Here is a 57671-nt window from a genome sequence, read left to right as displayed (position 1 = left end):
CTGCCCGATGCGGTGCGCGCGGTCGGTCGCCTGATTCTCGGCCGCGGGGTTCCACCACGGATCGTAGTGAATGACCGTGTCCGCGGCGGTCAGATTCAGGCCGACGCCGCCCGCTTTCAGGCTGATCAGGAAAATGGGCACTTCGCCCGCCTGGAAACGTTGTACCGGTGTCTTGCGGTCGGCCGTGTCGCCGGTGAGCATCACGTAGGTCAAACCGGCCTGGTCGAGCATCGCGGCGATGATCGCGAGCATGCCCGTGAATTGCGAGAACACCAGCACGCGCCGTCCTTCCTCGATCAGTTCCGGCAACATGTCCGACAGCAATTCGAGCTTGGCCGATTCCTCGATTCCCTTCGATGCCGCGAGCCGCACGAGCGACGGATCGCAGCACACTTGCCGCAGCTTGAGCAGCGCATCCAGCATGAGGATGTGACTGCGCGCGAAGCCTTGCTTCGAAATGGCATCGCGCACTTTCTTCTGCATGGCGGCGCGCACGGTTTCGTAGAGATCGCGCTGCGGGCCTGCAAGTTCGACCGTGCGCAAGATGGTGGTCTTTGCGGGCAGTTCCTTCGCCACTTCGTCCTTGCGCCGACGCAGCATGAACGGACGAACGCGCCGCGCAAGCAGAGTGCGCCGCGCTTCGTCGCCGAGCTTTTCGATCGGCTTGCGCCAACGGCTGGCGAAATCCTTTTGCGAGCCGAGAAAACCCGGCAGCAGAAAGTCGAACTGCGACCAGAGTTCGCCGAGATGGTTTTCGAGCGGCGTTCCGGTCAGACACAAACGATGCCGCGCGCGCAGTGTCCGTATGCTTTCCGCCGCCTTGCTCGATGCGTTCTTCACGTACTGCGCTTCATCGAGAATCAGCAGATGGAAGTCGTGCTGGACGAGCGCTTCGTGATCGCGCCACACGAGCGGATACGTCGTCACAACCAACTCATGTTCGCCGATGCCCGCAAACCGCTCATGACGCAGCGGGCCATGCAAGTCCAGCACCTTGAGGCCAGGCGCAAAGCGACGCGCCTCGTCGAGCCAGTTATTGACGAGCGTCGTCGGCACCACGATCAGCGCCGGACGGTCGAGCCTGCCCGCTTCCTTTTCCACGACGATATGCGCGAGCGTCTGCACTGTCTTGCCGAGGCCCATGTCGTCGGCGAGCACGCCAGCGAGGTTCTGCTCGCGCAGGAATTGCATCCAGTTCAGGCCGTCGCGTTGATAGTCGCGCAGGCGCGCTTTCAGTCCGCGAGGCATCGCCACTTTGCGTGGGCCGCTTGTGCCGCGCAGACGTTGCACGAGATCGAGCCGAGCAGGGTTGCCGGTCATTGTCCAGCGCAGCGCCGGGTCTTTGCTGTTCAGGCGGCCCGCTTCGAGCGCGGGGAGGCGCAGCGGGACATCGGCATCGATCGGGCGTTCTTCGAACAGATCGAGCAAGGTCGAAACGAGCGGCTTGAGACGGTCGGCGCGCAGGCTGAAGCGTCGGCCGGTGTCGGTTTTGAACGCGATTGGCTCCGCGTCGGGGATGCCGCCGAGACCGCCGCTGAGCCATCGGCGGTCGCGCCGGAACAGTTCCGCCAGCAACGGTTCCAGCCGAAGCGGCTGTCCTTCCACCGCGATGCCGAGTTCGAGATCGAACCAGCCATCGCCGGTTGCATGCGCGCTGGCGTCGATTTCCGTGACTTCGGCGACATCGAAACGCGAATTCGGCGCGATGACGATGCGCCAGCCTCCCTCGCGCAAAAACGGCACGCGTTCGTCGATGAACGCGGTCCAATCATCGCGCGACGGCATGAAAAAGCCGTCCGCATAGGAACCATTCGCCAGGGGTTTCAGGCCCGACATGCGCAGCAGATCGATCCACATGGCTTCGAGATTGCCTTCGCGATGAATCCGCACCACCTCGCCATCCGGCAGTTTTGCAAGCACATCCGAACTATCCGCGTTGATGACGACGCCACCGTAGTCGAATTCGAGCCGCGCGATATCGAGTTCCGTCGCGGGGGCGGACAACTTGCGAGGAACGTCAAGCATCAGCGTGTCGAGCGTCAGCACCGCTCGCGGGCGGGCGTCGAGCGTGCGCATCGGTTGTGCGCCTTCGACGGGCGGCACGGGCAGCGCAGGCGCGAATTCGAGCATCGCCGCGCGCACCATTTCGGCTTCGCGGAGCGTGAGCAAGGGCATCGCCAGATAGTCGTGGATCAGTTCGTCGGGAATGGATGCGTCAACGATTCCCGTTTCGTTCTGCTCGATATCGATGTACCACGGCGGCTCGGTCGCCAGGATGACATTGGATTCGGGCTGCGTTTTGAGCGCCGGAAAAACGAACTCTTCCTTGTGCGGAACCCATTCGATGTCCGCGCGGCGGCTCGCGCCCGGGCGCATGGGCGCATCGAAGGCCGGATTGCGCGGATCGATCGCGTAAAAGAGGCGACCGGTTTCGAGCATCATTTGCCAGATGGCCGAGCCTTTCTTTCCGTTGAGCGGATAGGCCTCTACATTCGACGCGCGCTCCGCTCTGAATGCCCGGACGATGGCGTCGTCCCGCTGATCCACGAAGCGCGGCGGCGTGCCCGTCGGCGAGTAGTTCGGATGCCACACTTCGGCCGCCCGTACCGCGCCATCCACGCCGAGTCGCGCCTTCAGCAAAACGAGTTCGACCGGCGAATCCTCCATTGCAGAGGGCGTCAACAAATACACGATGCAATAGCTCGCGCCGGTCACCGGCTTGGCGGCCTTCACGCGTGCCTGCTCGGATTGCTCGACCTTGCGGCGAAAGGTGGAAAGCCATCGCTCGACTTCGTAGCTCAGGCCGTTTTCTTGCGAATCGGCTTTCTGTTGCCTGAGATGAGCGAGCAGGGTGGCGGCGACATGCTTGCACTGTCTGCCGACCGGACACGAGCAGTAGCCCTGCGGCCGGCCGTCCCGAAACACGATTTCCACGAGATAGGGAAAGTGCGCCGTGCCATCGACCCGCGCGTGGAGCTTCCCGTCGATCGACCTGAGATCGGAGACACGATCGACATAACCCTGCGCACGGCCGAACACCGATGGACCGAACCAGGCGCCGACGAGTTCTTTCGTGTAGGTGATGTCCTCTGCGGAATCTGAAACTCGTTTTTGTGTTAGTCGCCGATACCCGCTCACCGCTCACTTCTCTCCATGAATTCCAGCAACTTGCGCAACGCATGCGCCGCCGCCTGCGTGCGCACTTGCTCGCGATCGCCCTTGAAGTGCAGCGTCTCGACGCTCGTATCCAGCCGGTTGCTCCAGCCGAAGCACACCGTGCCGACCGGCTTCGACTCGCTGCCGCCCGCCGGTCCCGCGACGCCCGTGATCGACACCGAGACCTGCGCGCGGCTGTTGCGCAACGCGCCTTCGGCCATGGCTTTCGCAACCGGTTCGCTGACCGCGCCGTGCTGCTCGATCAGCGCGGCGGGCACGCCGATCATCTCCGTCTTCGCCAGATTCGAATACGTGACGAAGCCGCGTTCGAACCACGCGCTGCTGCCCGAAATATCCGTGATCGCGCTCGCGACCATGCCGCCCGTGCAGGATTCGGCGGTGGCGAGCATCAGCCGTTCGGCGTGCAGCTTGTTGCCGACGCGGATCGCGAGTTGGTGAACGACGGTATCGGTCGACATGGCAATTCTCGATGGTTGGCGGTTGATGAAAACGTCAGATGGTCAGACGCCACAGCGCGATCACGAGCAGCGTGAAAAACGCCGCGACGAGATCATCGAACATGATGCCGAAGCCGCCTTTCAAACGGCGGTCAAAATAACGGATGGGCGGCGGTTTCACCATGTCGAAAAAGCGAAACACGAGGAACGCCCACAACTGCCCGATGATCGTGGCGGGCGTGACAAGCAGCAGCACGAGCCAGAACGCGACGATCTCGTCCCACACGACCGGCGACGGATCTTCGGTGCCCATTCGTTTCGCGGTGAAACCGGTGAACCCGCATCCGGCGATGAAACCAACGACGATCAGCGCGCCCCATTCCGCGACCGTCAAATGCGGATTGAGCGCGACGAACGACACCCACGCGAACAGCGTGCCGACGGTGCCGGGCATGATCGGCGACAGACCGCTGCCGAAACCCAGCGAAAGAATATGAAGCGGATGGTCGAGCATGAAGCGCGCGCTGGCGCGGCGCGGTTTGGCGCGCGGTGGCGAGGCATCGCTCGCGAGCGGGGGGTCATTCTGCATGGAAATGGTCGAAGCCTTGCAACGTCAGGGAAAGCGGTTGGCCGGCGGCATCGCGCCAGTCGATGGCGGGCGCACCGGCCGCTTCGATTGTACCGATGCGCGTCAGTTTCACGCCCACGCGTTGCTCGATTTGCGCGAGCGTTTCGCGCGCCTCGCGCGGCGCGGTGAAGCACAGTTCGTAATCGTCGCCGCCGGCGAGCGTGCATTGCCGGCGCGCGGCGTCGGGGAACGCGCGCATGGAGGCGGAACACGGCACGGCGTCTGCATCGACGATGGCGCGCATGTTCGAGCGCCGCAGGATGTGCATGAGGTCGCCCGCCAGGCCATCGGAGATATCGAGCGCCGCGTGCGCCACGCCGCGCAACGCCATGCCCAGCTCAACGCGCGGTTCCGGCCGTTCGAGCGCGTGTTTCCAGCGCGCGGCGGTTTGCGCGTCGGGCGCTTGCCATTCGCCGAGCGCCGAGCCTAAGCCCGCGCGTGCATCGCCGAGCGTGCCGGACACGTAGATGTCGTCGCCGACGCTTGCGGCATCGCGTCGCAGCGCTTCGCCTTGCGGGACATCGCCGAACACGGTGATGCACAGGTTGAGCGGTCCGTTCGTGGTATCGCCGCCGATCAGCGCGCAATCGAAACGCTGCGCCAGCGCGAACAGGCCGTCGCTGAACGCTTCGAGCCACGCTTCGTCGGCGCGCGGCAGCGCAAGCGCCAGCGTGAACGCGTGCGGTGCCGCGCCCATTGCCGCGAGATCGGACAGGTTGACAGCCAGCGCCTTGTGACCGAGCGCGTGGGGATCGACATCGGGAAAGAAATGGCGGCCTTCCACCAGCATGTCCGTCGAAATAGCAAGTTGATGCCCGGCGGGCGGCGCGATCAGCGCGCAGTCGTCGCCGATGCCGAGCGGCCGCGCGGCGGCATCGTCATGACGCGGTGCGGGTGCGCGCGCGCGGCGGGCGAAGTAACGGTCGATCAATGAAAACTCGGAGAGCATGCGTGGCCGTGAGAAGTTGAATTTGTGCGCTGCACGATAACAATGGCATGCCGCCGAAAGCCCTCCGAAACCCGCACGCGTTATCTCGATAAAAACCGCGATAACGCTGCGAGCCTTGTCCTGTCAGGCGATCAGACACATTCCGGTCATGGCACTTGTAGCCGAAAAGCATGGAGCGCGGTCCGAAACTGCGTCTGATTGGCGCTACAATGCGTTCGAACTTCCATTCTAAATCCCGCACTATCTGCCCGCCTTATGACGACTCCCGCCAACACCAAATTGCGCGAAGCCGCGCTCGACTATCACGAATTTCCCACGCCGGGAAAGATCGCGATCGCGCCGACCAAGCAGATGATCAACCAGCGCGATCTCGCGCTCGCCTATTCGCCGGGCGTCGCGTTCGCGTGCGAGGCGATTGTCGAAGACCCGCTGAACGCGGCGCGCTTCACCGCGCGTAGCAATCTCGTGGGCGTCGTGTCGAACGGCACGGCGGTGCTCGGGCTCGGCAACATCGGGCCGCTCGCGTCCAAGCCGGTCATGGAAGGCAAGGCGGTGCTGTTCAAGAAGTTCGCGGGCATCGACGTATTCGACATCGAGCTGAACGAAAGCGATCCGCACAAGTTGGTCGAAGTGATCGCGGCGTTGGAGCCTACGTTTGGCGGCATCAATCTGGAAGACATCAAGGCGCCGGATTGCTTCATCGTCGAGCGCGAATGCCGCAAGCGCATGAAGATTCCGGTGTTCCACGACGATCAGCACGGCACGGCCATCGTGGTGGCGGCGGCGGTCACCAATGGTCTGAAGGTGGTGGGCAAGAGCATCGGCGAAGTGAAGCTCGTGGCTTCCGGCGCGGGCGCGGCGGCGCTGGCGTGTCTGAACCTGCTCGTCGATCTCGGCATGAAGCGCGAAAACATTTTCGTGACGGATTTGGCCGGTGTCGTCTACAAGGGCCGCACGGAACTGATGGACCCGGACAAGGAACTGTTCGCCCGCGAAACCAGCGCGCGCACGCTCGCCGAAGTCATGGAAGGCGCGGACGTGTTTCTCGGTTTGTCGGCAGGCGGCGTGCTCAAGCAGGACATGGTCAAGCAGATGGCCGCGAAGCCGCTGATTCTCGCGCTCGCCAATCCGACGCCGGAAATCCTGCCGGAACTCGCGCTCGAAGTGCGTCCGGACGCGGTGCTGGCCACCGGCCGCACGGATTATCCGAATCAGGTGAACAACGTTCTGTGCTTCCCGTTCATCTTCCGGGGCGCGCTGGATGTGGGCGCGACGGTCATCACGAAGGAAATGGAAATCGCGGCGGTGAATGCGATTGCCGAACTCGCGCGTCAGGAACAAAGCGATATCGTCGCGACGGCGTATGGCATTCAGGATTTGTCGTTCGGGCCGGAATATCTGATTCCGAAGCCGTTCGATCCGCGTCTGATCGTGAAAATCGCGCCCGCCGTGGCGAAGGCCGCGATGGAATCCGGCGTGGCGACGCGTCCCATCGAGGACATGGACGCTTACGAGCAGCATTTGCAGCAGTTCGTCTATCACAGCGGCACGACCATGAAGCCGATCTTCCAGCTCGCGCGCAGCGTGGAGGCGGAGAAGAAGCGCATTGTGTTCGCGGAAGGCGAGGAGGAGCGCGTGCTGCGCGCGGTGCAGATCGCGGTGGATGAAAAAATCGCCAAGCCTATTTTGATCGGCCGGCCAGCGGTCATTCAGCAGCGCATCACGAAGTTCGGCCTGCGTCTCACGCCGAACGTCGATTTCACGATGGTCGATACCGACCACGACGAGCGTTACCGCGATTTCTGGCAGACGTACGCCAAGCGCATGGCGCGCAAGGGCATCAGCGAGCAGATGGCGAAGCTCGAAATGCGCCGCCGCACCACGCTGATCGGCGCGATGCTGGTTGAAAAGGGCGAAGCGGACGGGCTGATCTGCGGCACCGTGAGCACGACGCACCGGCATCTGCACTTCATCGATCAGGTCATTGGCCGCAAGGAAGGCGCGAAGGTGTACGCGGCGATGAACGCGCTCGTGCTGCCGGGCCGCCAGATTTTCCTGGTCGATACGCACGTGAACGTGGACCCGACGCCCGAGCAACTTGCCGAAATCACGATCATGGCGGCGGAAGAAGTGCGGCGTTTTGGCATCGAGCCGAAGGTGGCGTTGTTGTCGCATTCGAACTTCGGCACGAGCAACGCGCCGACCGCACAGAAGATGCGCGACGTGCTCGCGATTCTCCGCGAGCGCGCGCCCGAACTCGATGTGGATGGCGAAATGCACGGCGACGTCGCGCTGGATGCGCGGCTGCGCAAGGAAGTGCTGCCGGAATCCACGCTCGAAGGCGATGCGAACCTGCTCGTGCTGCCGAACATCGACGCGGCGAATATCTCGTACAACCTGCTGAAGACGGCGGCGGGCAACAACATCGCCATCGGGCCGATTCTGCTGGGCGCGGCGAAGCCGGTGCATGTGCTGACGGCATCGGCGACGGTGCGGCGGATCGTCAACATGACGGCGCTTCTGGTGGCGGACGCGACGGCAGCGCGATAAGGCCATCGCAGAAAGAACCAAGCGCGGCGAGGAAACTCGCCGCGTTTTTTCATTTTGGGACGAAAAAAAAGCGTGCCGAAGGTTTCGGCACGCTCAGGGCATAACAAACGAGTGCTTGCGGTTCCCTACAAACGCAGGACTATCGGCTTGAGCGCACGATGCCGTGAAGCTGGCGACAAGTGAGGCAACTTGTCCAGAGGCTTCGAATCCCACAACGATATTTTTATCTTTATGAAGATAAATTGCACTCAGATTGCGGCTAGATATGCTTGCCATACAGGCAGCTTTCTCTACCGTCGGTGGGGGAATCGGAGAAAAAATTCCCGATTCGGCCCCGAACATTGATTCGCTCTGCCGTTAGCGATACCCTTACGTCTTTAGGGTCGCCGGGATTCCGGTATATGGCGGGGACGATCGGTTGGTGAAGCGCGCGTGGTTTTTCTCCTGCATCCTTGGCCTCGGCGTCATTCTCAACGGATGCGGCAAGGAAGAACCTCGCCACGGCAGCAATCCGGGCGAAGCCGCCGTGGCCGCGAGTCAGCCGCTGCAGCAACCGGCGCCGATGGCTCCTTCGCCGCAGGTCCGGCAACCGGCCGCGAGCAACGAAGCACCGCGTGATGGATTCGCCACTGTTTCTGCTTCGGCGTTGCCTAAGCAGGCGGTCGCGACATTGAGGCTGATCGAAGCGGGCGGCCCATTCCCCTACGAGAAGGACGGCGTCGTGTTCGGCAATCGCGAACGTATGCTGCCGCGGCATCCGCGCGGCTACTACCACGAATACACCGTGCCCACGCCCCGCGCGCGGGATCGCGGTGCGCGCCGGATCGTATGTGGCGGGGCTCGCAGGCAGATTGGCGACTGTTATTACACAGACGACCACTACGCCAGTTTTAAACGCATTGCGGAATAACTACGGGAAAAACGGCATGAGCGACAACATCTACGCGCACGACACCAGCGTCGCGAGTGATCTTTTCGCCACCGGCGATGGCAACCTGTTCCAGCGAGTATTGCGCTTACGCATGACAGATCACGACGAAAACAGACCCGAGGATGAGATCAGTCCGCCGGAGTCTCATCAGGCGCATCCCGAGGAAGAATCGGAAGCACTGTTCGCCACGGTGAGGCCGAACATCGTCCAGTCGATCCGGGCTTTTCGCGTGCAGGAGCTTGCCGACGAGGCGAACCGCCTCGGCCAGCACTTTCTCTACGCGTATCTGGGGCAGGCGCAGAGCAAGCAGGAAATTTTGGAAACGATCGCGCTGTCGTTCCTGTTCCCCAAGCATTTCGGCAAGAATTATGACGCGCTGTATGACTCGCTGACCGATCTCGTGCACAAGGCGGGTTCGCAGCCGGGCTTCGTGATCGTGCTGGAGCAGTTGCCGATCGCGCAGAAGTTCGACAAGGAAGGGCGCGAAGTGCTGCTCGACGTGTTTCGCGACGCGGCCGAATTCTGGGCGGAAAGGAAAGTGGCGTTTCGGGTGTTTTACTCGTTCGTCTGAAGCGCCCGATTCGCGTTCGCTTGAGAAAGCCCGATGGCATCCATCGGGCTTTTTCGTTGATGACTGCGCTTTAGGCTTACCAGCCGCCCCAGCGCGCGGCCAGCGCCGCCAACACCGCGATGCCCGCCGTCTCCGTGCGCAACACGCGCGGCCCGAGTCCGAGCGTAGAGAAACCGGCGGCGACAATCGTTTCTTCTTCTGCAGGCGAAAAGCCCGCTTCCGGCCCGATGAGCAAGGTCACCGCGCCCTGCGGCGGATCGGCGGGCAAGGACGCGAAGCTCACCTCGGCACGCGGCGAAAGCAACAAGCGCAATTCGCCGTCATGAGCGGGCGGCAAGTCCGCGAGCCAGTCGTCGAGATCGCGCGGCGGCGCGACGTCCGGCACGCGATTGCGTCCGCATTGCTCGCACGCGGCGCGCACCAGCGCTTGCCAGTGCGCCTGACGCCGCAACGCGCGCTCGCCTGCAAGACGCACCACGCCGCGTTCGGCGGTAATCGGCGCGACCGCGCTCACGCCCAGTTCCACGGCCTTTTCGATCAGCCAGTCCATCTTGTCGCCGCCCGCGACGCCTTGCGCCAGCGTCACGCGATACGGCGGCTCGGCATCGCGCGGATCGTGTTCGTCGATGCGAGCAGTCGCCGCGCGCTTGGCGATGTCGGTCAGCTCGGCGCGATACTCGCCGCCGCGGCCATCGAAGAGGGTAATGATGTCGCCGGTTTGCAGGCGCAGGACGTGCACGTGGCGCACGACATCGTCGGGGAGTGCGAGGTGCTGGCCCACGCTGAGCGGGCCGTCAACATGAAAACGTGGCATGGGTGTCGATCGCGGATGGTCTGCATCCGCGGATAGTGAAGCTGCCTGAAGGTGAAGCTGAAGAGTTCAGCCGATGTGCCGCGCAATCGCCCAGCGATAGCCGTCCGGATCTTCGAACTGTGCGAAACGGTCGCCCCAGAACTGATCCTGCGGCTCGATCAGCGGCTTCGCGCCCACCGCGAGCGCCTGATGAAACGTGGCATCGACGTCATCAACGTATAAGTAGAAGGACTGCGGCGCCATCAAGCCCGCGCTTTTCGGCGTGCGCGCTTGCGAGCCGTACGCACCTTCCGGTGCGAACATCACGATGAGTTGTCCGCGATAGGTCATCTCGACGTGAATAACCGTGCCGTCGTCGTTTACGCTGTCGCGCACCGCGAAGCCGAGCGCCTTCTCATAGAACGCGACGCTCACGCGCGCATCGCGCACGGTCAGATAGGGCGTCAACCAGGGTACATCGGCCGGTCGAGGGTCGGTCATCGAAAGCACTCCTTGAAGCCTTGCTGCGCAAGATCGGTGTCGGACATTTTGCCATGAAGAAATTGCGTCGTTCGGATAGAACTCATGAAGCGCGATGCCGCGCATGCACGGAGCATGCCCGATCCGAGCGCTTCCAATGGCGATGCTTTGGCGTTCCCGGCGCGTGCGTCAGGGTCATGTCAATCGGACCGCTCTGTTAGAATGACGAACTCCCGATCCTCGTCGTTTCTCGTCGTTCCGGTCCTGAAACCCTCGCGCGCAGCGGGCCGGCGCTCTCCTGAGATTCACTGTGGAAGCACTTCGGCGTCAATCGCGCGGATCATTTCAGGACCTGCCCACTCTCGACATGACGACCCCGACCTCAAGCCAGACCGCCCTCATGGCCAACGCAATCCGTGCGCTTGCCATGGACGCCGTGCAACAAGCCAATTCCGGCCACCCCGGCATGCCGATGGGCATGGCGGAAATTGGCGTCGCGTTGTGGTCGCGCCATCTGAAACACAATCCGGCGAACCCGCACTGGTTCGACCGCGACCGCTTCGTGCTGTCGAACGGTCACGGTTCCATGCTGCTGTATTCGCTGCTGCACCTCACGGGCTATGACCTGCCGCTGAGCGAACTCAAGAACTTCCGCCAACTGCATTCGAAGACGCCGGGTCATCCGGAATACGGCATGACGGTGGGCGTGGAAACCACCACCGGCCCGCTCGGTCAGGGCGTGGGCAATGCGGTCGGCATGGCGCTCGCGGAAGCGCTGCTCGCCGCCGAATTCAACAAGCCCGATTCGAAGATCGTCGATCACTACACGTACGTTTTCCTCGGCGACGGCTGCCTCATGGAAGGCATCTCGCACGAAGCCTGTTCGCTCGCGGGCACGCTCAAGCTGAAGAAGCTGATCGCGCTGTACGACGACAACGGCATTTCCATCGATGGTCACGTCGAGCACTGGTTCCACGACGACACGCCCAAGCGCTTCGAAGCGTATGGCTGGAACGTGGTCCGTGGCGTGGATGGCCATAACGTCGATGCAGTCGATGCCGCCATCGCGCAGGCAAAGAAGTCGGACAAGCCGACGCTGATTTGCTGCCGCACGGTCATCGGCAAGGGCGCGCCGACCAAGGCCGGCGGTCACGATGCGCACGGCGCGCCGCTCGGCGACAAGGAAATCGCCGCGACGCGCGAGGCGATCGGCTGGAAGTACGGTCCGTTCGAAATCCCCGCCGAAGTCTATTCCGCGTGGGACGCGAAGGAGCAAGGCGCGCACGTCGAAGCGCAATGGAACAAGACTTTCGACGCCTATCGCGCAAAGTACCGCAACGAAGGCGCCGAGTTCTCGCGCCGCATGAAGGGTGAGTTGCCCGCGGACTGGTGGGCAAACGTGGCGAAGATCGTCGAGGATGCAAATCAAAAAGGCGAGACGATTGCCTCGCGAAAAGCGTCACAGCAAACGCTCGACGGCCTGGCCGCTGCGCTACCGGAACTGCTAGGCGGCTCCGCTGATCTGACCGGCTCGAACCTCACGAACTGGAAGGCCAGCAAGCCGGTGCGCGCAGCGGGCGACGCGGAGAACACGAACCCGGATCATGCGGGCATCCAGTGGGGCAATCACATCAATTACGGTGTGCGCGAGTTCGGCATGAGCGCGGCCATCAACGGGCTGGCGGTGCATGGCGGCTATCGTCCGTTCGGCGGCACGTTCCTGACCTTCTCGGACTACAGCCGCAACGCGCTGCGCGTCGCCGCGCTGATGAAGGCGCGCTCGATCTTCGTGTTCACGCACGATTCCATCGGTCTCGGTGAAGATGGTCCGACCCACCAGTCCATCGAGCATGTGGCCAGCCTGCGGTTGATTCCGAACCTGCAAACGTGGCGTCCGGCGGATACGGTCGAAACGGCGGTAGCGTGGACGCATGCAATGTCGTATCAAGGTCCGTCGACGCTCATCTTCAGTCGTCAGAACCTTCAGTTCTCGCCGCGCAACGATATCCAGATCGCGAACATCGCGAAGGGTGGTTATGTGCTGCGCGACTGGAACGACGACATCCCCGCGCGCAAGATCATTCTCATTGCGACGGGTTCGGAAGTGCAGCTTGCCATGCAGGCGGTCGAGGAACTGCAGAAGGTCGGCATCGGCGCGCGTATCGTGTCCATGCCCTGTACGAACGTGTTCGACAAGCAGGATGCCGAGTACCGCGAGCGCGTGCTGCCCAAGGGCGTGGCGCGCGTGGCGATCGAGGCAGGCGTGACAGATTTCTGGCGCAAGTACGTGGGCCTGGAAGGCGGCGTGGTCGGTATCGACACGTTCGGCGAATCGGCTCCGGCGGGCGCACTGTTCAAGCATTTCGGCTTCACCGTGGAGAACATCGTCAAGACGGCGCAGGCCGTGCTGAACGGCTGATCGATCCACGCTTGCGATATCAGGTTTTTTTTAAGCCAAGGAGATAGACCATGACGATTCGCGTTGCAATCAACGGCTACGGCCGCATCGGCCGCAACACGCTGCGCGCCCTCTATGAGAACGGCAAGAAGCACGACATCGAGATCGTCGCCATCAACGATCTGGGCGATGCCAAGACCAACGCGCACCTGACGCAGTACGACACGGCGCACGGCAAGTTCCCGGGGCAAGTCTCGGTGGACGGCGATTACCTCGTCGTCAACGGCGACAAGATCCGCGTGCTGGCCAATCGCAATCCGGCCGAACTGCCGTGGGGCGAGCTGAACGTCGATGTCGTCATGGAGTGCACGGGCTTTTTCACGACGAAGGAAAAGGCCAGCGCGCACATCAAGGGCGGCGCGAAGAAGGTCATCATCTCGGCGCCGGGCGGCAAGGACGTGGACGCGACCATCGTGTATGGCGTGAACCACAACGTGCTGAAGGCATCGGATACGGTCATTTCCAACGCGTCGTGCACGACGAACTGTCTCGCGCCGCTCGTCAAGCCGCTGAACGACAAGATCGGTCTGGTCAACGGCCTGATGACGACCATCCACGCCTACACGAACGATCAGGTGTTGACCGACGTGTATCACGAAGACCTGCGTCGCGCGCGCTCGGCCACGCACAGCCAGATTCCGACGAAGACGGGCGCGGCATCCGCGGTCGGTCTGGTGTTGCCGGAACTGAATGGCAAGCTGGACGGTTACGCCATTCGCGTGCCGACGATCAACGTGTCGGTGGTGGATCTGTCGTTCATCGCTGCGCGCGATACGACGGTGGAAGAAGTCAACAAGATCATGAAGGAAGCGGCGGAAGGCCCGCTCAAGGGCATTCTCGGCTACAACGACGCGCCGCTGGTGTCGATCGACTTCAACCACAATCCGGCATCGTCCACGTTCGATTCGACGTTGACGAAGGTGTCGGGCCGTCTCGTGAAGGTGTCGAGCTGGTACGACAACGAGTGGGGCTTCTCGAACCGCATGTTGGATACGGCTGTGGCGCTGGCGAACGCGAAGTAACGTACGTTGCGCTCTGCTGGAAAAAAACCGCTCCTCGGAGCGGTTTTTTTTGTGGCTTCGATTCAGCCCAGCTTTTCGCGCAGAAACGAAACGACGTAAGGCGTGGCCGCCGCCGCGACGGTCGATGCCGTGCCTGGGTCCAATCCCATGCGCGCGCCAATCGATTCAGCGATGCGCCCGGTCAAAATCCCTTCGCCGCCTTCTTCGAGCGATTTCAGAAAGCCATCGCCGCGCACCAGACCTGACGCAAACGCCGCGAAAAAGCTCTTGCCCGCGTGATCGCCGAGCAGGCCGCCGCTTTGTTCTTCGGCATGCGCGTGCGCGGTTTCCGCCGCGGTGGCCAGCATTTGCTGGCTGTCGTCCTGATTGAAACCCTGAGCGGTGAGCGCCTGCGTGGCCTGAGCGCCATGCTCCGAGTTCAGGAATTCGGAAACGAGTTGTTGAACGTCCATGGACGTTACTCCCTGTGATGTGTATCGGTTGCGGGCCGCGCGCGTCGATCAAGAAGAAGCGAGCGAACCCGAAGCATAGACTTCCGCGATCATCGGAAAGTGCCGGGGTGAAAGTCGGCTGAAATGATTTTGCGCGCGGCTTGGTTTTGCCTTACGCGTTACGCGTTACGCGTTACGCCTTGCGCGGCACCGGAAAATGCACGCCCGCCCGCTGCGCGGCATTCACGATGTGCTGCTCGATCGCGATCCCCGCCTTTTCGCCGTCGCGCGCCTTGAGGGCATCGACGATCAAAGCGTGTTCGTGATACGTGGACAACACCAGTTCGCGCCGATAAAACGGCAGGCGCTGGCTCTCTTTCATGATGTCCGCGCTGCCACGCAAAATGGATTCGATGGCCGCATTCCCCGCCAGACTCACGATACGCATGTGAAACGCGAAGTCGAGTTGCGCGGCTTCCTCCAGTTCCGATTCTTCCAGCGCATGACGCAGCGCGCTGAGGTTGTCATCGAGCCATGCGATATCCGCCTCGCCGATGGAATGCGCCGCGAGCCGCGCGACGAATCCTTCGAGCGCGAAGCGCATCTGATACGTATCCGGCAACGATGCCTGATCGGCGAAGCGCCACGCGTGCGCGGTGCTCGCCTGCGTGCTGCTGACATACACGCCCTTGCCGGGCCGAATATGCAACATGCCGAGCGCTTCCAGCGTGGACAACGCCTCACGCAACGACGCCCGGCTGATCTCCAACTCATCCGACAGTTGCCGTTGCGCCGGCAGCAGGCTGCCAACCGGATAAACACTCGATTCGATGCGTTCGCGAATGGTCGCGATGGCAGCGTCGGTGACAGTGTGCGGAACGTTTTTCATCGGATAAAAGCGCGGTTGGCCGGTCTGACCGCCATTGTAGACATGCACCAAAAATGCGTGTGCGCCGAGTTCGTCAACTTGCGCCGACAACGCCCGAAAACAGGGTAAACAGCTATCCCGCTTTTATTGACGCGCTCATATTGGCTTCCTAATATCCATCATCACAGCACTGGTCCGACCAGTCGGAACAGTCGTTCGAAACACACGCGACTTGGCGAAAAGGAGAGCACTCGTGGGCAGATTCCTGAATTCGTTGTTCGGCAGGGTGATGATCGCGCTGGTCATCGGTATCGTGGTGGGCGCGGTGTTTCCGCACTTCGGGCAATCGCTGCGTCCGCTCGGCGATGGCTTTCTCAAGCTCATCAAGATGGTGATCGCGCCGATCGTGTTCTGCGTCGTGGTGAGCGGCATGGCGAGCGCGGGCGATCTGAAGAAGGTCGGGCGCGTGGGGCTCAAAGCCGTGGTCTATTTCGAAATCATGACGACGCTCGCGCTCATCATCGGCGCGATTCTGGCGTGGGTCACGCGGCCGGGCGTGGGCATGAACATCGATCTGCATTCGCTCGATGCCTCCGCGCTCACCACTTACACCGAGCACGCGAAAAGTCTGAAGGACACGGCGGGCTTTCTGCTGAAGATCATCCCCGATACGGCCATCGATGCCTTCGCGAAGGGCGACATTCTGCAAGTCCTCGTGTTCGCCGTGCTGTTCGGCTCGGCGCTTTCCATACTCGGCGACAAGGCGCAACGCGTGACGGTGTTCATCGAAGAACTGTCGGGCGTGTTCTTTCGCATCATGGGGTTCATCATCAAGCTCGCGCCGCTCGGCGTGCTCGGCGCGATTGCGTTCACGACGGGGCAGTATGGCGTGGCGTCGCTCAAGCAACTCGGGCTGCTCGTGCTCGTGTTTTACGCAAGCTGCTTCCTGTTCGTGTTCGTCGTGCTGGCCGTGGTGATGCGGCTCACGGGTTTCTCCATCTTCAAGCTCGTGCGTTATTTGCGCGAGGAATTGTCGATCGTGCTCGGCACTGCATCGTCGGACGCCGTGCTGCCGCAGATCATGCGCAAGCTCGAATGGATGGGCGTGAAGGATTCGACCGTCGGACTCGTGATTCCGACCGGCTATTCGTTCAATCTCGATGGCTTCTCGATCTATCTCACGCTGGCGGTGATCTTCATCGCGCAGGCGACGAACACGCCGCTCTCGCTGCACGATCTGATCGTCGTGGTGCTGGTGTCGCTCGTCACGTCGAAGGGCGCGCACGGCATTCCGGGCTCGGCCATCGTGATTCTCGCGGCGACGCTCTCGGCCATTCCCGCGATTCCGGTGCTCGGCCTCGTGCTGATTCTGCCGGTGGACTGGTTCGTGGGCATTGCGCGGGCGGTGACGAATCTCATCGGCAATTGCGTGGCGACGGTGGTCGTGGCGGTGTGGGAGAACGACATCGACCGCGCGCGGGCCAAGCGCGTGCTCGATCAGGACGACGAATATCGTTTCGTGCCCTCCGCGCAGGATGCAACGCCGGTGCATGGCCACGAAGGCGCGCACGCCATGTAGTTCACGTTAACGGTCGAAGAATGCAGATGCGAATCAACCGCATACGCATCTCATAAAAGTGACGGACGAAACGAAACCGCCGCCCATCCTTCGATGGGCGGCGGTTTGCATTTGTCGCACCGCGCCGTGTGTCCGGCGCGAGAGCGCTCAGTGCTTGCGATGCGGGCAGTTTTCCTTCGTGCACGTGCCGTACAGCGCCAGCGCGTGCTCGTGGAGCTTGAAGCCGCGTTCCTTCGCGATCGATTGCTGACGGCGTTCGATCTCGGCATCGAAAAATTCTTCGACGCGACCGCAGTCGATACACACGAGATGATCGTGGTGCGAGCCTTCGTTCAGTTCGAAGACGGCCTTGCCCGATTCGAAATTGCTCCGCGACAGCAGGCCGGCCTGCTCGAACTGCGTGAGCACGCGATAGACCGTGGCGAGCCCGATATCCAACTCCTCGGTGAGCAGGTTCCGGTATACGTCTTCAGCAGTCAGATGGCGCACGGCGCTGTGCTGGAAAATCTCGAGAATCTTCAGGCGGGGCAGGGTCGCCTTCAGCCCGATGTTTTTCAGATCGGCGGGATTGGTCATGGCTAGGCATCCCTAGAGTACAATTCAAGGTTCTCATAGTAATGCGTTTTGTCGAATTCGGACATCTCGCAGGTCGTTGTACTCACTCGCCGATGTACGCGCAGCCAGTGTGCGCGGCCTTGGAGCGCCTCGCGCGAAAGGTGAAATGTTTTCAAAATCTCTATCGAATAGCAGGGAGAGCCGTCGCATGCGGGGAATCATGATCGCAGCAACCTTGGCCGCATCGCTCGCTGGTTGCTCGACCTACGACAGCGTCACGCAGAAGATCGCGCAGAGCATCACGCCGTATCGCATCACGGTCGTGCAAGGCAATTTCGTTTCGCAGGAAGCAGCGAATCAAATGCAGGTCGGCATGTCGCGCGATCAGGTCAAGCAATTGATCGGCACGCCGCTGCTCACCGACATGTTCCACGCCGATCGCTGGGACTACGTGTTCTATTTCAAGCGCGGTTCGACCGCGGTCGTGCAACAGCGTGACTTCGTGGTGAACTTCGCGAGCGACCGCGTGGTGAGCTGGTCGGGCGGCGAGAATCTGCCGTCCAACCTCGAACTGCTCGCCGAGATCGACGGCGACAAGGGCGTGAAGGTGGCCAAGGCGGTTCCTGCACCTGCGACGGCTTCGGCGGCGTCGGGTGCATCGGCGGATGCCACGGCGGCGAACGTGAGCGCGCCATCGGGCGATCCTTCGACGCAGCCGAACGCATCGGCGGCTTTCGCGGGCGATGCGAACCAGCAGGCCGCGCAAGCTGCGAATCGCGCGACCGCGCAGGTGGACATGCCCACGGGCCGTCAGCGTTCGTCCACCTACAGCAGCGCGCCGACGAGCGCGGGCGGCGCGCCCGGTTCGGGCAGCTCGGGCAACAATTCGCAGATCCAGCTTCAGCGCAAACCGCAGACCGTGCAGATTCCCGACAGCAGCGCGGTCGGTCCGGCGACCACGTCGCCCACGCCTGCCAACGCGAACGCGAACGGTCAGACGCAATTCACGATGCCGCAGTAAGGTTTCAGGCGGCGCGCGGGTAGACCTCGCGCGCCGCTTCATCCACCGCGTGCGGGCCGCGCGGTTCAACACGAGACTGCCATGAAGATCGCCATTGCCGGCGCATCGGGCCGCATGGGCCGGATGCTGATCGAAACCGTTCTCAACGATCCTGACGTGCAACTGGTCGGCGCACTCGACCGGCCAGGCGTGCCGCAACTTGGGCAGGACGCGGGCGCGTTCCTCGGGAAGACCACGGGCGTTCTGCTCACCGACGACATCGACAGCGTGTTCGCCGATGCCGAGTTCCTCATCGATTTCACCCGCCCCGAAGGCACGCTCGCGCATCTGGACGCGGCGCTACGTCATAACGTGAAGATGATCGTCGGCACGACCGGTTTCAGCGACGAACAAAAAGCGCGTCTGCGGGATGCGGGCGAGAAGATCGGCGTGGTGTTCGCGCCGAACATGAGCGTCGGGGTGAACGTCACGCTGAAGCTGCTCGAATTCGCGGCGAAGCATTTCGCGACGGGCTATGACATCGAGATCATCGAGGCGCATCACCGTCACAAGGTGGATGCGCCGTCCGGCACCGCGCTCGGCATGGGCGAAGTCATCGCGAAGGCGCTCGGGCGTGATCTGAAGGACTGCGCGGTCTACGCGCGCGAAGGCGTGACCGGCGAGCGCGATCCGTCGACCATCGGCTTTTCGGCCATTCGCGGCGGCGATATCGTCGGCGATCACACGGTGCTGTTCGCGGGCATCGGCGAGCGGGTCGAGATCACGCACAAATCGGCGAGCCGTCTGTCGTATGCGCAGGGCGCGCTGCGTGCCGTGCGGTTCCTTGCGAGCCGCGAGCGCGGTTTCTTCGACATGCAAGACGTGCTCGGTCTGCGCTGATCCATTCGACGATGGCAGCGACAGGCGTTCTCCATTACCTCCAATCCGGCGATGCCGTCACGCATGCGGTCGCGGGCGTGCTGCTCGCGATGTCGCTGGCGAGCTGGTGTTTTCTGCTCGTGAAGGCGTGGGTGCTCGCGCGCGCGAAGTGGCAGGGGCCGCGTGCGATGCAGCGGTTCTGGCAATCCGCCAGTCTCAAGGATGGCATCGGCGCGTTGAAATCGGTCGATCGCGAGCGGGTTTATCTGCCGCTTGCGGAGGCGGCGTGGCGCGCATCGGAGACGGAAGTGCCGGGGGCGTTGCTCGCGCGCGTTGAGCGTGATGAGCGTGTGCTTCGGGCGCTGCGTCAGGCGATGTTGCGGTCGCAGCGGCGACTGGAGTTCGGGCAGGTTTTGCTGGCGTCGGTCGGGAGCACGGCGCCGTTCGTCGGGTTGCTCGGCACTGTTTGGGGCATCTATCACGCGCTGTCGAGCATTGCCCAGAGCGGGCAGGCGATGATCGAGAATGTCGCCGGGCCGGTTGGCGAGGCGCTCATCATGACCGCTTTTGGGTTGGTTGTCGCGATTCCGGCGGTGCTTGCCTATAACGTTCTCGGGCGCTACGTGCGGCAGATTTCCGAAGAGCTCGATGGGTTTGCGCACGATCTGCACGCGTTTGTGTGCGGCGGGTCCGAATAAGGAGCGCGGCGATGGCGTTCGGCGGACTCGACAAGAAGAACGGCGGCGCGCCGATGGCGGAGATCAATATGACTCCGCTGATCGATGTCATGCTCGTGCTTTTGGTGATTTTTATCATCACTGCGCCGTTGTTTACGCATGCGGTGCGGGTTGATTTGCCGAAGGTTGCGTCGCAGGCGGCGAGGGAGACGCCCTCTACCATCACGCTTTCTATCGACGATTCGGGTCGGCTTTTCTGGAACGATGATCCGGTTAGTTTTGAGCAGATGTTGGTGCGGTTTTCTGATGCAGGGAAGGCGGGGGATAAGCCGGAGTTGCTCTTGCGGGCTTCCAGTGGGACGCGGTATGAGGTCGTGGCGCGGGTTATGGCTGCTGCGCAGCAGGCTGGGGTTGTTAGGGTTGGGTTTGTTACTGTTATGCCTAAGCGGTGAGGTTTTTTTTCTTCGTGCAAAGGGCTGCTGGTGTTTGTGTTGTTTATTCAGTAGCCGCCTCCCCGGCGGGGGGGTAACTTTCTTTGCTGCTGCAAAGAAAGTCACCAAAGAAAGCAGCTTTTACCCCCATGCACGCTGGCTGGAAAGTGTTGGTCTGAATTAACGATACAGTGGCCGCTTTAGGACGTCACGCGCATAACTCGCCGCTTAGGCAACCTAGCGATCACGCGCTCGAATAATCACCCTTCAGCGGATCGCGCTCATTCTTTCGGCCATGCGCTTCGCGCGCCGAGAGCTTTAGAACGGAATCCCGCAGCGTATGAGCGCCCAGCCACATCACGCCACATCGCACCTCTCCCATTGGGCCGTACCTTGGTTAGCACTTCCGTAAACGACACATCTCGGTTTTGGCCTTTTGCTCGAAGTGCGGACCAAGGTAGGGCCGAATAGCAAAAGAGCGGAGAAGCTTGAGGTGGCTGGGTGCTAATACGCTGCGGGATTCCGTTCTAAAGCTCTCGGCGCGCGTAGCGCATGGCCGAAAGCATGAATGCGGACCACAAACTCAAGAACATTCGAGCGCGGAATCGCAGGTTGCCCACGCGCGGACCCAAACGAAGGACGTCCTAACGCGGCCACTGTATCGTTAAACCAGATCACCCTTTCCAGCCATCGTGCATGGTGTAAAAAGCTGCTTTCTTTGGTGACTTTCTTTGCAGCAGCAAAGAAAGTTACCCCCCCGCCGGGGAGGCGGCTACTGCATAAAAAGCCCAACAACCAGCAGCCCCGTCCACAACACATCCGCCCAAATCGACAAAGGTATAATCGCCCCTTACCCGCCCGGAATCCGGGCACCCTCGTCAATCAGACCAAGCCCGATTCCACCCAGACGCCCCCGAGCATCGAAAGCGCGAAGCGAAGCGAAGCGAAGCAAAAACACCACACCATGCACGATAAATACGTACCCGCCGACGTCGAATCCGCCGCGCAAGGCAACTGGCGCGCGAACGATGTCTACCGGACGACCGAGACCTCGGCCAAGCCCAAGTTCTATTGCGTCTCGATGCTGCCGTATCCGTCGGGCAAGCTGCACATGGGGCACGTGCGCAACTACACGATCAACGACGTGATGTACCGTTATCTGCGCATGAACGGCCACAACACGCTGATGCCCATGGGCTGGGACGCGTTCGGCATGCCCGCCGAAAACGCGGCAATGGCGAACAACGTGCCGCCCGCGAAGTGGACGTATGACAACATCGCGTACATGAAGAAGCAGATGCAGTCGATGGGCCTCGCCATCGACTGGTCGCGCGAAGTCGCCACGTGCTCGCCGGACTACTACAAATGGAACCAGTGGCTGTTCCTCAAGATGCTGGAAAAAGGCATCGCGTATAAGAAAACGGGCACGGTGAACTGGGACCCGGTCGATCAGACCGTGCTCGCGAACGAGCAAGTCATCGACGGACGCGGCTGGCGTTCGGGCGCGCTCGTGGAAAAGCGCGAAATCCCGATGTACTACCTGCGCATCACCGATTACGCGGATCAACTGCTCGACGATCTCGAAGGCCTCGGCTGGCCCGAGCGCGTCAAGATCATGCAGCAGAACTGGATCGGCAAGAGCTTCGGCGTGAATTTCGGCTTTCCGTATGAAATCGACGGCGAGGCGAAACTTCTGCGCGTTTTCACCACGCGCGCCGACACGATCATGGGCGTCACGTTCGCGGCAGTCGCGGCGGAGCATCCGCTCGCCACGCGTCTGGCGCGCGATAACGCGGACCTTCAGGCGTTCATCGAGGAATGCAAGCGCGGCGGCGTCGCGGAAGCAGATGTCGCCACGATGGAAAAGAAGGGCATGCCCACGGGCTTCTTCGTCACGCATCCGCTGACGGGCGCGCAGGTCGAAGTGTGGATCGGCAATTACGTGCTGATGTCCTACGGCGAAGGCGCGGTCATGGGCGTGCCGTCGCACGACGAACGCGATTTCGCCTTCGCGAAGAAATACGATCTGCCAATCAAGCCGGTCATCGCGGTCGAAGGCAAGACGTATTCGACCGACGCGTGGGAAGAGTGGTACGGCGACAAGACCGCCGGCCGCCTCGTCAACAGCGGCAAGTACGATGGATTGAGCATCGCGGACGCGATCGACGCCATTGCCGCCGACCTCAAGGCAAAGGACCTCGGCGACAAGCAGATCACCTGGCGTCTGCGCGACTGGGGCATCTCGCGTCAGCGTTATTGGGGCACGCCGATTCCGATCATCCATTGCCCGAGTTGCGGCGATGTGCCGGTGCCGGAAAAGGATCTGCCCGTGGTGCTGCCGGAAGACCTCGTGCCGGACGGCACGGGCAATCCGCTCGCGAAGTCCGAAGCGTTCCTGAATTGCCAATGCCCGAAGTGCGGCGCGGATGCCAAACGCGAAACCGACACCATGGACACGTTCGTCGATTCGTCGTGGTACTTCTCGCGCTACAGCGCGCCGGATGCCAAGACCATGGTCGATGAACGCACCGATTACTGGATGCCGATGGATCAGTACATCGGCGGAATCGAGCACGCGATTCTTCACCTGTTGTACTCGCGTTTCTGGACCAAGGTCATGCGCGACATGGGCCTCGTCAAGTTCGGCGAACCGGCGAAGAACCTGCTCACGCAGGGCATGGTGCTGAACGAAACGTTCTATCGCGAAGACGCGACTGGCAAGAAGACCTGGTACAACCCGCTCGACGTCACCGTGGCGCACGACGACAAAGGTCGTCCCACAGGCGCGACGCTTCTGGCCGATGGCCAGCCGGTCGTGCTCGGCGGCGTTGAGAAGATGTCGAAGTCGAAGAACAACGGCGTGGACCCGCAGACGCTCATCGATCAGTACGGGGCGGATACCGCGCGTCTGTTCGTGATGTTCGCCGCACCGCCGGAACAGTCGCTCGAATGGTCGGGCGCGGGCGTGGAAGGCGCGAGCCGCTTCCTGCGTCGCGTGTGGCATTTCGCGCACGACAACGCGGACGTGCTGCGTCAGCACGGCAAGCTGGATGCCTCGAAACTGAACGATGCCGACAAGACGCTGCGCCGCGAAATCTACACCGTGCTCAAGCAGGCCGACTTCGACTACGGCCGTCTGCAATACAACACGGTCGTCTCCGCCGCGATGAAAATGCTCAACGCGGTCGACAGCGCGAAGAACACGAGCGCGGGCGTGCTGAACGAAACCTTCGGCGTGCTGCTGCGCGTGCTGTATCCGGTGGTGCCGCACCTCACGTTCCAGTTGTGGTCGGAACTCGGCTACGAGAAGGAATTCGGTCCGCTGCTCGACGCGCCGTGGCCGAAGGTCGATGAAGCCGCGCTGGAGCAATCGGAAATCGAACTCGTGCTGCAGATCAACGGCAAGGTGCGCGGCGCGATCGTCGTGCCGAAGGATGCATCACGCGAGGACATCGAAAAGGCCGCGCTCGCGCACGAGATGTTCGGGAAATTCTCGGAGGGCCGCGCGCCGAAGAAGGTGATCGTGGTGCCGGGACGTCTCGTGAACGTGGTCGCCTGATGAGCCAAAACAAGGGAGTGGATGTGTCCGGAGAAGCCGTCGAAAAACGCTCGGGCAGGATCAGCAGACGTTCGTTTTTGTCGATTTTCCCGCTGCTGGGCGGCGCGGCCGCGCTGTCCGCGTGCGGCTTCCAGTTGCGCGGCCAGCAGGATTACGCGTTCAAGCGGCTGGCCATCGCAGGGGGCGCGCCGCAGATGGTCGCGCGCCTCGAACGCATGGTGGAAGGCGGCAGCGACACGGTGATCGTCAAGCCGTTCGAGAAGCCGGAAGCCACGCTCAACCTCTCGGAAAGTCAGGGCTTGCGCACGCTCAGTCTGAACGCCGAGGGTGTCGTGCAGGAATACGAGCTGGTCTATAACCTGACCTATTCGTTGATCGGCGCGGACGGCACGCTGCTGATTCCGACGAGTTCCATGGCGCTGAACCGCTCGATGACCTACAGCGATCAATACACGCTCGCCAAATCGCAGGAATCGACGCTGCTCTACAACGACATGCGCAACGACGCGGTCGATCAGTTGACGCGTCGGCTCGCGGCCGTGCGTTCGCTGCATCCGACGCCGGCTGAGCAGACGCCGGGCGTGTCGCCGCGCGCGCCGCTGCCGACGCCGCCGCTGTGATCGTGCGCGCTACGTTCATCGGTCACGGGCCATCATGCAGTTGAAGCTCGACGCGCTCGAAGCGCACCTCGCGAAAGGGCTGAAGGGCCTGTACGTCGTTTATGGCGATGAGCATCTGCTCGCGCAGGAAGCGTGCGATCGCATTCGCGCGGCGGCGCGTGCGGGCGGATTCACCGATCGCGCCGTGTTCACGGTCGAGCGTTATTTCGACTGGAGCGCGCTGATCGGGGCGAGTCAGTCGATGTCGCTGTTCGGCGACCGGCAACTGATCGAGTTGCGCATTCCGACCGGCAAGCCGGGCAAGGAAGGCGCGGAAGCGCTCAAGACGCTCGCGGGCGCGGACAATCCCGACATCCTCATGCTCGTTACCTTGCCGCGCATGGATGCCGCGTCGCAGAAGTCCGGCTGGTTCACCGCGCTCACCGCCACCGGCGTCACGCTCAAGATCGATCCGGTCGAGCGCGCGCAATTGCCGATGTGGATCGGCCAGCGGCTCGCGGCGCAAGGGCAGCGCGTCGCGGCGGGCGAGGACGGGCGGCGCGCGCTGCTGTTCATCGCGGAACGGGTGGAAGGCAATCTGCTCGCGGCGCATCAGGAAATTCAGAAGCTCGGGCTGCTTTATCCGCAAGGCGAACTCGGTTTCGAGCAGATTCACGACGCGGTGCTGAACGTCGCGCGCTACGACGTCTTCAAGCTCAACGAAGCGATGCTGACCGGCGATGTCGGTCGTCTGGCGCGCATGCTCGACGGTTTGAAGGGCGAAGGCGAAGCGGCGGTGCTCGTGCTGTGGGCGCTGGTGGAAGAGGTGCGCACGCTGCTGCGCATCAAGCGCGGTGTCGCGTCCGGCAAGCCGCTGGCGACGCTCATGCGCGAAAACCGTGTGTGGGGACCACGCGAACGGTTGATCGGACCGGCGCTGTCGCGCGTGACGGACGAAGCGCTGGAGAAGGCGCTGTCGCTCGCGGCGAAGCTGGATCGGCAGGTCAAAGGACTCTCGGGCAGCACGGGCAAGCGCGGCAGCGAGCCGCCGCCGGACCCGTGGGCCGGCATGTTCGAACTCGCGATGGCCGTCGCGCAAGGCAAACCGGCGCAGGCCGCATCGGCGCGACCGCGTCGCTAGGACGCTCGCGCGCGCACTGTCTGCCGTCGCGCAATTGCTTAGAATGACTTTTTTGGCGGCGGCGGACGCATTCTGCCAGCGCGCTACAACGAAAGAGATTCACGATGAACATCGACCAGTACATGACCGACCTCGGCCGCCGCGCACGGGTCGCGTCGCGCGCGATGGCGCGGGCATCGACGGCGGCGAAGAACGCGGCATTGTTCGCGGTGGCGGATGCCATCGAACGCGAGCGCGAATCGCTCAAACAGGCGAATGCGCGTGATCTCGCCCGCGCGCGCGACAAAGGGCACGACACCGCGTTCATCGACCGCCTGACGCTCTCCGACAAGGCGCTCGACACGATGGTCGAAGGCTTGCGGCAGGTCGCCGCGCTGGCCGATCCCATCGGCGAAATCAGCGGGCTCAAGTTCCGGCCGAGCGGCATTCAGGTCGGACAGATGCGCGTGCCGCTCGGGGTCATCGGGATCATTTACGAATCGCGGCCGAACGTGACGATCGATGCCGCCGCACTTTGCCTCAAATCCGGCAACGCGACCATTCTGCGCGGCGGTTCCGAAGCGCTCGAATGCAATACCGCGCTGGCGAAGCTGATCGGCGCGGGACTCGAAGCGGCCGGTTTGCCGCAAGACGCGGTGCAGGTGGTCGAGACGGCAGATCGCGCGGCGGTCGGCAAGCTCATCACCATGACGGAATTCGTCGATGTGATCGTGCCGCGCGGCGGCAAGAGCCTGATCGCGCGTTTGATGGAAGAAGCGCGCGTGCCGATGATCAAACACCTCGACGGCATCTGTCACGTCTACGTGGACGATCGCGCCGATCTCGAGAAAGCCGCGGCGGTGTGCGACAACTCGAAGACGCATCGCTATGGCACGTGCAACACGATGGAAACGCTGCTCGTCGCGCGTGGCATCGCGGACGTCGCGCTGCCGCGACTCGCGCGCGCGTTTCAGGCGAAAGATGTCGAACTGCGCGTGGATGCCGCCGCGCGCCGCGTGCTCGAAGCCGCGAAAATCGGCGCGCTCGTCGATGCAACCGACGAAGACTGGCGCACCGAATATCTCGCGCCGGTGCTGGCGGTGAAGATCGTCGATGGGCTGGATGAGGCCATCGAACATATCAACGAATACGGTTCGCATCACACCGACGCGATTCTCACCGAAGATCATGACCGCGCCATGCGCTTCCTGCGCGAAGTGGATTCGGCCAGCGTCATGGTCAACGCCTCCACGCGCTTCGCCGATGGTTTCGAGTTCGGGCTCGGCGCGGAAATTGGCATCTCCAACGACAAACTGCATGCGCGCGGTCCGGTCGGACTCGATGGGCTCACGTCGCTGAAATACGTGGTGCTGGGTCGCGGCGAAGTGCGTCAATAAGGCAAGCGATGCTCTGGATCAAATCGCTGCATATCGTGCTGGTCGCCTCGTGGTTTGCGGGGCTGTTTTATCTGCCGCGCATCTTCGTGAATCTGGCGATGGAAACCGACGCGGCAGCCACCGCGCGGCTCTTGTTGATGGCGCGCAAGCTGTTTCGCTTCATGACTTTCATCGCGGTGCCGGCGTTGGCGTGCGGGCTTTGGTTGTGGCTCGTGGTTGGCATCGGCGCGGGACAGGGCTGGCTGCACGCGAAACTGACCATCGTCGTGTTGCTGATCGTGTATCACGCGTATTGCGGCGTGTTGCTGCATACGTTCGAGCGCGGGGAGAACAAGCGCTCGCACAAGTGGTATCGGATGTATAACGAGCTTCCCGTGCTTGGGTTGCTCGGGGCGACGCTGTTGGTGGTGATCAAGCCGTTCTGAGTGCGTGCATGAGCCGCAACACGGCCTCGCCGAATGCTTCCGGGCGTCCTTCGAAAAAGCGCTGAACCGCGTTCGTGTCGCGCATGTGCTGGCGTAGGGATTCACGTTCTTCGTGATTCTCAGCAAGCCGAATGGCGGCATCAATATAGGCGTTTTCGGTGTCTGTCACCGTCCACTCCGGCATCCCCGCGCGCTTGAACATCGCGCCGTCGATGCGCTCGAATACCTCGCTTCCCATTTTGCAGATGCCCGGCAGATTCACCGTGAAGGCATCGACGATTCCGTTCGTATTCCCGAACGGGAACGGGCTCAGAAACATGTCCATTTCGTTCAGAAAACGCACGTAATCGGGGTAAGGCGTGAAGCCGTGCACGGTGTACGTGTCGGCGGGCAGTAATTCATCGAGCACACGGCTCAGACGCATGAGCAGCAAAACCGTGCTGCCGCTCGTCAAGAAATGAAAGTGGATCGGGTTGGGACATGCGCGCGCGATTCGTCCGCACGCGCTCAGAAAGTCGGGGTTGAGCTTCATCATGCTCGCGGCGATGGCGACGTGCACTTTCGCGTCTGCGCGTGAACGTCGAATGCCGATTGATTCCAGACGTGCCGACGGTGCGTAGGGCTGGCCATCGCTCGGCAGCAGCATTAGCCGTTCGCTGAAGCACGAGGTATCGCCAACATAATCTGCTTCGACGCTGACGTAATCGATGCAATCCGAATGTGTCGTCGCCGGATGTCCCAAACCCGCGATCTGCAAGGGCGCCAGCCGCACGTTCGATAGAAAGATGCTCAGAACGCTCATGCCAACGCTCGGCATGTAAAAGACATCCGGCTGCATCTCCGCGGCGAATTGCCGAAACGTCTCGATGCAGGCGGGGATGTTTTCCGTTTCCGGCAACTCGATCACACGGTCGAAAATCTGTCGGCTTTGTTCATCGACCGATTTCGCGAAGCACAGCGCGACGACTTCGAAATGCGCGCGGGCGGCGAGCAAGGTCCGCGAATGCGTGCGCACGATCGAATGTCCGCTGTTGAATGCTTCTGTGAAAACGAGCATGAGCGGGCGGGATCGCGGCGGAGACGCGCTGGCTGGCGCAAAAGACCCGTACTCGCGCAGTTTGGCGCGCACCAGCGTATTGATGTTGCGCTTGATGTCGTGACGGCGAGGCGTGTTCGCGTAACTGCAATGAAGGTAGAGCTGCCAGATCGCGATGACATCGACTTCCAGAAGATCGCGAATCTCGTGCATCACGCCGGGCAGCCATTCGAGCAACGCGTTGCGCTGCGCGTAAGCGGCGGGACTTCCCGTAAAAAGCTCACCCGCGATGCCAAGCGCGAGCGTCGCAGCGGCCTGACGATCTCGTGCCCAGAAAAGCCCCATGTCGATGGGCAGACGCCATTCCGGGCTATGGAGCAGCGCAATTTCGCGTGCTGTATCGGGTGCCTCGTTCATGGACGAAAGAAGCGCGGCGGCGGTCGGTCGGGCGGTTTGCAGCGGGTCGGCGCTCAGCACGTTCCAGATCATCGAGCGTACGGGCAGAAGGCGCTGCCAGCGCGCATCGGTGATGGAGAAGCGCGGGTCGCCGAACAGCCGCGCCAACGCTGACGACATGCGGATAGCGAATGCATCGAACGATGCAGACGGCGCGGACGTCAAAAACTGGCCGAGGTCGAGATAAGGATGCCGGTGAAATCGTGCAGCGAATTCGAACAGGCAGTTGATCGCTTCGTCGTACTTCTGAGCGGAAAGATGGCTTTCCAGAAGTTCGACGGTAAAGGTGTTGCTCATGAGATGCAGGTGAGATCAGGCGCGGTGTTCAAGTATCGCCTGTTTGCCTGCAAATCGGGACTGCATCATGAACCTACGCGTCTGCTCTCCAGCACGTCTTTCGCCTCGGCGAGTTTCTCCGCCAACTCCGGCCCGCGCGCCAGCGCCAGTCCCACCGCCAGAATGTCGCCGATCGCCAGATGCGAGACGCGCGAAGTCATCGGCGAAAAAATATCGGTGTCTTCATCGACGTTCGCAAAAAGGCCCACGCTCGCCAGGCGCGCGAGCGGCGAATTGCCGTGCGTGATCGCAATCACTTTTGCGCCGTTGTGCAAGGCCGACTTGCACGCGTCGAGAATGTCCTTCGTGCGGCCCGTGTTCGAGATCGCGACGACGACATCGCCTTCGCCGAGCAACGCGGCGGAGGTCGTGTAGGTGTGGGGATCGGAGTACGCCACGGACGGCACACCCAAGCGGAAGAACTTGTGCTGCATGTCGAGCGCAGCGATGCCCGAGCCGCCTGCGCCATAGAACTCGATGCGCCGCGCCGCGCTCAGCATGTTGATCGCCGCCGCCACGCTGTCCGACGACAAACTATTGCGCACCTGAATCAACGCGCCGATGGTCCGGTCCAGCACCTTCGCGGCAACGCCGGAAGGTGGTTCGTCGCTGCGCACGTCGCGATAAACCGTGGGAACGTCCGCTGCTACGCTTTGAGCAAGACGAATCTTGAATTCGCGGAAGCCGGAAAAACCCAGCGCCTGACAAAAGCGCGCGATGGTCGGCTGACTGACGCCTGCGCGCGCGGCGAAGTCGGTCATCGACAGGTCGAGAACCTCGCGCGGGGCTTCCAGCACATATTCCGCCAGCTTTCGCTCGGAAGGGCGCAATTGTTCGCGCATTGCCTCGACTTGAGACAGCAACATCGGAAATCTCGCCTATGCTGAAAACTGGTTGGGACTATAGCCGATGGACTGCTTTGTACAAATACTACATGAATTTCGGCCGCCGTCCCTAGGGATTTCCCGTAGAAGCTCTCCGCTTTAACGTTATTAAACGGACCTTCCAGGAATTTCGCTCTAAACTTGCATTGTCAGTATGTAGTTTTTCTACTAACATTCGCAACAGCGCGACGACAAAAGAATCACAACAATCGCCTGTCCTCGCTAAGTCCAACCCACAGCTCGACGGCTGCCGCCGGGAGTGAGACGAAGGAGCTTCGATGGTTTCCCCGCATGCACAACTCAAAAAAGTCACGGATCGCGTGATCGTGCGCAGTCAGGCCACGCGTTCGGCGTATCTTGCGCGCATCGATGCCGCGCGCGGCATGTTCCCGGCGCGTGGCGCGCTGTCATGCGCGAATCTCGCGCATGGTTTCGCCGGCATGGAAGGGCAGGAAAAGATCGCGATCAAGTCGGTGCGCGAACCGAACATCGGCATCGTGTCGTCGTATAACGAGATGCTCTCCGCGCACGCGCCTTATAAGAGCTTCCCGGACATCATCAAGCAGGCGGCGCGCGAACATGGCGGCATCGCGCAATTTGCGGGCGGCGTGCCCGCCATGTGCGATGGCATTACGCAGGGCAACGCGGGCATGGAACTGTCGCTGTTCTCGCGCGAAGTCATCGCGATGAGCACGGCGGTCGCACTCACGCACAATATGTTCGACGCGGCGCTGTGCCTGGGCGTGTGCGACAAGATCGTGCCGGGACTGGCGATCGGCGCGTTGCAGTTCGGCCATTTGCCGACCATTTTCGTGCCCGCCGGCCCGATGACCAGCGGCCTCACCAATGACGAAAAAGCCAAGGTGCGTCAGGAATTCGCGACGGGTCAATGCGATCGCGGCGCGTTGCTTGAAGCGGAAGCCGCCGCGTATCACGGTCACGGCACTTGCACGTTTTATGGCACGGCCAACAGCAATCAGATGTTGATGGAAGTGATGGGCTTGCATCTGCCGAGTTCGGCGTTCGTGCATCCTCACACTCCGCTGCGCGATGCGCTCACCGCCGAGGCCGCGCGACGCGTGCTTGATCTGACGCTCGAACGCGGCAACTATGTGCCGATTGGCCATGTGGTGGACGAGAAGGCAGTGATCAATGGCATCGTCGCGCTGCTGGCGACGGGCGGGTCCACGAATCACACGCTGCATTTGGTGGCGATTGCGCGGGCGGCGGGCATTGTCATCGACTGGAATGATTTCGATGAACTGTCGCAAGTCGTGCCGCTGCTCGCGAAGATTTATCCGAACGGCAAGGCCGACGTGAACCATTTTCACGCGGCGGGCGGCGTGGCGTTTCTCGTGCGCAATCTGCTCGAAGGCGGGCTGCTGCATGAGGACGTGCAGACGGTGGCAGGGCCGGGACTTTCGCATTACACGAAGGAGCCGAAGCTTATCGACGGCAAACTGCAATGGGTTGATGGCGCGGCTGAAAGTCATGACACGAAGGTGCTGCGCGGCATCGAGGAAGCGTTTCAGCCGGATGGTGGCTTGCGGTTGATGCAGGGCAAGCTCGGGCGCGGCGTCATCAAGATTTCGGCGGTGGCGCCGGAGCATCGCGTGGTGAAGGCACCGGCGATCGTGTTCAATTCGCAGGAAGAAGTGCAAGAGGCGTTCGACAAGGGCGAACTCAAGCGGGACTTCGTGGCGGTCGTGCGCTTTCAGGGCGCGCGGGCGAATGGGATGCCGGAGCTGCATCGGTTGACGCCTTTGCTGGGCGTGTTGCAGGATCAGGGCTTTCACGTGGCGTTAGTGACGGATGGACGCATGTCCGGGGCATCGGGCAAAGTGCCGGCGGTGATTCATGTTTCGCCAGAGGCGCTTTTGCATGGGCCGCTCGGCAAGGTCCGCACGGGCGACATGATCGTGATCGACGCACCCGCCGGCGTGCTCGATGTCGAGATCGACGCGAAAACATGGAGCGAACGGGAAGTCGAGTTGCCGCTGAATCAAGCGGATAACGAAGTGGGATTCGGCCGCGAATTGTTTGGCGTGTTCCGTAGCGCTGCGTTGCCGGCGGAAGAGGGTGCGTCGGTGTTCGGTGCGTTGGTGGGGTCGGCCGAGGCGAATGGCGGAGCGGCGGCTGCATCGCCTGAGCGTAATGCGCTACGCGATAACGCACGCGCCGCGGCTTCGGCGCTCAACAAAGCGCATGCGACGCATCACTGAATCTGAACCCATTGCGGGGCGACGTAAGGGCGCCACGCACAAAACAGGAGTCGCATCATATGAAAACGGTAAGCGAAATCGTGCGTTTGGGTCCGGTGATTCCGGTGCTGGCATTTGACTCGGTGGAGCAGGGCGAGCATGTCTCGCGCGCATTGCACGCGGGTGGAGTGAAGGTGCTGGAGATCACGCTGCGTACTCCGGCGGGAATTGGCGCGATTGAGCGCGCCTGTCAATTGGCTGATGACATCGTGGTTGGCGTGGGAACGATCACGAAGCCGGAGCATTGCGCGCAGGCGAAGAAGGCGGGGGCGCAATTCGGCGTATCGCCGGGGCTGACACGGGACATGCACAAGGCAGCGCAGGATGCGGGATTGCCATTGTTGCCGGGCGTCATGACGCCGAGCGATATCATCGCGGCAATGGAGTTGGGTTACGAAATCGTCAAGTTTTTTCCCGCACAGCAAGCGGGCGGAATTCCGATGCTGCAGGCGTTTGGCGGGCCGTTTCCAAACTTGAAGTTTTGTCCGACTGGGGGCATTACGGCCGAGACGGCGTCGAGTTTTCTTGCGCTAAAAAATGTGGTTTGTGTCGGCGGTTCGTGGCTTACGCCGAAGAGTGCGCTCGCGGGAGAAAACTGGGAGGAGATCACTCGGCTTGCGCGAGCTGCAAGCGAATTGGCGCCTCGGGAATAGCCTGCGTACGATCGTATGTAATGGCCGCCGTCTCACGGTCATTGAGCGCATGCACCTAAGCCCAGAACGTGAGTTTCTGGGCTTAGGCCTTTTCAACGCCTTGATTGAAACGAACCGGCAAAAACAAGAAAAACCTCAGCGAGAGCTGAATTAGATTGAATCCGAAAAACATATCGAATACCTTTTACCTATATTCCCAATATGATCAAAGATAGGCTATGTGAGCATGTCCTATCAAGTGAAACTAATTTTCAGGCAATGTCGAATGGCTTTCTTAAAAAGCCTTCGTTGCATACGCTTGAGTTTTTATTATTGATTGTTTAAGTAATTTGTATTTTTATAATCAGTAGTTTTTTATTTATTTTACTGCTGCTTAGAAGTAATCGTTAAAGAAGGTGTATTGAAATTAACGCTGTGTTAGCCCGAAATTTGCAATACTTGTGGTTTAGCTTACTTAAAAAAACTTGGCTCTTTGGGCACTCGCCCGAAATACCACCTCCAAGTCATAGTCGCCCGACTCTCAGAGCTAAAAATTTACAGCGGCTAGCCATCAGAGTACAAAAAAAAGATTCAGTATCGAATAAACCACCCTCTTAAACTTGAAACAATCTATCTGGGTATGTGCCAGGCACTTGTTTCGGATAGGAAAACTCCGAACAAGTCCTAAATTTCTGTGAAATCCCAAAATAATTCTATATATTTGATTGCATCGCCGCGAGCGAGGGATTCCAAGCCAGTTTCCTCAAAGAACTTCCGTTTTCCTCGATTGCGTGAGCAGCGGTTGGCTGTCTGCTCGCGCGTTGCGAGCGAAACGTTCGCCTCAATTTACGTCGCTATTTCGATTTTGGGATTAATCCGATGGGCATTCGAATCGGAGTTTCAATTGTCACGCATCAGGGTCAAAACATCTGGCAGAATGGATTAGGTCAGAATGTTATTTTTTTTGCAGAATCGTTGCAGAAGCTGCCTTTCGTCGAGAGCATCTCGCTGATCGACGTCGGGGACCAACATGTGATGCCACCGCAAGTCGATCTTGCCTCCAAAGGCCTGCGCATCGTGCGCACGCATGACGCGACCGATCAGGTCGATGTCGTCTTCGAAATGGGTGGTGCGCTTGACACGTCGTGGCTTGACTTGTTGCGTTCGCGCGGCAAAAAGGTCGTGTATTACTGCTGTGGTCAGCCATACGCGGGGCTCATCGAAGCGCCGATTTTCGATAAGCCTGTGCATGTCATGCGCCCCGATCGCTATGACGAGATTTGGCTTATGTCGAAGGATAAGCTTTCTATTCCCATGATGCGCACTTTGCATCGGTGCAGCGTCCATCTCGTTCCGTTTATCTGGCACCCGCAATTCCTTGCGAAGCGAATCGAGGAAGTGAACGAGCACGGCCTTCAATATGGTTATCAGCCGCGAGGAAAGTCGTCGCTGCAGGAATCCGCTCATGTCCAGGGTTTTCGTGTCGCGATATTCGAGCCTAATATATCGGTGGTGAAAACGTCGAGTATTCCGATACTGGTGTGCGAAGAAGCATATCGCGCGGACTCGGCAAGCCTGTCGCATATGCATGTGCTTAACACCATGCATATGAAGGATCATCCGACGCTTGTTCAAATGGCGAATTCGCTGAACATTGTGAAAGACAGCAAGGCAACATTTCATGGACGCAATGACATCGCCGGGTTTATGTCTCAGTATGCCGATGCTGTTGTCTCCCATCAATGGGGTAATGACCAGAATTACCTTTATCTCGATGTTCTGTACGGTGGATATCCGTTGGTGCACAATTCGCCGTGGCTCGATGCAGGGTATTACTTCCCCAATTTCGACGCACAAGAAGGTGGCCGGCAATTGCTGCGGGCCGCACGCGAGCATGACGAGTCGTTGATTGATTATCGGGCAAGGGCCCAGCGCGTTATCGACTCGGTCAATCCTTTTAAACAAAGCAACCTTGACGTTTTCGCGGACCGGTTGCTGCATCTTTGCCAAGGTAACAAGACGAGGCTCGGCGTATGAATAAGCAAATCAAATCCCGCATGCCGGAGCGGATTAGCGTCGGCGTGTCCATTTTCATACGGAAGGGTGAGCAGTCGCTTTGGGAAAATGGAATATTTCAGAACTGTTTGTATCTAGTCATGCTTCTGAAGCGTTCGCCACGTGTGAAAGCCACCTATCTCGTAACCGGTGGCGGCGACGGCAATCCTGAAGACGCAAAGCGCTTTCTCGTCGACTCGCCAGCGCCGCTCATCGACATGCCGACCGCAATGACGACGCTTGATGTAATGATCGAAATGAGCGCGCAGTTGAATAGGGATTGGTCAGTCCAATTCAAGGAACGCGGCGGTAAGATTATCACGATGCGAGTGGGAAATGACTACGTCATCGACATCGAACGCATGGTTTTTAATCTCCAGCATGCTTTGTTGATTTCAGGGGCGCCTTATGACGAGGTGTGGACGCTGCCTGAGTACGAAAACAGCTGCGCGCCGTACTTTGAAACGCTGTTTCGCGCGCCGGTGAAGCTGATGCCCCATCTTTGGAGCTCGGTGGTGCTCGACCGCGAGGTATCCAAGCTTCCGGAAGGGCAGAAGTTTGGATATGAACCCGGCAGGCGCCGCTGGCGTATTGGCGTATTCGAGCCGAACGTATGTATGGTCAAAACGAGCTATATCCCTATTTTAAGTTGCGAGGCTGCGCATCGAGATAATCCTGACATGATTGAGCGGATGTATGCGTTCAACACATTCAAATTGAAAGATCATCCGGCCTTTACAGGTTTCGCGCAGAGTTTGGATATTGTCAAACATGGACTTGGCTCGTTTGAGGGCCGTTTTCCATTCGCGCAGATCGTACCTGTTTCGGTGGATGCGGTGGTCAGCCATCAATGGGAAAATCCTCAGAACTACATTTACTACGAAGCGCTGTATGGCGGTTATCCGTTGATTCACAACTCGGACCTTATTGGGGATTGTGGTTACCGCTACCACGACTTCGACTGCGAAGAAGGCGGGAAGGCGTTACGCCGGGCGTTCGCTGTGCATGACGAAGTCTTAGATAGCTACCGTGCAACGGCAAAGAAATTTTTACGTACGCTCGATCCTGAGAACGAAGACAACGTGCGAGTTTATACGGAAGCGATTGAAGCGGTATACGCAAGAACATGAGTTTTGAGTTGAACGTTCGGAAAACTGAGCATTGGAGCGTGGGGCGATGAGAAAGCTGCACATAGGTATTACAATTGGACTGCACCATGAAGCCGAAACTTTGTGGAATAACGGAATCAAACAAAACGCCGTGTTCTTGGCAGAAGCTTTAAAGAATTGTCCGAATGTGGCGAGCGTTGTCCTCGTCAACACAACGCACGTTCCTATCACGAACAAATTGCCGTGGGATCTGAATCGCTGGCCCACAGTGACCTTTGATAACGCCAAGGATGACGTCGACGTACTGATCGAACTCGGCGGTCAAATCGATCCGATGGCCACAGATTACTTGAAGCGGCGGGGCGCACGGCTAGTATCCTACTGTTGCGGATTCGAATATGTTCACGCAATGGAATCGGTTATTTTCAACAAACCGAGCTTTGGTGAAAATTTGTTTGTCAATCAACGATATGACGCCATCTGGATGATCCCTCAGGTCGCAAATATCAGTCAGGCTTACTTTGAGGTTCTGCGCAGACAAACTGCCCAGGTAGTGCCGTTTATCTGGAGCCCCGTTTTCTTGAACGCGCGCGCGGCAGCAATGCCGTATTTCGGTGAGTATAGGCCTCACATTGGTCCACGCCGATTAAGCGTGATGGAGCCCAACATAAATGTCGTGAAGTTCTGTCTCTACCCGGCGATGATTGCCGAGCTAGCCTATCGGGAACGTCCTGACTCGATCGAGCTATTGCAAGTTACGAACTCCGAGCATCTCGCCGTGAATTGCAAAGAATTTATTTCTTTGATGAATCAGCTCGACATCGTGCGGCAGCACAAAGCCGTTTTCCTGGGTCGCTTTGACACGCCGACATTCTTAGCCGAACGTACCGATATCATCGTGTCCCACCAATGGGAAAATCCGCTGAATTACTTCTACCTCGAAGTATGTTGGCAAGGTTATCCGTTGGTGCATAACGCAACGTTATGCACGGATCTCGGCTATTACTATCACGCTAACGACGTGCACGAAGGGGCGCGCCGGGTTGTCGAGGCTATAAATGGACATGATGACCGTCATGACAATTATCGTGAAGCTCAGCGATCAATGATCGATCGCTTCTTGCCAGAAAACAAGGCGTTGGTTAAAGGCTATTCTGAGTTGTTATCTTCTTTGATGACAAAGCCTTTGCGTTAAAAATTCACATATCTTCGGCGAGATGTATTTCCAGCCGTCCGGGCGGTCCCAACGACCCTCCGGCCGGCCCGGCCACCATTCCCTTCGGATCATTCTGATCCCGTGTTGAGCTGATTCTCGTTCATCCAATAGCCTAAAAGTGGCTAGGGCCGACTCCGCTCGCCTGTTTATTCTCGCTTCTATTCACCCCCCCTGCGTTGCATATTAATCCGTGGCTGAAGTCGCTGAAGCGGTGCTTGTTTGCAAGCCAATGTATATGCGAATTCTCCTAAAAGTAAGGATTTTCAGCAATGCATCGAGGGTGCTAAGGCAAGGCGATTTTAGGACCTGTCCGCTTCTACGATAGCGCGAATATCAATATTCTTTGCAGTGGTCGAAAGGTTTCCCTTTCTTGGTTTTTTTGTAAAAGACGCTCGTTTTTGTGGGTCAATTCGGTTTATGAATAAGTCATACCGCAGTATTTGGAATGAAAAAGTAGGGACTTTTGTCGCTGTCGCCGAGACTGCGATGGCGCATGGGAAGGCTTGCAGCAGTGCAACTCAAACGTGCGAGGGCCGTAATACACTCGGCACGGAAGCGTTGACACTTGCGAAAAAGACTTCGACAGGTCTCAGTGCGTCAGTTGTCGGAGCGTCGTTTGCAGCGCTTTTTCTTGCTGGTAGCACAACCAGTGCGTTCGCTTTGACGCCTGTTATTGGGTCGTGTGTGAATGGCTCCGGTTACGGCATATGGAATAATTCGGCAGGCCCCATCAACGGCGGTAGTTGCGGGAATAATTCGGTCGCCAACATGGGGGGGCGTTTTCCGGGATCATGGTGCAGGACGATAACTCGGCGCCAACGGCATACATGAGTCTTGGCGGCGGTGTCATCAAAATGGGTGCCAAAACGGTGATCCAGATGCAGCAGTATCTGGATATGACTGGCCATTCCATCACTAATCTTCTCGCAGGACAGGTTAGCGCAGGAAGTTCCGATGCCGTGAACGGTAGTCAGTTGTTCAGCATGTCCAACTCGCTATCGACGGTCGTAAGCTCAACGTCGCTGTCGCTCTCAACCGGCATCAGTTCGATTTCAACAGGCGTGAGCTCTCTGTCGACATCGTGGACCAGTGCCTCGGCGAGTCTATCTACCGGCATAAGTTCAGTCTCGACCGCGTGGAATTCGGCGTCCGGGAGCCTTTCGACAGGCATGTCGTCGATCTCTACGGCATGGTCGTCAGTTTCAGCAAGCACGTCGACCACCGTGAGTTCTTTGTCAAGTGCGGTGTCTTCTCTTTCGAGCTCGGTCATTTCACTGTCAACGGACGTCAGCAGCGCAAGCAGCCGCGTAAGCAGCCTCTCGACTAGTCTGAGTTCGTTGTCAGTTTCCACCTCCACAGGGTTGAGCAGTATCTCGTCGTCGGCATCGACGCAGGTTTCTTCTCTCTCTACGGGGATAAGCGCTGCCAACAGCAATATCAGTTCTCTTTCGACCGGCTTGAGTGTCACGAATAACTCGGTGAGCAGCCTCTCAACAGGTCTGAACACTGTCAACAGTTCCGTCATTTCGCTGTCAACGGGTGTGAGCACGATCAACAACTCGGTCAATAGCTTGTCCACTGGCCTGAGCTCGACGAACATTGCAGTAAGTAGCTTGTCGACCGGTCTAAGCACGACAAACGGTGTCGTTAGCAGCTTGTCGACCGGTTTGAGCGCAACGATTAGCGCTGTTAGCAGCTTGTCGACTGGACTCAGCACGACGAACAGCACGGTCACCTCACTATCGACTGGCGTCAGCACGACGACCAGCATGGTGAATAGTATGTCAACCGGCTTGAGCACAACCAATAGTGCTGTGAGCAGCCTCTCCACTGGCCTTGATACGACCAACCGTAACGTTGATAGTCTTTCGACCGGTCTGAGTTCGACCAATAGCGCCGTAAGCAGTCTGTCGACCGGTCTGAGTTCAACCAACAGCGCTGTAAATAGTTTGTCAACCGGGCTAAGCACGACGAATAGCACCGTTGGATCCCTATCAACGAGCCTCAGTTCGTTGTCGACTTCCACCTCATCGGGAATTAGTTCCCTGTCGACGGGCCTGAGTGCGACGAACAGTACGGTAAGTTCGCTTTCGACTGGCGTGAGCACGGCCCTGAGCAGCGTAAATAGCCTGTCCACAGGTATGAGCACTGTGAGCAGTAAGATTGATAACCTTTCGACGGGGCTGAGTTCAACGAATAGCGCAGTCAATTCGCTGTCTACGGGCCTAAGCACGACCAACAGTTCGGTTGCTGTCCACGGGCATGAGCTCGCTGTCGACGGGCGTGTCCTCGCTGTCCACGGGCATGAACTCGCTGTCGGTGTCGAGCTCCACGGGCATCAGTTCGCTGTCCACGGGCATGAGCTCGCTGTCGGCGTCCAGCTCCACAGGCATCAGTTCGCTGTCCACGGGCATGAACTCGCTGTCGGTGTCGAGCTCCACGGGCATCAGTTCGCTGTCCACGGGCATGAGCTCGCTGTCGGCGTCCAGCTCCACGGGCATCAGTTCGCTGTCCACGGGCATGAACTCGCTGTCGGTATCGAGCTCCACGGGCATCAGTTCGCTGAGCTCGCTGTCGGACTCGACCTCCACGTCGATCAACTCGCTCTCGACGGGCATCAGTTCGCTGTCGACCTCGAGCTCCACGGCGATCAGCTCGCTGTCCACGGGTGTGAGCTCGCTGTCGAGCTCGGTCGACTCGCTCTCCACGGGTGTGAGTTCGCTGTCGACTTCGTCGTCAACCGCGATCAGCTCGCTGTCCACGGGTGTAAGTTCGCTCTCCACGGGCATCAGCTCGCTGTCGAGCTCGACTTCGACGGCGATCAGCTCGCTCTCCACGGGTGTGGATTCGCTCTCCACAGGCATGAGCTCGCTGTCCACGTCGTCGTCGACGGCGATCAGCTCGCTCTCCACGGGTGTGAGTTCGCTCTCCACGGGCATCAGCTCGCTGTCCACGGGTATCAGCTCGCTGTCGACGTCGTCGTCGACCGCGATCAGCTCGCTGTCCACGGGTGTGAGCTCGCTCTCCACGGGCATCAGCTCGCTGTCGAGTTCGACTTCGACGGCGATCAGCTCGCTCTCCACGGGTGTGGATTCGCTCTCGACGGGCATGAGCTCGCTGTCCACGTCGTCGTCGACGGCGATCAGCTCGCTCTCCACCGGTGTGAGCTCGCTGTCCACGTCCAGCTCGACGGCGATCAGCTCGCTCTCCACGGGTGTGGATTCGCTCTCCACCGGCATGAGCTCGCTGTCCACCTCGGTATCGACAGGCATCAACTCCCTGTCCACCGGTATCAGCTCGCTCTCCACCGGAGTTAGTTCGCTGTCCACGGGCGTTGAGTCGTTGTCAACGGGCTTCACCTCGTTGTCGACCTCGATCTCGACTGGTGTGAACTCGATGTCGACGACGATCAGCTCGATGTCCACGACCGTCAGCTCAATGTCGACGACCATCAGCACGGCAATGAGTGATGTCACGAGCATTTCGACATCGGTGAGCGGCGCCGTGAATGGCAAGGGCATCAAGTATTTCCATGCCAACTCGATCCTGATCGACTCGTCGGCGACGGGCAAAGACTCGATCGCAATCGGAGGCAACGCGGTTGCCAGTGCGGACAATTCGGTCGCGCTGGGTACCAACGCGGTAGCGGATCAAGCCAACACCGTGTCGTTCGGAAACTCGACCGACAAGATGCGTCTGGTCCATATCGCAAACGGCGTGAACGACGATGACGTAGCGACGGTCGGACAGTTGGAGTCGTCGAACCTGTATGACGGCGGAACCAAGGCTGTGAAGACCGCTGTCACCTTCAACACGGATTCGAGCGGCAACACCGACTACAGCAACATCACGCTTGGCGGCGCAAACGGCACGCAAATTCATGGTGTGAGAGATGGGCAAGCGCCGACGGATCTGGCGAACAAGGAGCAGCTGGATGCTTTGACGACCTCGGTACAAAACGTCACGACCAGCCAGAATCCGATGTTCGCGGCTGACGGCAACCTGTCCACGGAAGTCGCGGTGGCAAGCGGCCCGCACGCTACGGCGGTCGGTGCGAATGCCCATGCAACCGGCACGAACACCTCGGCTCTCGGTACGAACGCCTTGGCGAGCGGCAATTACGCCACGGCGATCGGCGCTAACGCGCAGGCTACTGCGGACAATTCGGTTGCGCTGGGCGCAAGCTCAGTGGCGGATGCCGCTCAAACGGTGTCGGTCGGCTCGGTAGGCCACGAACGTCAGATCACCAACGTAGCAGCAGGCACGCAAGACAACGACATGGTCAACGTCAACCAGTTGAACGATGCGGTTTCGTCGGCCAACGGTTATACGGACCAACAAGTCGGTGCGATGCAGGGCGCCGTGACAGGCACGGCTCGCAGCGCATACTCGGGTATCGCTGCAGCCACGGCGATGGCAATGGTTCCGAACGTCGATCAGGACAAGACTGTTTCCGTCGGCGTGGGTGGTGCGTCGTATCAGGGCTATGCGGCGGCAGCCGTTGCACTGAATCTGCGCGTGACTCAGAACCTGGTGCTGAAGGCCGGTGCGGGCACAAGCCGCAACGGTACCGTGTACGGCGCTAACGCTTCGTATCGGTGGTAAGGCGAACATCCTGGGCGCAAGCTCAGGATGTTTCGGACGGCCTGCAGGCAGGTCGTCCGGTCCTAGCCCTTCGAACAGAATCTGGTAGAAATCGATATGTCAAAACTTCTCTTCACAGTCCTTATTTCTGTCGGCGTGCTGTCTGCATGCACGACAGGCAACGGCCCGACGTACACGGCCAACAAGGTCAACATCGCAGGCCAGCCTGACGCTTATCGCGTCAATTGCTCCGGCATTTTTCAATCGCAAAAATCCTGCATGGTCGAAGCAACCAAGATCTGCAAGGATCAGCAAGTTGTCTTGATTCAGGCGATCGACAGCATGCAGGGCGGAAATCCTCGCGAGATCACGTTCTCATGCGCAGCGGCGTCGAGGCAGCCTTCGTAGCCTGCGCCTGGCGACCCGCTCTCTGAAAGCCGACGTTCCTCCGAACGCCGGCTTTTTCTTTTGCTGCGCCATATCCCACGACAAACGAAGAACGCGCATCGACTGTCCAATCGGCCGGACTGTTTCGCGGCCAACTTCCTCGCTTACAAGTAAAATTCCGTTGCCTTGCGCCGTGCACGCGCTTGCCGTTCATTGCCTCGATGTGCAGTGCAGCGACGGCAAACGCACGCATAGCGCGGAAAAACCCTAACACCAATAAGGAGGCGTTATGCCAGCCGTCCACGGGAGCATGTTGCTGCTCTACGCGGTGATCGCGATCGCGGTTTTGATTCTGATGATCGCACGTTTCAAGGTCTATCCGTTCCTCGTCCTGATGATCGTCTCCGTCCTGCTCGCGCTCGCGGTGGGCATGCCGATGGACAAAATCGTCAAGTCGTTCGAAACCGGCAACGGTAATACGCTGGGCCACATTGCGATTGTCGTCGGGCTGGGCACGATGCTCGGCAAGATGATGGCCGAATCCGGCGGCGCCGAGCGCATCGCGAACACGCTGATCGAGCTGTTCGGCGAGAAGAACATCCACTGGGCGATGATGGTCGTCGCCATCATCGTCGGTTTGCCGGTCTTCTTCGAAGTCGGTTTCGTGCTGCTGATCCCGATCGCCTTCAACGTCGCCAAGCGCACGGGCAAGTCGCTGTTGCTGATCGGCCTGCCGATGGTCGCGGGCCTGTCCGTCGTGCACGGTCTGATTCCGCCGCACCCGGCGGCGCTGCTCGCCGTGCAGGCCTATCACGCCGACATCGGCAGAACGATCGCTTACGGCCTGATCGTCGGCATTCCGACCGCCATCGTTGCCGGTCCGCTGTTCGCGCTGCTCATCAGCAAATACATCAAGTTGCCGGACGCCAACGCGCTCGCCGATCAGTTCATCAGCAAACACGGCGATACCGAGAAGAAGCGCGATCTGCCGAGCTTCGGCATCACGCTGTTCACGATTCTGCTTCCGGTTATCCTGATGTTGGTCGGCAGTTGGGCGGATCTCGTTTTCACGCCGAAGACGCTGCCGAACGACTTGCTGCGCTTCATCGGTCAGTCGGATATCGCGCTGCTCGTGGCCGTGTTGGTCAGTTTCTGGACCTTCGGCGCGAAGCGCGGTTTCAACCGCGAGCAGATTCAAAAGTTTTGCGGCGAGTGTCTCGCGCCGATCGCGGGCATCACGTTGATCGTGGGTGCGGGCGGCGGCTTCGGTCAGGTTTTGCGTGACAGCGGCATTTCGCAGCAGATCGTGGCGACCGCGTCGCAAGCGCATCTTTCACCGCTGCTGCTCGGCTGGTTCGTCGCTGCGCTGATTCGTCTGGCTACCGGCTCCGCGACGGTCGCGATGACCACCGCATGCGGCATCGTCGCGCCGATCGCGGCTGCGGCGGGCGGTCACGTCAGCCCCGAATTGCTGGTGCTGGCAACCGGTTCCGGCTCGCTGATTTTTTCGCACGTCAACGACGGCGGTTTCTGGCTGATCAAGGAATACTTCGGAATGACGGTGGGGCAGACGTTCAAAACCTGGTCGCTGCTCGAAACGCTCATTTCCCTGATGGGTCTCGGATTGACCTTCGCGCTTGCGACGGTCGTGTAAGGAGGTTTCGATGATTTTGATCGCGATGGGTGTATCGGGCGCCGGCAAGACCCGCATCGGCGAATTGCTGGCGGAGCGCCTGCACTGCACGTTCACCGACGGCGACGCGTTCCACAGCGAAGCCAACAAGGAAAAGATGCACAAGGGTATCCCGCTGACCGACGACGACCGCTGGCCGTGGCTCGAGACGATCCGCGCGGCGATCGAGGAAAAGCAGCGCGCGGGCGAGACGGCCGTGTTCACGTGTTCGTCGCTGAAGCGTTCGTACCGCGACGTGCTGCGCGAGAACGACAAGGACACGTGGTTCGTCTATCTGCAGGGCACGTTCGAGACTTTGAAGGAACGGCTCGGCTCGCGCACGGGGCATTTCTTCGATCCGTCGCTCCTGAACAGTCAGCTCGATACGCTCGAAGAACCTGGGCCCGATGAAGCGATCATCGTGAGCATCGACTACACGCCGGAGCAGATCGTCGAGAAGGTGATGGAAGAACTGAAGACGCGTTAAGCGACTGACCCAAAGCAAAAACCCCAAGGCGCTAAACCTTGGGGTTTTTCTATTGCCGGCTCAAAAGGACGTTCAGCTAATCCGCTTCGCAAGTTCCACCGCCTTGCCGATATACGAGCCCGGCGTCATCTCCAGCAGCAGCTTCTTCGCGTCCGCGGGAATCGCGAGTCCGCCGATGAACGTCTGCAACGCCTCGCGCGTGATGCCCTTGCCGCGCGTCAGTTCCTTCAGTTGCTCATACGGATTCTCGATGCCATAACGGCGCATGACCGTCTGCACCGGTTCCGCAAGCACTTCCCAGCAGTTATCCAGATCGTCATTCAGACGCGCGGCATTCACTTCGAGCTTGTCGAGTCCGCGAATCAGCGAATCGTAGGCGAGCAGCGAATAGCCGAACGCGACGCCGATATTGCGCAGCACCGTCGAATCGGTCAGATCGCGCTGCCAACGCGAAATCGGCAGCTTGTCCGCGAGATGGCGCAGCGTCGCGTTCGCAAGACCGAGGTTGCCTTCCGAGTTCTCGAAGTCGATCGGATTGACCTTGTGCGGCATCGTCGATGAACCGATTTCGCCCGCCTTCGTGCGCTGCTTGAAGTAGCCGAGCGAGATATAGCCCCACACGTCGCGGTCGAGGTCGAGCAGAATTGTGTTCGCGCGCGCGATGGCATCGAACAGTTCGGCCATGTAATCGTGCGGCTCGATCTGAATCGTGTAGGGATTGAACGTGAGCTTGAGCCGGTTCTCGACGACATCCTTCGAGAACGCTTCCCAGTCGAACTCCGGATACGCCGACAGATGCGCGTTGAAGTTGCCCACCGCGCCGTTCATCTTGCCGAGCAGCGAAACCTGCGCGACACGCTCGATCGCACGCGACAAACGCGCCGCGACGTTGGCGATTTCCTTGCCGAGTGTCGTCGGGCTGGCGGGCTGACCGTGCGTGCGCGAGAGCATGGGCTGCGCGGCATGTTCGTGCGCGAGCTTGACGAGCCGCGCATGCACCGAACGCAGCGCGGGCAGGATCACATGTTCGCGCGCGCCGGCGAGCATCAGCCCGTGCGACGTGTTGTTGATGTCTTCCGACGTGCAAGCGAAGTGAATGAACTCGCTCGCACGCTCCAGTTCCGGCTGACCCTTGACCGATTCCTTGAGCCAGTATTCGACCGCCTTCACGTCATGATTCGTGACACGCTCGATGTCCTTGATGCGCGCCGCATCGTGCGCGGTGAAGCGCTCGGCAAGCGCGAGCAGGAATTGCTCCGATGCCTCGGAAAAGCGCGGCACTTCGGCGAAACCGGCGCGCGACAGCGCGATCAGCCAATGAATCTCGACGGTCACGCGATGGCGCATGAACGCGGCTTCGGAAAGCCATTCGCGCAGGGCTTCGGTCTTGGCGGCGTAACGGCCGTCGAGCGGAGAGAGCGCGGTCAGCGCGAAAAGCGTATCGGGACGGGTATCGGACATGGTGGCGAGATGCGGCGGGGGAGAAATGACGGAAGAACCGCGCATTTTACCATCGGATGCATCCCAATCCGGGCGCCGCGCCCTTGTGAATTCAGGCCTGGCGCAGTTCGCGGTCCAGCGCTTCCAGTTGCGCGGGCGTGCCGACGTTTTCCCATCGGTTTTCGAACAATTCGCCGCTGGCGTGTCCCGTCGCGATGGTTTCGCGGTAGTAGGGCGTCAGCGCGCGCCGCGTGCCGGGCGCGAGATCGCGGAACATGCGCGTGTCGTAGAGACCGATGTTGCCGAAGGTGAAGCGCGGTTCGCCATCGAGTGCGAGCAGGCCATCGTCGCGCAATGCGAAGTCGCCCTTGGGATGAAACCCCGGATTCGGCACCATGACGAGATGCATGCCGGGCGTTTCACGCGCGGCGAGCGCGGCCGCCCGATCTCGCAGCGACGCGTAATCGAAGTCGCAAAACACATCGCCGCTAACCGCGATGAACACGCCATCGCCGATCAGATGAAGCGCCTGTGCGATGCCGCCCGCCGTCTCCAGCGCGTCCGTCTCCGCCGAGTATCGCAGGCGGACATTCCAACGCGATCCATCGCCGAGCGCGGCTTCGATCTGCGCGCCGAGCCACGCATGATTGATGACGATGGTCTGGATGCCCGCCGCCGCCAGCCGCTCGATCTGCCAGACGATCAGCGGTTTTCCACCGACATCGAGCAAGGGCTTTGGACACGTGTCCGTCAGCGGACGCATGCGCTCGCCGCGGCCTGCGGCGAAGATCATCGCCGTCTTGAGTGCGTGGGTCATGGAAGGTTCAGAACGTGTAGCCGACTTCGATCGCGCGGCCTTCGAGCGTATCGAGCAAGCGCGCGAACGGCCACAGCGGCGCGTAACGTTCCGCAACCTTGCGCGCATAACCGATGAAACGCGGTAGATCTGCGAGATAGCGCGGCTTGCCATCGCGATAATGAATGCGCGCGAACAGCCCGATCACTTTGATATGCCGTTGCAGGCCCATCCATTCGATTTGCCGGTAGAACTCGCCGAAATCCGGATCGACCGGCAAACCGGCTTTTTTCGCGCGCTCCCAGTAGTAGGCGAAGCAATCGAGCTGAAAATCCTCTTCCCAGCTAATGAACGCATCCCGCAGCAGCGAGGCGATGTCGTACGTGATCGGCCCGTAGACCGCGTCCTGAAAATCCAGCACGCCCGGATTCGGCTCGCAGACCATGAGATTGCGCGGCATGAAATCGCGCAGCATGAATGTCTGCGGCTGATTCAGCGCGCTCTGAACCAGCAGCGTGTAGGTCGAATCGAGCGTCTTGCGTTCGTCCGCCGTGACTTCGCGGCCCAGATGTTTGCCGATGAACCACTCGGGCAGCAACTCCATCTCGCGGCGCAGAAACGCTTCGTCGAACGCGGGCAGCACGCCTTCGCGCGCGGTCGACTGAAAGCGGATGAGCGCGCCAATCGCGTCGCGCATCAGCGGGCGCGCGTTCTTTTCATCGAGGATGGAAATGTACGTGGTCGTGCCGAGATCGGTCAGCAGCATGAAGCCTGCGTCGAAATCGCTTTCCAGAACTTTCGGCACGTGCACGCCGGCTGCTTGCAAAAGTCCCGCGACCTGCACGAACTCGCGGCATTTTTCGGGCGGCGGGGCATCGACGGCGATCAGTGTTTTCCCGTGCTCGCAATCGCTGTCGAGCCGGAAATAACGGCGAAAACTGGCATCGGCGGAGGCGGGTGCAAGGCTCGCGAGGTTCAGCCGATAGCGATCGGCGAAAGTTTCGAGCCAGGAACGGAGTTGTTCGATGCGGGTATCGGAGGGAATGTGCGTCATAAATTCGAGAGGCAAAACTTCTTGCCATATAATACCCCACGACTTTTTTAAGCGATCCGTTTGAAGCCTGATGTCAGGCCCGACGACCGTCCGCGTCATCGTTATCGAGTGTCGTCGCGAGCCAGCTACGGACCGTCGAGTTCGACGCGCTACGGGTGCGGCCAAAAGGCGACGAACAACGTGACAGCGAGATCGAACCGCCACCCGTACATGCCGCCACGACAGTTTCCCGCATCGAAGATCAAAGACGACAGGCCACGCCGGCGGCGGCTCGTCGCCGCGCTCCTGTCGGTTCCGGGCCTGATGCCCGCGCTCGCCCACGCGCAGCTTGGCGGCGATGCCGCCTATCCGCAGCCGCTCGACGGCGCCGGTAGCCTGCGTCTGGCGCCGCAACTCCAGGAGCGTCCGCTCAAGAGCGGCCAGCAACCGTCCACATTCCTGCTCGGCGACCGCGCCACCGGCACATCCGACGAAGACATGGCCGCCAAGGGCTCGGCGGAAGTACGCCGCACGGTAACGGTCATCAAGGGCGACGCGCTTCACTACGACCAGGACACTGACATGGCCGATGCTTTCGGCAATGTCAGGCTCATCAACAACGGTGTGTCGTTCATCGGACCGGAAGCGCATCTGAAGCTGGAAGCAAACGAAGGGTTCATGACGAACCCGAAGTACCACTTCAATCTGACGGGCGGCTCGGGCAGCGCGGAACGCGTCGACATGATCGACAACGAGCGCGCACGCGTGGATCACGGCACGTACACGGCCTGCGCCTGCGAGAACGATCCGGCGTGGTACATCAAGGGCACCTCGTTCGACTTCGACACGGGTTCCGAGGAAGGCATCGCGCATAACGGCGTGCTGTTCTTTCAGGGCGTGCCGGTCTTCGCGAGCCCGTGGCTTTCGTTCCCGCTGACGGGCGACCGCCGCAGCGGCCTGTTGCCGCCGACGTTTTCCGTCAGCTCGACCACCGGCTTCGAACTGGCGGTTCCGTACTATTTCAATATCGCGCCGAATCGCGATTTGCTGCTCACGCCGCGCTTCATGTCGCGGCGCGGCGTGCTGACCGAGGCGACCTTCCGCTATCTGTCGCCGACGTATTCCGGCTCGTTCACCGGCGACTATCTGCCGAACGACACGCAAACGCACACGAACCGCTACGCGATCTTCTGGCAGCATCAACAGAACTTCGGCGGCGGTTTTGCGGGTTACATCAACTACAACAAGGTTTCGGATGCGCAGTATCCCGAAGACCTAGGCAACGCATCGAACCAGTTCCTGAACGGCACGCAGTTGTTGTATCAGCAGGAAGCCGGGCTGACGTACAACAACGGTCCGTGGTCCGTGTTGGCCCGTGAGCAGCGCTGGCAGACGTTGACGCCCTCGACGCCGCCGTACGCCCGCGAACCGCAGCTCAACGTTCAGTACAACAAGTACAACGTCAACGGTTTCGATTACGGTTTCGAGGCCGACGCCACGCGCTTCACGATCACGACCGAAGGCGCGACGGACGGCGACCGTTTCTATTTCAATCCGTACCTGAGCTACGGCGTCAATGCGCCGGGCTATTTCGTCACGCCGAAGATCCAGTGGCACTTCGCGTCGTACGACCTGAGCCATATCGCGTCGACGCAGGTGGCCGGTTCCTCGCCGCCGGTGACCGGTCAGCCGAAGAACTTCACGGAATCGATTCCGACCTTCACGTTCGATTCGGGACTTGTGTTCGACCGTTCCGTGCGGCTGTTCGGGCAGGATTACATTCAGACGCTCGAACCGCGCCTGTATTACGTCTACACGCCGTACAAGAATCAGGCCTTCGCGCCAATTTTCGATACCGCCGAATCCGACTTCGGTCTGGCCGAGATCTACACGCCGAACACGTTCGTCGGCAACGACCGCATCGCGGATGCGAACCGTATCACCGCCGGCCTGACCACGCGCTTCATCAACCCGGCGACGGGCGACGAGCGCGCGCGTTTCGTCATCGCGCAGCAGTACTATTTCACGAGCCAGCGCGTCACGATCTCGCAGGATCAGCCGATCAACGAGGCCAAGCACTCGGACCTGATCGCGGGCGCGTCGATCAAGCTGGGGGCGGGTTTCGCTTCGGAAACCGCGTTCCAATATAATGTGGACAACGAGCAGCTCGTGCGCGCGAGCGCCGGTATCGGCTTCAGTCCGGCGGACCGCAAGGTCATCAACATCGGCTACCGGTACACGCGTTCGAACCAGACCACGCTGGTGAACGAGCCGATCAACCAGTTGCTGTTGTCGACCGAATGGCCGCTTACGAACCGTCTCTACGCGGTTGCGCGGGTCAATTACGATCTTGCGAGTCACCGCCTCGTCGACGGCCTGCTAGGCTTTCAGTACGATGCCGACTGCTGGGCGCTCGGTTTCGGCGCGCAGCGTTACGCGAACGGCGTGAACACCAGCGGCCAGCCTTCGTCGGGTACGCGGGTTCTCGCGCAGTTGACGTTCAAGGGCTTGTCGAACGTGGACAACGGGCTCGTCAGCGCCTTCCGCGCCAGCGTGCAGGGCTACCAGCCGCCGCCATCGCCGCCGCCGCCGCTCTCGCGCTACAGCAACTACGAGTGAGGCTGCAGCGCGCATCCAAGCGGCATTCCTGACAAACACGAAAGCGGCGGGGCGAAGCCGCTCATCGGCAGCACGAACAGCACGATCGGGGTAAGCCCGTATTTGATGGAGTTTCTGTGGCAAACGTGAATATGTTTCGATCGACGATTATCGCGGCCAGTGTGCTCGCCGCGACGCTGATCCTGAGTACGCCCGCCCAAGCGCAGGCGTTGTCGAACGGCAATGCGCAGGTCGCCGATTCCGTGGTCGCGGTCGTCAACGACGGCGTCATCACGCGGCGGGAAATGGAAGAGCGCACGCACCTGATCGTGCAGCGTCTGCAACAGCAGAACGCGCCGGTTCCGCCGATGGATCAAATGCAACGGCAGGTGCTCGACCAGATGGTGCTCGAACGCATCCAGTTGCAGCGCGCGAAGGAAGACGGCATCACCATCGACGATGCCACGGTCAACCGCACGCTCCAGCGCCTCGCGCAACAAAACCAGATGACGCTCGACGTCTATCGCTCGCGCATCGAGGCGCAAGGCGTGCCCTGGGCCGTGTTCATGCGCGATGCCCGCACCGAACTGACGCTTTCCAAGCTGCGCGAGAAGGAAGTCGACAGCAAGATCACGGTGTCGGATGGCGAAGTGGCGAACTATATCGCCAGCCAGCGTGGTCCGGGCGCGCGCAACACGAGCGATCTGCGCTTGCAGCACATCATGTTCAAGCTCCCGGCCGATGCCGCCGACACGCAAGTTCAGCAAGTCCAGGCCAAGGCCGACGCCGTGCTCAAGCAGGCGCAGGCCGGCGACGATTTCGCCAAGCTCGCCAAGGACAATTCGCAGGACACCGACGCCAGCAAGGGCGGCGATCTCGGCTTCCGCACGCCGGCCACGTTGCCTGCGGGCATCGTGTCGGCGGTCGCAACGCTACGTCCGGGTCAGGTCGTGCCGTCGCTGCTGCGCACCGATGGCGGCTTCGAGATCGTCAAGCTGGTCGATCGTCGCGCGAGCCAAGGCACCGCCGCCGATGCGCCGAAGCTCACGCAAACGCACGTGCGCCACATTCTGCTGCGCGTGTCGGACGGCATGTCGGAAGCGGAAGCGCGCAAGCGTCTGGTCGATATCAAACAGCAAGTGCTCTCGGGCGGCGACTTCGCCAACTTCGCGCGCACGTATTCGCAGGACGGTTCGGCATCGCAAGGCGGCGATCTCGGCTGGATCAGCCCGGGCGAGACCGTGCCTGAATTCGAGCGCGCGATGAACAGCCTGGCCGACAACGCCGTGAGCGATCCCGTGCGGAGCGAATACGGCTATCACTTGATTCAGGTGCTCGGCCGTCGCGAGGCGGAAGGTTCGGCCAGTCAGCAGCTCGATATCGCGCGTCAGGCGATCGGGCAGCGCAAGGCGGAACAGGCGTACTCCGACTGGCTGCGCGAGTTGCGCGATACCGCTTACGTCCAGTACAAGGGCATCGCGGCGCAGCAGGACGCGTCGCAATAACCCGCATGAGCGCCGACGCCCGATTTGGCTCCGACCGGCCGCTCGCCATTGCCATCACGAGCGGCGAGCCGGCGGGCGTGGGTCCGGAACTGACGGCGGCGGCGCTTGCCAACGCGCGTGAGCGCTGGCCATCAGCGCGTTTCACTGTGCTTGGGGATCGCGCGTTGCTCGCCGAACGCGCGGGCAGCGAATGGCCTTCACCGCATGCTCCGGTCGACATCGAACATCACGCGCTCGCCGCGCCTGCCGAAGCAGGCAAGCTGAACGCAGCCAACGGGCGCTACGTGCTCGATCTGCTCGATGCCGCCATCGACGGCGCACTCGCCGGCCGGTTCGATGCCATCGTCACCGCGCCGCTTCAGAAGAGCACGATCAACGATGCCGGCGTGCCCTTCACCGGCCACACCGAATATCTCGCCGAGCGTACCCACACTTCCCGCGTCGTGATGATGCTGGCCGGTTCCGGCGAGCGGCCATTGCGCGTGGCGCTCGCGACGACGCATCTGCCGCTGAAAGACGTATCGGCGGCGCTCAGCATCGATTCGCTGGTCGAGACGCTCACCATCATCCATCACGATTTGCGCGCGCATTTCGGCTTGCACGCGCCGCGCATTCTCGTGACCGGGCTGAATCCGCATGCAGGCGAAAACGGCTATCTGGGCCGCGAGGAAATCGATGTGATTGCGCCCGCGCTCGAACGTGCGCGTGCGCTTGGCATCGACGCGCCGGGGCCGTATCCCGCCGACACGCTGTTCCAGCCGCGCTATCTGAAAGATGCCGACTGCGTGCTGGCCATGTTCCACGATCAAGGCCTGCCGGTGCTCAAGTACGCGACGTTCGGCGAAGGCATCAACGTGACGCTGGGGTTGCCGATCATCCGCACGTCGGTCGATCACGGCACGGCGCTCGATCTGGCCGGAACGGGACGTGCGGACTCCGGCAGCATGATTGCCGCCATAGACGCCGCCGTGACGATGGCGCACCACAAACGCGCGAATTAACGCGTTACGCGCGCCTCACTAAGAAGAGTATGTCCACTAAACACCAAGGCCACTTCGCGCGCAAGCGCTTCGGGCAGAACTTCCTCGTCGATCAGGGCATCATCGATTCGATCGTCGATACCATCGCGCCCAAAAAAGGCGAGCGCATGGTCGAAATCGGGCCGGGCCTGGCCGCGCTGACCGAACCGCTGATCGAGCGCGTTGCCGCGCCCGGTTCGCCGCTGCATGCGGTGGAGCTGGACCGCGATCTCATCGGACGGCTGGAAAAGCGCTTCGGCGAACGTCTCGTCGTGCATTCCGCCGATGCGCTCGAATTCGACTTCGGCACGCTCGCGTTGGAAGGCGACAAGCCGACGCTGCGAATCGTCGGCAACTTGCCGTACAACATCTCCAGCCCGCTGCTGTTTCATTTGACGACGTTCGCGCCGAAGGTCATCGATCAACATTTCATGCTGCAGGACGAAGTGGTCGATCGCATGATCGCGGAGCCGGCGAGCAAGGACTACGGGCGGCTGTCGGTGATGCTGCAATACCGCTATTCGATGGACAAGCTGATCGATGTTCCGCCGGAATCGTTCAACCCGCCGCCAAAGGTGAATTCCGCCATCGTGCGCATGATTCCGTACGCGCCGCACGAAATGTCGCCCGTCAACGAAGCAATCCTGAGCGATGTCGTGAAGGCCGCGTTCGCGCAGCGCCGGAAAGTGCTGCGCAATAACCTCGGTTCGTATCGCGACAAGATCGATTTCGATGCGCTCGGTTTCGATCTCACGCGCCGCGCGGAGGAAGTGCCGGTCGCGGAATTCGTCGCGCTCGCGCAGGCGTTGGAGCGCGCGGCTTGACGCTAACGCGTGTGGCTCGCGGCGGCATCCGATAACAGCTTCATCAGCCGCTCGAGGCGCGTGCGCTGCGTGTGATGCAGCCCGCGCGTCGCGCCGACTTGCTGCACGCGCCTGCGCCAGTAGGTTTGCCCGAACAGCGAGTTCGCGCCTTCCGCCGACAGCACGCGTTCGAGATGCATGATGGCGGCATCGACGTTATAGGTGGAGTAGGGGCTCGGTGCTGACTCGATAATCATCGTGCTCATGAATTCCCTCGGTTCACTCGTTCTCGTTGACTGCGAGTGGCCGATTTTCCGATTCCTCAAGGACAATCCGCGTCCCGAAGCGAGCACACATGTTCGATCGATCGGATCACGGCGATCAATTCGAAGGCGTGAACCTCAGTAATTGACCTAGAACGTTCCCGTCGGACACGATCAGACTGCCGTTACTGTCGATTGCAACGCCCGAGGGTCCTTCGAAAGGACTGTTCATGCCGTAATCTCCGGGCACCGAACTGACCAAGGTCGTGACGGTTCCGTCCGGCGCAATGGCTTTGAGAAGGCTGTTTCCCGTATCGGCCACGTAGACCGTGCCGCTTTTGTCGATCTCGATACCGTTTGGTTCTTTAAAGCCGCTGCCAATGCTGGTTACCGTGCCGGAAGCAGAGATTTTCTTGATTGCATTGTTGCCCGTATCCGCGACGAAGACATTCCCCGCACTGTCTACTTTCACGTCCCGAGGCGCATTAAAACCGTTTCCCAATGTAGTGACCGTCCCGTCGACGGCGATTTTCTTCACGGCGTTGTTGCCAGTGTCGGCAACATATACGTTTAGTGCGTTGTCGAGCGTCACGCCATATGGCGTCTTGAATCCACTCCCGATCGATGCGATGGTTCCGTCCGTCCCGATTACATCGACAGCGTTGGTCGCAATCTCCGCGACGAACACATTGCCATTTCCATCAACCGCAATTCCGACGGGTCGATACGGCCAATAATTCGGATCGCGGGAAAACGTGAGATCCGGCGTGAGCTTTGCAACCACACCGATACCGGCGACCGACGTCGTCGTGTAGTGGATCGTCCCATTTTTTTCGATGGCCACGCCCCAGGTGCCCCCGGCATCGCCTGCCACGCGCGTGACGTTCGGCTTCGCCGCGCCGCAACTGACCGATACGTTCGTCACGTCGGCATTCGGAGCGCCGTTACCGTTGCTCACGGTACAAGCAGTCCACGCTGAGTCAGCCGTGGCGGAAACGGTGTAGGGCGTGCCGCCAGCGACTTCAGTGGCAAACGCGAACGGTCCATCGGCGGTGATGGTCACGGGGTTCGCGCCATTCAGCTTCAGCGTGAGACCGACTCCGTGCAAGCCCGACACGCTTCCGCTGACTTTGTACGCCTGGGCTGGCGATCCCGAATTGCCGCTGCCGCCTCCACAACTGGACGCAATAAGACCCAAACCGAGTATTGCGAGCGTCGCGTAGATGGGTCTCATTGGGTTTGCTCTCGTGGGCTATTGTGAATTATTGCTTGTGTGTGCCTGAATAGCTTTCAGTCTTTATCGCCGCTTTGCAAGTCATGAATTCCATGACAAGAATAATCCCCGATATGAACGTATCGGACAATGTTTCGAAGCGAATCATTTGACCAAGTGTCGATTGGAAATGGCTTTGCACGCGTTTCAGCCGATGAGACCGAGTGCTTGATCGTCGCTGCCGGAGTGCAAATCTTTCGTCATTTACTCGATGACATCGGGCGAAATCCACCGATGCCGACGCCCGCTATAACGCCCCGCGCACGATCGAATCGATGCGCGCAAGCGTCGCCACCGCGCCCCCTGCGATGCCCACGCCAACGCCCGGCGCGATAGCCTGCTCACGCGGATTGATGCGCACCACGCGCGGCCCATGCCGTTCGCTGAAGCGTCGCACGGTGGGCAACGCGCGCCCCGCGCCGATCTCGACGACCGCCAGCCGCTTCACGCCCGGCAGCCACGCAGCGAGCCTGCTCGCTTGCCGTTCCGATTGCGTGTCGATCCAGTTCCAGTCGCCGAACATGAGGATGTTCGGCCGCGCGAGACCGCCGCAATGCGGGCAAAGCGGCATGGCGTTGACCAGCTCGCAGCGGTTTTCATCGACGATGGGAACGAAGCCCGCCGCAGGCCAGAGATCGCGCGCGCACGCGTCGATGCATTGCAGCGTATCGATCGCGCCGTGACATTCCGCGACGCGTTCCGCCGCGAAACCGGCGCGCTGAAATTGGCCATCGACATTGCTCGTGAACACGAACGCGCCTGCTTTCATGCGCGAGGCCCAGCGTTGAAGAATGCGGAAGCCTTCGTGCGGCTGCGTCGCGCGATACAACGCGAGCCGATGCCCGTAAAACCCCCACGTCAGCCTCGGATGCCGCACGAAACCTTCGGGATTCGCCATCTCCTCGAACGAGTAACCGTGATGGCGCAAGGCCGGATACGCGCGCCAGAAGCCGTCTCGTCCGCGAAAATCCGGCAGGCCCGAGTCCACGCCCATGCCCGCGCCAGCGGTGATCAACAAACCGTCGGCATTGCCGATCCATTCCGCTGCTTGCGCGAAGACCGCATCATCCTTCATGCCGATGCTCCCGCCGTCTGCCGATACCGTTCCGCGAGCTTCTGAAAGTCCTGCGCGAATTCATCGCGCAATGTTTGAGGCGCGAGAATCTCGACGCCCGGACCGAGCGCGCGCAGCCACCAGCGCAGCTTGAGACTCGGCGTGACGGTGCCGGACACCTTCATGCGGCCATCGGGCAATGTGTCGATCTGCTGATCTTTCGACATCGGCGATTCGCGCAGTTGATTGCCCGCGTTGCCATCGAACGCGAGTTCCAGACGCACCGGCGGCTCGGGCAAAAAGTCGAACACCTGCTGCGTCTCGATGTACTTGCGCAGCTTGAAGTCCTCGGGATAGGTAAACGTCTCGCCCGATTCCGTCACCGAACGAATCCGGTCCAGCCGATACAGCGCGCGCGGCCATTCCGTTTCGCCGTTCTCGCTGCGCGGCGGCCGGTTCGGGTCCTGCGCGATCAGATACATGACGCCCGCCGATTCGACCAGCGCGAGCGGCCAGAGCGTGCGCGCCTTCGGCGTCTCGGTTTGATCGGCCTTGTACGCGGCGCGATATTGCACGATCAACTCGCGCTCGAAGAAGGTCGCAGTAGCCACCGTCTGGAAGATGTCCGGCTTGAGTTTCGGGCGGATCAACGTGAACGCGCCATCGACGGAGTCGATCTTGTCCGCCCACGCGCGATACATGCGGCTATCCGCCTTCTCCTGCGACAGCCGCACTTCCGCCGCCTTGAAGAGCGGATCGATGTCGCGCGTCACCGCGTTCGGCAGCTTGTTGCCCGCGAAGCGCTGAAGAATGTGAAACGCCACCGCCTCGGACGCGCTCATCAACCCGACACCTTCCTGCGATCCATGCAGCCACGGCTTGCGCTGCCACAGCAACTCGCGGCCATTGAGCGTAGAGATGACGCGCGCATCGGCTTCGAGCGCGGTGAGATGGCGCTGGACCTTCTTCGTGTAACCGACGCGATGCCCGCGCTCCTCAAGCCGGCGGCGTATTTCCGGCGTGGAAAGCCAGGCGATGGCGTCGCGTTCGGTGGGGAGAACGCGCAGGATCGCTTCGTCGAGGCTGGACGTCATGGCGGGCGGGGGCAGTGGGAAAGTCGTCTCATTATAGAAACGACCGAGACATGTCGTGTCCCGATGCGGGGAAGCCTTCCGGGAAGATCAGGACTCGGCGTCCGCTGTCTGCGCGTGTTTCGCGCGCGCTTTCATTGCCTGACGCTTGCCGTCGATCCAATA

Annotated in this window: 49 protein-coding genes and 1 pseudogene (2 of these 50 cut by a window edge); 29 read left to right on the top strand and 21 right to left on the bottom strand. The window is 60.7% G+C overall.

The genetic code is table 11. The features are described from left to right. The 4 genes in view from ACZCWR_RS15900 to thiL are tightly spaced (at most 34 nt apart) and all read right to left on the bottom strand, a layout consistent with a single transcriptional unit that may run on beyond the window. On the bottom strand, positions 1 to 3138 hold the 5' portion of the coding sequence (locus ACZCWR_RS15900) for a DEAD/DEAH box helicase (protein ID WP_487301678.1). Its footprint begins 219 nt before the window's first position; 3138 of the gene's 3357 nt are visible here — the first part of the coding sequence; it begins with the start codon at positions 3136 to 3138; its stop codon lies off the left edge, out of view. Then, positions 3135 to 3635 carry a CinA family protein gene (locus ACZCWR_RS15895; RefSeq protein ID WP_487301677.1) on the bottom strand — a complete coding sequence of 167 codons (501 nt, stop codon included), beginning with the start codon at positions 3633 to 3635 and terminating at the stop codon, positions 3135 to 3137. Before ACZCWR_RS15895 ends, ACZCWR_RS15900 begins: the two co-directional genes overlap by 4 nt. Before the next feature lie 34 nt (positions 3636 to 3669). Next, on the bottom strand, positions 3670 to 4203 hold the full coding sequence (locus ACZCWR_RS15890) for a phosphatidylglycerophosphatase A family protein (RefSeq protein ID WP_487301676.1): 534 nt from the start codon (positions 4201 to 4203) through the stop codon (positions 3670 to 3672). Continuing rightward, a complete protein-coding gene (gene thiL, locus ACZCWR_RS15885; RefSeq protein WP_487301675.1) occupies positions 4193 to 5191 on the bottom strand; it encodes a thiamine-phosphate kinase in 999 nt (332 codons plus the stop codon). The genes ACZCWR_RS15890 and thiL overlap by 11 nt, the downstream gene beginning before the upstream one ends. A 255-nt stretch (positions 5192 to 5446) precedes the next feature. Between thiL and ACZCWR_RS15880 the strand changes: the two genes are divergently transcribed. The 3 genes from ACZCWR_RS15880 to ACZCWR_RS15870 all read left to right on the top strand — a co-directional run bounded on the left by ACZCWR_RS15880 (position 5447) and on the right by ACZCWR_RS15870 (position 9243). Beyond that, positions 5447 to 7741: an NADP-dependent malic enzyme gene (locus tag ACZCWR_RS15880; RefSeq protein ID WP_487301674.1), complete on the top strand. Its 2295-nt coding sequence runs from the start codon at positions 5447 to 5449 to the stop codon at positions 7739 to 7741. 421 nt (positions 7742 to 8162) lie between these two features. Next, positions 8163 to 8651, top strand: coding sequence for a ribonuclease (locus ACZCWR_RS15875; protein WP_487301673.1), 489 nt, complete (start codon positions 8163 to 8165; stop codon positions 8649 to 8651). 16 nt (positions 8652 to 8667) lie between these two features. Continuing rightward, positions 8668 to 9243, top strand: a complete 576-nt coding sequence (locus ACZCWR_RS15870; protein ID WP_487301672.1) for a barstar family protein — start codon at positions 8668 to 8670, stop codon at positions 9241 to 9243. A 76-nt stretch (positions 9244 to 9319) separates the two neighbouring features. Here ACZCWR_RS15870 and ACZCWR_RS15865 read toward each other — a convergent pair whose 3' ends face one another. Further along, complete coding sequence (locus ACZCWR_RS15865) at positions 9320 to 10057, bottom strand: 16S rRNA (uracil(1498)-N(3))-methyltransferase (protein ID WP_487301671.1); 738 nt, start codon at positions 10055 to 10057, stop codon at positions 9320 to 9322. Between the two features lie 66 nt (positions 10058 to 10123). After that, the gene (locus tag ACZCWR_RS15860; RefSeq protein WP_487301670.1) at positions 10124 to 10537 is read right to left on the bottom strand and encodes a VOC family protein; all 414 of its coding nucleotides are present in this window, start codon (positions 10535 to 10537) and stop codon (positions 10124 to 10126) included. A gap of 346 nt (positions 10538 to 10883) precedes the next feature. Here ACZCWR_RS15860 and tkt point away from each other — a divergent pair, with 346 nt between their 5' ends. Together tkt and gap are read left to right on the top strand one after the other, a co-directional pair. Beyond that, complete coding sequence (tkt, locus tag ACZCWR_RS15855) at positions 10884 to 12935, top strand: transketolase (protein WP_487301669.1); 2052 nt, start codon at positions 10884 to 10886, stop codon at positions 12933 to 12935. A 50-nt stretch (positions 12936 to 12985) separates the two neighbouring features. Beyond that, positions 12986 to 13996: a type I glyceraldehyde-3-phosphate dehydrogenase gene (gene gap, locus ACZCWR_RS15850; RefSeq protein ID WP_487301668.1), complete on the top strand. Its 1011-nt coding sequence runs from the start codon at positions 12986 to 12988 to the stop codon at positions 13994 to 13996. A 62-nt stretch (positions 13997 to 14058) separates the two neighbouring features. Here gap and ACZCWR_RS15845 read toward each other — a convergent pair whose 3' ends face one another. Together ACZCWR_RS15845 and ACZCWR_RS15840 are read right to left on the bottom strand one after the other, a co-directional pair. Then, positions 14059 to 14448 (bottom strand): hypothetical protein, encoded by a 390-nt coding sequence (locus ACZCWR_RS15845; protein WP_487301667.1) that lies wholly within the window; start codon positions 14446 to 14448, stop codon positions 14059 to 14061. Between the two features lie 172 nt (positions 14449 to 14620). Next, positions 14621 to 15316 carry a FadR/GntR family transcriptional regulator gene (locus ACZCWR_RS15840; protein ID WP_487301666.1) on the bottom strand — a complete coding sequence of 232 codons (696 nt, stop codon included), beginning with the start codon at positions 15314 to 15316 and terminating at the stop codon, positions 14621 to 14623. A 232-nt stretch (positions 15317 to 15548) separates the two neighbouring features. On the opposite strand from ACZCWR_RS15840, the gene ACZCWR_RS15835 reads away from it, so the two are divergent. Further along, positions 15549 to 16874 carry a C4-dicarboxylate transporter DctA gene (locus ACZCWR_RS15835; protein ID WP_487301665.1) on the top strand — a complete coding sequence of 442 codons (1326 nt, stop codon included), beginning with the start codon at positions 15549 to 15551 and terminating at the stop codon, positions 16872 to 16874. A gap of 147 nt (positions 16875 to 17021) precedes the next feature. On the opposite strand, the gene fur is transcribed toward ACZCWR_RS15835, so the two are convergent. Beyond that, positions 17022 to 17450: a ferric iron uptake transcriptional regulator gene (fur, locus tag ACZCWR_RS15830; protein WP_487301664.1), complete on the bottom strand. Its 429-nt coding sequence runs from the start codon at positions 17448 to 17450 to the stop codon at positions 17022 to 17024. Between the two features lie 199 nt (positions 17451 to 17649). Between fur and ACZCWR_RS15825 the strand changes: the two genes are divergently transcribed. The 9 genes from ACZCWR_RS15825 to ACZCWR_RS15785 all read left to right on the top strand — a co-directional run bounded on the left by ACZCWR_RS15825 (position 17650) and on the right by ACZCWR_RS15785 (position 27516). Beyond that, entirely contained in the window at positions 17650 to 18450 is an 801-nt protein-coding gene (locus tag ACZCWR_RS15825; RefSeq protein WP_487301663.1) for an outer membrane protein assembly factor BamE, read from the top strand. A gap of 81 nt (positions 18451 to 18531) precedes the next feature. Continuing rightward, positions 18532 to 19329 carry a 4-hydroxy-tetrahydrodipicolinate reductase gene (gene dapB / locus ACZCWR_RS15820; protein WP_487301662.1) on the top strand — a complete coding sequence of 266 codons (798 nt, stop codon included), beginning with the start codon at positions 18532 to 18534 and terminating at the stop codon, positions 19327 to 19329. Between the two features lie 11 nt (positions 19330 to 19340). Beyond that, positions 19341 to 20006, top strand: a complete 666-nt coding sequence (locus tag ACZCWR_RS15815; protein ID WP_487301661.1) for a MotA/TolQ/ExbB proton channel family protein — start codon at positions 19341 to 19343, stop codon at positions 20004 to 20006. An 11-nt stretch (positions 20007 to 20017) separates the two neighbouring features. Beyond that, a complete protein-coding gene (locus ACZCWR_RS15810; protein ID WP_487301660.1) occupies positions 20018 to 20437 on the top strand; it encodes an ExbD/TolR family protein in 420 nt (139 codons plus the stop codon). Between the two features lie 943 nt (positions 20438 to 21380). Continuing rightward, entirely contained in the window at positions 21381 to 23975 is a 2595-nt protein-coding gene (gene leuS / locus ACZCWR_RS15805; protein ID WP_487301659.1) for a leucine--tRNA ligase, read from the top strand. A gap of 59 nt (positions 23976 to 24034) precedes the next feature. Then, positions 24035 to 24595: an LPS-assembly lipoprotein LptE gene (locus ACZCWR_RS15800; protein WP_487303350.1), complete on the top strand. Its 561-nt coding sequence runs from the start codon at positions 24035 to 24037 to the stop codon at positions 24593 to 24595. A 34-nt stretch (positions 24596 to 24629) separates the two neighbouring features. Then, on the top strand, positions 24630 to 25715 hold the full coding sequence (gene holA, locus ACZCWR_RS15795; RefSeq protein ID WP_487301658.1) for a DNA polymerase III subunit delta: 1086 nt from the start codon (positions 24630 to 24632) through the stop codon (positions 25713 to 25715). Positions 25716 to 25819: 104 nt separating this feature from the next. Continuing rightward, positions 25820 to 27091 (top strand): glutamate-5-semialdehyde dehydrogenase, encoded by a 1272-nt coding sequence (locus ACZCWR_RS15790; RefSeq protein WP_487301657.1) that lies wholly within the window; start codon positions 25820 to 25822, stop codon positions 27089 to 27091. 8 nt (positions 27092 to 27099) lie between these two features. Further along, complete coding sequence (locus ACZCWR_RS15785) at positions 27100 to 27516, top strand: CopD family protein (RefSeq protein WP_487301656.1); 417 nt, start codon at positions 27100 to 27102, stop codon at positions 27514 to 27516. Here the strand turns inward: ACZCWR_RS15785 and ACZCWR_RS15780 are convergent. Together ACZCWR_RS15780 and ACZCWR_RS15775 are read right to left on the bottom strand one after the other, a co-directional pair. Next, positions 27503 to 29305 carry a glycosyl transferase family 1 gene (locus ACZCWR_RS15780; RefSeq protein ID WP_487301655.1) on the bottom strand — a complete coding sequence of 601 codons (1803 nt, stop codon included), beginning with the start codon at positions 29303 to 29305 and terminating at the stop codon, positions 27503 to 27505. The genes ACZCWR_RS15785 and ACZCWR_RS15780 overlap by 14 nt on opposite strands. A gap of 65 nt (positions 29306 to 29370) precedes the next feature. Beyond that, entirely contained in the window at positions 29371 to 30210 is an 840-nt protein-coding gene (locus ACZCWR_RS15775) for a MurR/RpiR family transcriptional regulator (protein WP_487301654.1), read from the bottom strand. 296 nt (positions 30211 to 30506) lie between these two features. On the opposite strand from ACZCWR_RS15775, the gene edd reads away from it, so the two are divergent. From edd to ACZCWR_RS15740, 7 genes and pseudogenes are all read left to right on the top strand, one after another. Further along, positions 30507 to 32450, top strand: coding sequence for a phosphogluconate dehydratase (gene edd / locus ACZCWR_RS15770; RefSeq protein ID WP_487301653.1), 1944 nt, complete (start codon positions 30507 to 30509; stop codon positions 32448 to 32450). 59 nt (positions 32451 to 32509) lie between these two features. Next, complete coding sequence (gene eda, locus ACZCWR_RS15765; protein ID WP_487303349.1) at positions 32510 to 33142, top strand: bifunctional 4-hydroxy-2-oxoglutarate aldolase/2-dehydro-3-deoxy-phosphogluconate aldolase; 633 nt, start codon at positions 32510 to 32512, stop codon at positions 33140 to 33142. 858 nt (positions 33143 to 34000) lie between these two features. Continuing rightward, complete coding sequence (locus ACZCWR_RS15760) at positions 34001 to 35158, top strand: DUF2827 domain-containing protein (protein ID WP_487301652.1); 1158 nt, start codon at positions 34001 to 34003, stop codon at positions 35156 to 35158. Continuing rightward, on the top strand, positions 35155 to 36306 hold the full coding sequence (locus ACZCWR_RS15755) for a DUF2827 domain-containing protein (RefSeq protein ID WP_487301651.1): 1152 nt from the start codon (positions 35155 to 35157) through the stop codon (positions 36304 to 36306). The genes ACZCWR_RS15760 and ACZCWR_RS15755 overlap by 4 nt, the downstream gene beginning before the upstream one ends. Before the next feature lie 46 nt (positions 36307 to 36352). Continuing rightward, positions 36353 to 37480: a DUF2827 domain-containing protein gene (locus tag ACZCWR_RS15750; RefSeq protein WP_487301650.1), complete on the top strand. Its 1128-nt coding sequence runs from the start codon at positions 36353 to 36355 to the stop codon at positions 37478 to 37480. Positions 37481 to 37918: 438 nt separating this feature from the next. Next, positions 37919 to 38332 (top strand): ESPR domain-containing protein, encoded by a 414-nt coding sequence (locus ACZCWR_RS15745; RefSeq protein WP_487301649.1) that lies wholly within the window; start codon positions 37919 to 37921, stop codon positions 38330 to 38332. Beyond that, a pseudogene (locus tag ACZCWR_RS15740) lies at positions 38293 to 38475 on the top strand (hypothetical protein); the annotation flags it as partial. The gene ACZCWR_RS15745 and the pseudogene ACZCWR_RS15740, both read left to right, overlap by 40 nt. Here the strand turns inward: ACZCWR_RS15740 and ACZCWR_RS15735 are convergent. Continuing rightward, positions 38472 to 39734 carry a hypothetical protein gene (locus tag ACZCWR_RS15735; RefSeq protein ID WP_487301648.1) on the bottom strand — a complete coding sequence of 421 codons (1263 nt, stop codon included), beginning with the start codon at positions 39732 to 39734 and terminating at the stop codon, positions 38472 to 38474. The pseudogene ACZCWR_RS15740 and the gene ACZCWR_RS15735 sit on opposite strands and share 4 nt — an antisense overlap. Beyond that, positions 39727 to 40983, bottom strand: coding sequence for a hypothetical protein (locus ACZCWR_RS15730; protein ID WP_487301647.1), 1257 nt, complete (start codon positions 40981 to 40983; stop codon positions 39727 to 39729). The genes ACZCWR_RS15735 and ACZCWR_RS15730 overlap by 8 nt, the downstream gene beginning before the upstream one ends. On the opposite strand from ACZCWR_RS15730, the gene ACZCWR_RS15725 reads away from it, so the two are divergent. The 3 genes from ACZCWR_RS15725 (at position 40940) to ACZCWR_RS15715 (ending at position 44631) form a co-directional block, all read left to right on the top strand. Then, the gene (locus ACZCWR_RS15725; protein WP_487301646.1) at positions 40940 to 42106 is read left to right on the top strand and encodes a YadA family autotransporter adhesin; all 1167 of its coding nucleotides are present in this window, start codon (positions 40940 to 40942) and stop codon (positions 42104 to 42106) included. The genes ACZCWR_RS15730 and ACZCWR_RS15725 overlap by 44 nt on opposite strands. Before the next feature lie 655 nt (positions 42107 to 42761). Next, the gene (locus ACZCWR_RS15720; protein WP_487301645.1) at positions 42762 to 44126 is read left to right on the top strand and encodes a GntP family permease; all 1365 of its coding nucleotides are present in this window, start codon (positions 42762 to 42764) and stop codon (positions 44124 to 44126) included. Positions 44127 to 44136: 10 nt separating this feature from the next. Then, on the top strand, positions 44137 to 44631 hold the full coding sequence (locus ACZCWR_RS15715; protein ID WP_487301644.1) for a gluconokinase: 495 nt from the start codon (positions 44137 to 44139) through the stop codon (positions 44629 to 44631). Between the two features lie 72 nt (positions 44632 to 44703). On the opposite strand, the gene purB is transcribed toward ACZCWR_RS15715, so the two are convergent. From purB to ACZCWR_RS15700, 3 genes are all read right to left on the bottom strand, one after another. Next, entirely contained in the window at positions 44704 to 46092 is a 1389-nt protein-coding gene (gene purB / locus ACZCWR_RS15710) for an adenylosuccinate lyase (protein ID WP_487303348.1), read from the bottom strand. Between the two features lie 91 nt (positions 46093 to 46183). Beyond that, positions 46184 to 46888: an N-acetylmuramate alpha-1-phosphate uridylyltransferase MurU gene (murU, locus tag ACZCWR_RS15705; protein WP_487301643.1), complete on the bottom strand. Its 705-nt coding sequence runs from the start codon at positions 46886 to 46888 to the stop codon at positions 46184 to 46186. A gap of 7 nt (positions 46889 to 46895) precedes the next feature. Then, on the bottom strand, positions 46896 to 47921 hold the full coding sequence (locus ACZCWR_RS15700; protein WP_487301642.1) for an aminoglycoside phosphotransferase family protein: 1026 nt from the start codon (positions 47919 to 47921) through the stop codon (positions 46896 to 46898). A 210-nt stretch (positions 47922 to 48131) separates the two neighbouring features. Here ACZCWR_RS15700 and ACZCWR_RS15695 point away from each other — a divergent pair, with 210 nt between their 5' ends. The 4 genes from ACZCWR_RS15695 (at position 48132) to rsmA (ending at position 53846) form a co-directional block, all read left to right on the top strand. Then, positions 48132 to 50519: an LPS-assembly protein LptD gene (locus tag ACZCWR_RS15695; RefSeq protein WP_487303347.1), complete on the top strand. Its 2388-nt coding sequence runs from the start codon at positions 48132 to 48134 to the stop codon at positions 50517 to 50519. Between the two features lie 116 nt (positions 50520 to 50635). After that, positions 50636 to 52003 (top strand): peptidylprolyl isomerase, encoded by a 1368-nt coding sequence (locus tag ACZCWR_RS15690; protein ID WP_487301641.1) that lies wholly within the window; start codon positions 50636 to 50638, stop codon positions 52001 to 52003. Positions 52004 to 52008: 5 nt separating this feature from the next. Further along, positions 52009 to 53004, top strand: a complete 996-nt coding sequence (gene pdxA, locus ACZCWR_RS15685) for a 4-hydroxythreonine-4-phosphate dehydrogenase PdxA (protein ID WP_487301640.1) — start codon at positions 52009 to 52011, stop codon at positions 53002 to 53004. Positions 53005 to 53033: 29 nt separating this feature from the next. Further along, positions 53034 to 53846, top strand: a complete 813-nt coding sequence (rsmA, locus tag ACZCWR_RS15680) for a 16S rRNA (adenine(1518)-N(6)/adenine(1519)-N(6))-dimethyltransferase RsmA (RefSeq protein ID WP_487301639.1) — start codon at positions 53034 to 53036, stop codon at positions 53844 to 53846. Positions 53847 to 53848: 2 nt separating this feature from the next. Here rsmA and ACZCWR_RS15675 read toward each other — a convergent pair whose 3' ends face one another. The 5 genes from ACZCWR_RS15675 to ACZCWR_RS15655 form a co-directional block, all read right to left on the bottom strand. Continuing rightward, on the bottom strand, positions 53849 to 54091 hold the full coding sequence (locus ACZCWR_RS15675; RefSeq protein WP_487301638.1) for a hypothetical protein: 243 nt from the start codon (positions 54089 to 54091) through the stop codon (positions 53849 to 53851). Between the two features lie 115 nt (positions 54092 to 54206). Continuing rightward, the gene (locus ACZCWR_RS15670) at positions 54207 to 55322 is read right to left on the bottom strand and encodes an NHL repeat-containing protein (RefSeq protein WP_487301637.1); all 1116 of its coding nucleotides are present in this window, start codon (positions 55320 to 55322) and stop codon (positions 54207 to 54209) included. Between the two features lie 286 nt (positions 55323 to 55608). Beyond that, positions 55609 to 56436 carry an SIR2 family NAD-dependent protein deacylase gene (locus ACZCWR_RS15665; RefSeq protein ID WP_487301636.1) on the bottom strand — a complete coding sequence of 276 codons (828 nt, stop codon included), beginning with the start codon at positions 56434 to 56436 and terminating at the stop codon, positions 55609 to 55611. After that, complete coding sequence (locus ACZCWR_RS15660) at positions 56433 to 57509, bottom strand: helix-turn-helix transcriptional regulator (RefSeq protein ID WP_487301635.1); 1077 nt, start codon at positions 57507 to 57509, stop codon at positions 56433 to 56435. Before ACZCWR_RS15660 ends, ACZCWR_RS15665 begins: the two co-directional genes overlap by 4 nt. 87 nt (positions 57510 to 57596) lie before the next feature. Continuing rightward, on the bottom strand, positions 57597 to 57671 hold the end of the coding sequence (locus ACZCWR_RS15655; protein ID WP_487301634.1) for a GNAT family N-acetyltransferase. It continues 1155 nt past the right edge of the window; only the last 75 of its 1230 coding nucleotides appear in the window; its start codon lies beyond the right edge, outside the window; it ends in the stop codon at positions 57597 to 57599.

It is taken from the genome of Caballeronia sp. A2-2, assembly GCF_057612605.2.
This window is presented reverse-complemented; position numbering and strand designations above follow the sequence as displayed.

Excerpts from the sequence above, each read along its gene's own strand:
- ACZCWR_RS15815 (WP_487301661.1), top strand. The coding sequence starts at position 19,341 with ATGGCAGCGACAGGCGTTCTCCATTACCTCCAATCCGGCGATGCCGTC.
- ACZCWR_RS15865 (WP_487301671.1), bottom strand. The coding sequence starts at position 10,057 with ATGCCACGTTTTCATGTTGACGGCCCGCTCAGCGTGGGCCAGCACCTC.
- rsmA (WP_487301639.1), top strand. The coding sequence starts at position 53,034 with ATGTCCACTAAACACCAAGGCCACTTCGCGCGCAAGCGCTTCGGGCAG.
- tkt (WP_487301669.1), top strand. The coding sequence starts at position 10,884 with ATGACGACCCCGACCTCAAGCCAGACCGCCCTCATGGCCAACGCAATC.
- ACZCWR_RS15750 (WP_487301650.1), top strand. The coding sequence starts at position 36,353 with ATGAGAAAGCTGCACATAGGTATTACAATTGGACTGCACCATGAAGCC.
- holA (WP_487301658.1), top strand. The coding sequence starts at position 24,630 with ATGCAGTTGAAGCTCGACGCGCTCGAAGCGCACCTCGCGAAAGGGCTG.
- ACZCWR_RS15720 (WP_487301645.1), top strand. The coding sequence starts at position 42,762 with ATGCCAGCCGTCCACGGGAGCATGTTGCTGCTCTACGCGGTGATCGCG.
- ACZCWR_RS15825 (WP_487301663.1), top strand. The coding sequence starts at position 17,650 with ATGATCGCAGCAACCTTGGCCGCATCGCTCGCTGGTTGCTCGACCTAC.
- pdxA (WP_487301640.1), top strand. The coding sequence starts at position 52,009 with ATGAGCGCCGACGCCCGATTTGGCTCCGACCGGCCGCTCGCCATTGCC.
- ACZCWR_RS15695 (WP_487303347.1), top strand. The coding sequence starts at position 48,132 with ATGCCGCCACGACAGTTTCCCGCATCGAAGATCAAAGACGACAGGCCA.
- ACZCWR_RS15880 (WP_487301674.1), top strand. The coding sequence starts at position 5,447 with ATGACGACTCCCGCCAACACCAAATTGCGCGAAGCCGCGCTCGACTAT.
- dapB (WP_487301662.1), top strand. The coding sequence starts at position 18,532 with ATGAAGATCGCCATTGCCGGCGCATCGGGCCGCATGGGCCGGATGCTG.
- ACZCWR_RS15840 (WP_487301666.1), bottom strand. The coding sequence starts at position 15,316 with ATGAAAAACGTTCCGCACACTGTCACCGACGCTGCCATCGCGACCATT.
- ACZCWR_RS15860 (WP_487301670.1), bottom strand. The coding sequence starts at position 10,537 with ATGACCGACCCTCGACCGGCCGATGTACCCTGGTTGACGCCCTATCTG.
- ACZCWR_RS15780 (WP_487301655.1), bottom strand. The coding sequence starts at position 29,305 with ATGAGCAACACCTTTACCGTCGAACTTCTGGAAAGCCATCTTTCCGCT.
- ACZCWR_RS15775 (WP_487301654.1), bottom strand. The coding sequence starts at position 30,210 with ATGTTGCTGTCTCAAGTCGAGGCAATGCGCGAACAATTGCGCCCTTCC.
- eda (WP_487303349.1), top strand. The coding sequence starts at position 32,510 with ATGAAAACGGTAAGCGAAATCGTGCGTTTGGGTCCGGTGATTCCGGTG.
- fur (WP_487301664.1), bottom strand. The coding sequence starts at position 17,450 with ATGACCAATCCCGCCGATCTGAAAAACATCGGGCTGAAGGCGACCCTG.
- gap (WP_487301668.1), top strand. The coding sequence starts at position 12,986 with ATGACGATTCGCGTTGCAATCAACGGCTACGGCCGCATCGGCCGCAAC.
- leuS (WP_487301659.1), top strand. The coding sequence starts at position 21,381 with ATGCACGATAAATACGTACCCGCCGACGTCGAATCCGCCGCGCAAGGC.
- ACZCWR_RS15700 (WP_487301642.1), bottom strand. The coding sequence starts at position 47,921 with ATGACGCACATTCCCTCCGATACCCGCATCGAACAACTCCGTTCCTGG.
- thiL (WP_487301675.1), bottom strand. The coding sequence starts at position 5,191 with ATGCTCTCCGAGTTTTCATTGATCGACCGTTACTTCGCCCGCCGCGCG.
- ACZCWR_RS15715 (WP_487301644.1), top strand. The coding sequence starts at position 44,137 with ATGATTTTGATCGCGATGGGTGTATCGGGCGCCGGCAAGACCCGCATC.
- ACZCWR_RS15890 (WP_487301676.1), bottom strand. The coding sequence starts at position 4,203 with ATGCAGAATGACCCCCCGCTCGCGAGCGATGCCTCGCCACCGCGCGCC.
- ACZCWR_RS15660 (WP_487301635.1), bottom strand. The coding sequence starts at position 57,509 with ATGACGTCCAGCCTCGACGAAGCGATCCTGCGCGTTCTCCCCACCGAA.
- ACZCWR_RS15810 (WP_487301660.1), top strand. The coding sequence starts at position 20,018 with ATGGCGTTCGGCGGACTCGACAAGAAGAACGGCGGCGCGCCGATGGCG.
- ACZCWR_RS15755 (WP_487301651.1), top strand. The coding sequence starts at position 35,155 with ATGAATAAGCAAATCAAATCCCGCATGCCGGAGCGGATTAGCGTCGGC.
- ACZCWR_RS15785 (WP_487301656.1), top strand. The coding sequence starts at position 27,100 with ATGCTCTGGATCAAATCGCTGCATATCGTGCTGGTCGCCTCGTGGTTT.
- ACZCWR_RS15845 (WP_487301667.1), bottom strand. The coding sequence starts at position 14,448 with ATGGACGTTCAACAACTCGTTTCCGAATTCCTGAACTCGGAGCATGGC.
- ACZCWR_RS15665 (WP_487301636.1), bottom strand. The coding sequence starts at position 56,436 with ATGAAGGATGATGCGGTCTTCGCGCAAGCAGCGGAATGGATCGGCAAT.
- ACZCWR_RS15725 (WP_487301646.1), top strand. The coding sequence starts at position 40,940 with ATGTCGACGACCATCAGCACGGCAATGAGTGATGTCACGAGCATTTCG.
- ACZCWR_RS15730 (WP_487301647.1), bottom strand. The coding sequence starts at position 40,983 with ATGCTCGTGACATCACTCATTGCCGTGCTGATGGTCGTCGACATTGAG.
- ACZCWR_RS15895 (WP_487301677.1), bottom strand. The coding sequence starts at position 3,635 with ATGTCGACCGATACCGTCGTTCACCAACTCGCGATCCGCGTCGGCAAC.
- ACZCWR_RS15745 (WP_487301649.1), top strand. The coding sequence starts at position 37,919 with ATGAATAAGTCATACCGCAGTATTTGGAATGAAAAAGTAGGGACTTTT.
- ACZCWR_RS15670 (WP_487301637.1), bottom strand. The coding sequence starts at position 55,322 with ATGAGACCCATCTACGCGACGCTCGCAATACTCGGTTTGGGTCTTATT.
- edd (WP_487301653.1), top strand. The coding sequence starts at position 30,507 with ATGGTTTCCCCGCATGCACAACTCAAAAAAGTCACGGATCGCGTGATC.
- ACZCWR_RS15675 (WP_487301638.1), bottom strand. The coding sequence starts at position 54,091 with ATGAGCACGATGATTATCGAGTCAGCACCGAGCCCCTACTCCACCTAT.
- murU (WP_487301643.1), bottom strand. The coding sequence starts at position 46,888 with ATGACCCACGCACTCAAGACGGCGATGATCTTCGCCGCAGGCCGCGGC.
- ACZCWR_RS15790 (WP_487301657.1), top strand. The coding sequence starts at position 25,820 with ATGAACATCGACCAGTACATGACCGACCTCGGCCGCCGCGCACGGGTC.
- ACZCWR_RS15760 (WP_487301652.1), top strand. The coding sequence starts at position 34,001 with ATGGGCATTCGAATCGGAGTTTCAATTGTCACGCATCAGGGTCAAAAC.
- ACZCWR_RS15870 (WP_487301672.1), top strand. The coding sequence starts at position 8,668 with ATGAGCGACAACATCTACGCGCACGACACCAGCGTCGCGAGTGATCTT.
- purB (WP_487303348.1), bottom strand. The coding sequence starts at position 46,092 with ATGTCCGATACCCGTCCCGATACGCTTTTCGCGCTGACCGCGCTCTCT.